Annotated in this window: 58 protein-coding genes (2 of these 58 running past the window's edge); 35 read left to right on the forward strand and 23 right to left on the reverse strand. The window is 70.5% G+C overall.

From position 1 onward, the window contains the following. The 3 genes in view from NVS89_RS09520 to NVS89_RS09530 are tightly spaced (at most 7 nt apart) and all read left to right on the forward strand, a layout consistent with a single transcriptional unit that may run on beyond the window. Positions 1-252: the end of a response regulator transcription factor gene (locus NVS89_RS09520; protein WP_258732435.1), read on the forward strand. The gene continues 447 nt to the left of window position 1, outside the view; only the last 252 of its 699 coding nucleotides appear in the window; the start codon falls outside the window, past its left edge; the stop codon is at positions 250-252. Between the two features lie 7 nt (positions 253-259). Next, positions 260-2,143 (forward strand): sensor histidine kinase, encoded by a 1,884-nt coding sequence (locus NVS89_RS09525; RefSeq protein WP_374114553.1) that lies wholly within the window; start codon positions 260-262, stop codon positions 2,141-2,143. A 5-nt stretch (positions 2,144-2,148) separates the two neighbouring features. Further along, positions 2,149-2,607, forward strand: a complete 459-nt coding sequence (locus tag NVS89_RS09530; protein WP_258732436.1) for an HPr kinase/phosphorylase — start codon at positions 2,149-2,151, stop codon at positions 2,605-2,607. A gap of 7 nt (positions 2,608-2,614) precedes the next feature. Here NVS89_RS09530 and NVS89_RS09535 read toward each other — a convergent pair whose 3' ends face one another. Continuing rightward, the gene (locus tag NVS89_RS09535; RefSeq protein ID WP_258732732.1) at positions 2,615-2,854 is read right to left on the reverse strand and encodes a hypothetical protein; all 240 of its coding nucleotides are present in this window, start codon (positions 2,852-2,854) and stop codon (positions 2,615-2,617) included. Here NVS89_RS09535 and NVS89_RS09540 point away from each other — a divergent pair. The 3 genes from NVS89_RS09540 to ahcY all read left to right on the forward strand — a co-directional run bounded on the left by NVS89_RS09540 (position 2,789) and on the right by ahcY (position 5,036). Next, positions 2,789-3,190 (forward strand): PTS sugar transporter subunit IIA, encoded by a 402-nt coding sequence (locus tag NVS89_RS09540; protein WP_258732438.1) that lies wholly within the window; start codon positions 2,789-2,791, stop codon positions 3,188-3,190. The genes NVS89_RS09535 and NVS89_RS09540 overlap by 66 nt on opposite strands. Then, complete coding sequence (locus NVS89_RS09545) at positions 3,187-3,477, forward strand: HPr family phosphocarrier protein (RefSeq protein WP_258732439.1); 291 nt, start codon at positions 3,187-3,189, stop codon at positions 3,475-3,477. The genes NVS89_RS09540 and NVS89_RS09545 overlap by 4 nt, the downstream gene beginning before the upstream one ends. A gap of 152 nt (positions 3,478-3,629) precedes the next feature. After that, positions 3,630-5,036 (forward strand): adenosylhomocysteinase, encoded by a 1,407-nt coding sequence (gene ahcY, locus NVS89_RS09550; protein WP_258732440.1) that lies wholly within the window; start codon positions 3,630-3,632, stop codon positions 5,034-5,036. 114 nt (positions 5,037-5,150) lie between these two features. Here ahcY and NVS89_RS09555 read toward each other — a convergent pair whose 3' ends face one another. Continuing rightward, complete coding sequence (locus tag NVS89_RS09555) at positions 5,151-5,639, reverse strand: GNAT family N-acetyltransferase (RefSeq protein WP_258732441.1); 489 nt, start codon at positions 5,637-5,639, stop codon at positions 5,151-5,153. Between the two features lie 118 nt (positions 5,640-5,757). On the opposite strand from NVS89_RS09555, the gene NVS89_RS09560 reads away from it, so the two are divergent. Then, positions 5,758-6,081 carry a hypothetical protein gene (locus NVS89_RS09560; protein ID WP_258732443.1) on the forward strand — a complete coding sequence of 108 codons (324 nt, stop codon included), beginning with the start codon at positions 5,758-5,760 and terminating at the stop codon, positions 6,079-6,081. 6 nt (positions 6,082-6,087) lie between these two features. Here NVS89_RS09560 and NVS89_RS09565 read toward each other — a convergent pair whose 3' ends face one another. Further along, positions 6,088-6,861 carry a ferredoxin--NADP reductase gene (locus NVS89_RS09565; protein ID WP_258732444.1) on the reverse strand — a complete coding sequence of 258 codons (774 nt, stop codon included), beginning with the start codon at positions 6,859-6,861 and terminating at the stop codon, positions 6,088-6,090. 164 nt (positions 6,862-7,025) lie between these two features. Here NVS89_RS09565 and NVS89_RS09570 point away from each other — a divergent pair, with 164 nt between their 5' ends. Next, on the forward strand, positions 7,026-7,433 hold the full coding sequence (locus NVS89_RS09570; protein WP_258732445.1) for a VOC family protein: 408 nt from the start codon (positions 7,026-7,028) through the stop codon (positions 7,431-7,433). Between the two features lie 15 nt (positions 7,434-7,448). On the opposite strand, the gene NVS89_RS09575 is transcribed toward NVS89_RS09570, so the two are convergent. After that, positions 7,449-8,921 carry a sensor domain-containing diguanylate cyclase gene (locus NVS89_RS09575; protein WP_258732446.1) on the reverse strand — a complete coding sequence of 491 codons (1,473 nt, stop codon included), beginning with the start codon at positions 8,919-8,921 and terminating at the stop codon, positions 7,449-7,451. 227 nt (positions 8,922-9,148) lie between these two features. Between NVS89_RS09575 and NVS89_RS09580 the strand changes: the two genes are divergently transcribed. Then, positions 9,149-10,573, forward strand: coding sequence for an aldehyde dehydrogenase family protein (locus NVS89_RS09580; protein ID WP_258732708.1), 1,425 nt, complete (start codon positions 9,149-9,151; stop codon positions 10,571-10,573). Between the two features lie 283 nt (positions 10,574-10,856). Beyond that, the gene (locus NVS89_RS09585) at positions 10,857-11,519 is read left to right on the forward strand and encodes an exopolysaccharide biosynthesis protein (RefSeq protein WP_258732447.1); all 663 of its coding nucleotides are present in this window, start codon (positions 10,857-10,859) and stop codon (positions 11,517-11,519) included. A 30-nt stretch (positions 11,520-11,549) separates the two neighbouring features. Here NVS89_RS09585 and NVS89_RS09590 read toward each other — a convergent pair whose 3' ends face one another. Next, on the reverse strand, positions 11,550-11,768 hold the full coding sequence (locus NVS89_RS09590) for a hypothetical protein (RefSeq protein ID WP_258732448.1): 219 nt from the start codon (positions 11,766-11,768) through the stop codon (positions 11,550-11,552). Positions 11,769-12,039: 271 nt separating this feature from the next. On the opposite strand from NVS89_RS09590, the gene NVS89_RS09595 reads away from it, so the two are divergent. Beyond that, the gene (locus tag NVS89_RS09595) at positions 12,040-12,468 is read left to right on the forward strand and encodes a DUF983 domain-containing protein (RefSeq protein WP_258732449.1); all 429 of its coding nucleotides are present in this window, start codon (positions 12,040-12,042) and stop codon (positions 12,466-12,468) included. Here NVS89_RS09595 and NVS89_RS09600 read toward each other — a convergent pair. After that, positions 12,451-13,893, reverse strand: coding sequence for an aminotransferase-like domain-containing protein (locus NVS89_RS09600; RefSeq protein ID WP_258732450.1), 1,443 nt, complete (start codon positions 13,891-13,893; stop codon positions 12,451-12,453). The two genes, NVS89_RS09595 and NVS89_RS09600, sit on opposite strands and share 18 nt — an antisense overlap. Before the next feature lie 178 nt (positions 13,894-14,071). Between NVS89_RS09600 and NVS89_RS09605 the strand changes: the two genes are divergently transcribed. The 4 genes from NVS89_RS09605 (at position 14,072) to NVS89_RS09620 (ending at position 21,032) form a co-directional block, all read left to right on the forward strand. Continuing rightward, positions 14,072-14,983, forward strand: coding sequence for an ImuA family protein (locus tag NVS89_RS09605; protein ID WP_258732451.1), 912 nt, complete (start codon positions 14,072-14,074; stop codon positions 14,981-14,983). A gap of 40 nt (positions 14,984-15,023) precedes the next feature. Continuing rightward, a complete protein-coding gene (locus NVS89_RS09610; RefSeq protein WP_258732710.1) occupies positions 15,024-16,460 on the forward strand; it encodes a Y-family DNA polymerase in 1,437 nt (478 codons plus the stop codon). 7 nt (positions 16,461-16,467) lie between these two features. Further along, complete coding sequence (locus NVS89_RS09615) at positions 16,468-20,193, forward strand: error-prone DNA polymerase (RefSeq protein ID WP_258732452.1); 3,726 nt, start codon at positions 16,468-16,470, stop codon at positions 20,191-20,193. 554 nt (positions 20,194-20,747) lie between these two features. Further along, complete coding sequence (locus tag NVS89_RS09620; RefSeq protein ID WP_258732454.1) at positions 20,748-21,032, forward strand: hypothetical protein; 285 nt, start codon at positions 20,748-20,750, stop codon at positions 21,030-21,032. Positions 21,033-21,121: 89 nt separating this feature from the next. On the opposite strand, the gene NVS89_RS09625 is transcribed toward NVS89_RS09620, so the two are convergent. Beyond that, complete coding sequence (locus NVS89_RS09625; protein ID WP_258732455.1) at positions 21,122-21,643, reverse strand: YidB family protein; 522 nt, start codon at positions 21,641-21,643, stop codon at positions 21,122-21,124. Positions 21,644-21,760: 117 nt separating this feature from the next. Between NVS89_RS09625 and NVS89_RS09630 the strand changes: the two genes are divergently transcribed. Continuing rightward, entirely contained in the window at positions 21,761-22,015 is a 255-nt protein-coding gene (locus tag NVS89_RS09630) for a GlsB/YeaQ/YmgE family stress response membrane protein (protein WP_258732456.1), read from the forward strand. Positions 22,016-22,046: 31 nt separating this feature from the next. On the opposite strand, the gene NVS89_RS09635 is transcribed toward NVS89_RS09630, so the two are convergent. Then, positions 22,047-23,381 carry an NAD(P)H-dependent oxidoreductase gene (locus NVS89_RS09635; protein WP_258732711.1) on the reverse strand — a complete coding sequence of 445 codons (1,335 nt, stop codon included), beginning with the start codon at positions 23,379-23,381 and terminating at the stop codon, positions 22,047-22,049. 158 nt (positions 23,382-23,539) lie between these two features. After that, the gene (locus NVS89_RS09640; RefSeq protein WP_258732457.1) at positions 23,540-24,637 is read right to left on the reverse strand and encodes a sugar-binding transcriptional regulator; all 1,098 of its coding nucleotides are present in this window, start codon (positions 24,635-24,637) and stop codon (positions 23,540-23,542) included. 203 nt (positions 24,638-24,840) lie between these two features. Here NVS89_RS09640 and NVS89_RS09645 point away from each other — a divergent pair, with 203 nt between their 5' ends. Beyond that, positions 24,841-25,284 carry a MarR family winged helix-turn-helix transcriptional regulator gene (locus NVS89_RS09645; RefSeq protein WP_258732458.1) on the forward strand — a complete coding sequence of 148 codons (444 nt, stop codon included), beginning with the start codon at positions 24,841-24,843 and terminating at the stop codon, positions 25,282-25,284. Here the strand turns inward: NVS89_RS09645 and NVS89_RS09650 are convergent. Further along, positions 25,277-26,227 carry a LysR family transcriptional regulator gene (locus tag NVS89_RS09650; protein WP_258732459.1) on the reverse strand — a complete coding sequence of 317 codons (951 nt, stop codon included), beginning with the start codon at positions 26,225-26,227 and terminating at the stop codon, positions 25,277-25,279. The genes NVS89_RS09645 and NVS89_RS09650 overlap by 8 nt on opposite strands. 230 nt (positions 26,228-26,457) lie before the next feature. Here NVS89_RS09650 and NVS89_RS09655 point away from each other — a divergent pair, with 230 nt between their 5' ends. From NVS89_RS09655 to moaB, 4 genes are all read left to right on the forward strand, one after another. Further along, positions 26,458-27,390, forward strand: coding sequence for a ring-cleaving dioxygenase (locus NVS89_RS09655; RefSeq protein ID WP_258732460.1), 933 nt, complete (start codon positions 26,458-26,460; stop codon positions 27,388-27,390). Between the two features lie 56 nt (positions 27,391-27,446). Beyond that, positions 27,447-28,082, forward strand: coding sequence for an alpha/beta hydrolase (locus tag NVS89_RS09660; protein WP_258732461.1), 636 nt, complete (start codon positions 27,447-27,449; stop codon positions 28,080-28,082). A 91-nt stretch (positions 28,083-28,173) separates the two neighbouring features. Further along, positions 28,174-29,091 (forward strand): KPN_02809 family neutral zinc metallopeptidase, encoded by a 918-nt coding sequence (gene ypfJ / locus NVS89_RS09665; protein ID WP_258732463.1) that lies wholly within the window; start codon positions 28,174-28,176, stop codon positions 29,089-29,091. Between the two features lie 3 nt (positions 29,092-29,094). Beyond that, entirely contained in the window at positions 29,095-29,655 is a 561-nt protein-coding gene (gene moaB, locus NVS89_RS09670; RefSeq protein ID WP_258732464.1) for a molybdenum cofactor biosynthesis protein B, read from the forward strand. Between the two features lie 18 nt (positions 29,656-29,673). Here moaB and NVS89_RS09675 read toward each other — a convergent pair whose 3' ends face one another. Beyond that, a complete protein-coding gene (locus NVS89_RS09675; RefSeq protein WP_258732465.1) occupies positions 29,674-30,258 on the reverse strand; it encodes a glycosyltransferase family protein in 585 nt (194 codons plus the stop codon). Positions 30,259-30,583: 325 nt separating this feature from the next. Here NVS89_RS09675 and NVS89_RS09680 point away from each other — a divergent pair, with 325 nt between their 5' ends. Beyond that, positions 30,584-31,693 (forward strand): PA0069 family radical SAM protein, encoded by a 1,110-nt coding sequence (locus NVS89_RS09680; RefSeq protein ID WP_258732712.1) that lies wholly within the window; start codon positions 30,584-30,586, stop codon positions 31,691-31,693. Beyond that, complete coding sequence (locus tag NVS89_RS09685) at positions 31,690-32,211, forward strand: VOC family protein (protein ID WP_258732466.1); 522 nt, start codon at positions 31,690-31,692, stop codon at positions 32,209-32,211. The genes NVS89_RS09680 and NVS89_RS09685 overlap by 4 nt, the downstream gene beginning before the upstream one ends. A 292-nt stretch (positions 32,212-32,503) precedes the next feature. Here NVS89_RS09685 and NVS89_RS09690 read toward each other — a convergent pair whose 3' ends face one another. Both NVS89_RS09690 and NVS89_RS09695 read right to left on the reverse strand, forming a co-directional pair. Then, the gene (locus NVS89_RS09690) at positions 32,504-33,190 is read right to left on the reverse strand and encodes a DsbA family protein (RefSeq protein WP_258732467.1); all 687 of its coding nucleotides are present in this window, start codon (positions 33,188-33,190) and stop codon (positions 32,504-32,506) included. A gap of 121 nt (positions 33,191-33,311) precedes the next feature. Further along, the gene (locus NVS89_RS09695) at positions 33,312-33,866 is read right to left on the reverse strand and encodes a DUF721 domain-containing protein (RefSeq protein WP_258732468.1); all 555 of its coding nucleotides are present in this window, start codon (positions 33,864-33,866) and stop codon (positions 33,312-33,314) included. 118 nt (positions 33,867-33,984) lie between these two features. Between NVS89_RS09695 and mutY the strand changes: the two genes are divergently transcribed. Beyond that, positions 33,985-35,079, forward strand: a complete 1,095-nt coding sequence (mutY, locus tag NVS89_RS09700) for an A/G-specific adenine glycosylase (protein WP_258732469.1) — start codon at positions 33,985-33,987, stop codon at positions 35,077-35,079. A gap of 87 nt (positions 35,080-35,166) precedes the next feature. Then, on the forward strand, positions 35,167-35,355 hold the full coding sequence (locus tag NVS89_RS09705) for a CsbD family protein (RefSeq protein WP_258732470.1): 189 nt from the start codon (positions 35,167-35,169) through the stop codon (positions 35,353-35,355). A gap of 99 nt (positions 35,356-35,454) precedes the next feature. On the opposite strand, the gene NVS89_RS09710 is transcribed toward NVS89_RS09705, so the two are convergent. Beyond that, a complete protein-coding gene (locus NVS89_RS09710) occupies positions 35,455-36,060 on the reverse strand; it encodes a glutathione S-transferase family protein (RefSeq protein WP_258732471.1) in 606 nt (201 codons plus the stop codon). A gap of 19 nt (positions 36,061-36,079) precedes the next feature. Then, the gene (locus NVS89_RS09715) at positions 36,080-37,258 is read right to left on the reverse strand and encodes a site-specific DNA-methyltransferase (protein WP_258732472.1); all 1,179 of its coding nucleotides are present in this window, start codon (positions 37,256-37,258) and stop codon (positions 36,080-36,082) included. Positions 37,259-37,359: 101 nt separating this feature from the next. Between NVS89_RS09715 and NVS89_RS09720 the strand changes: the two genes are divergently transcribed. Beyond that, positions 37,360-38,427, forward strand: coding sequence for an FUSC family protein (locus tag NVS89_RS09720; protein ID WP_258732474.1), 1,068 nt, complete (start codon positions 37,360-37,362; stop codon positions 38,425-38,427). Positions 38,428-38,430: 3 nt separating this feature from the next. On the opposite strand, the gene NVS89_RS09725 is transcribed toward NVS89_RS09720, so the two are convergent. The 3 genes from NVS89_RS09725 to NVS89_RS09735 form a co-directional block, all read right to left on the reverse strand. After that, complete coding sequence (locus NVS89_RS09725) at positions 38,431-39,084, reverse strand: methyltransferase family protein (RefSeq protein WP_258732475.1); 654 nt, start codon at positions 39,082-39,084, stop codon at positions 38,431-38,433. Positions 39,085-39,193: 109 nt separating this feature from the next. After that, positions 39,194-40,159 (reverse strand): DMT family transporter, encoded by a 966-nt coding sequence (locus NVS89_RS09730; protein ID WP_258732476.1) that lies wholly within the window; start codon positions 40,157-40,159, stop codon positions 39,194-39,196. A 143-nt stretch (positions 40,160-40,302) separates the two neighbouring features. Continuing rightward, a complete protein-coding gene (locus NVS89_RS09735; RefSeq protein WP_258732477.1) occupies positions 40,303-40,854 on the reverse strand; it encodes an Lrp/AsnC family transcriptional regulator in 552 nt (183 codons plus the stop codon). A 234-nt stretch (positions 40,855-41,088) separates the two neighbouring features. On the opposite strand from NVS89_RS09735, the gene NVS89_RS09740 reads away from it, so the two are divergent. The 6 genes from NVS89_RS09740 to NVS89_RS09765 all read left to right on the forward strand — a co-directional run bounded on the left by NVS89_RS09740 (position 41,089) and on the right by NVS89_RS09765 (position 47,530). Beyond that, positions 41,089-44,541 carry a chromosome segregation SMC family protein gene (locus NVS89_RS09740; RefSeq protein ID WP_258732478.1) on the forward strand — a complete coding sequence of 1,151 codons (3,453 nt, stop codon included), beginning with the start codon at positions 41,089-41,091 and terminating at the stop codon, positions 44,539-44,541. A gap of 262 nt (positions 44,542-44,803) precedes the next feature. Then, a complete protein-coding gene (locus NVS89_RS09745; RefSeq protein ID WP_258732479.1) occupies positions 44,804-45,190 on the forward strand; it encodes an AtpZ/AtpI family protein in 387 nt (128 codons plus the stop codon). 92 nt (positions 45,191-45,282) lie between these two features. Further along, positions 45,283-46,047, forward strand: a complete 765-nt coding sequence (locus tag NVS89_RS09750) for a F0F1 ATP synthase subunit A (protein ID WP_258732480.1) — start codon at positions 45,283-45,285, stop codon at positions 46,045-46,047. A 65-nt stretch (positions 46,048-46,112) separates the two neighbouring features. Further along, complete coding sequence (locus tag NVS89_RS09755) at positions 46,113-46,340, forward strand: F0F1 ATP synthase subunit C (protein WP_258732482.1); 228 nt, start codon at positions 46,113-46,115, stop codon at positions 46,338-46,340. 82 nt (positions 46,341-46,422) lie between these two features. Continuing rightward, positions 46,423-47,037 carry a F0F1 ATP synthase subunit B gene (locus NVS89_RS09760; RefSeq protein ID WP_258732483.1) on the forward strand — a complete coding sequence of 205 codons (615 nt, stop codon included), beginning with the start codon at positions 46,423-46,425 and terminating at the stop codon, positions 47,035-47,037. Positions 47,038-47,047: 10 nt separating this feature from the next. Continuing rightward, positions 47,048-47,530 (forward strand): F0F1 ATP synthase subunit B family protein, encoded by a 483-nt coding sequence (locus NVS89_RS09765; RefSeq protein ID WP_258732484.1) that lies wholly within the window; start codon positions 47,048-47,050, stop codon positions 47,528-47,530. 645 nt (positions 47,531-48,175) lie between these two features. On the opposite strand, the gene NVS89_RS09770 is transcribed toward NVS89_RS09765, so the two are convergent. Further along, positions 48,176-49,477 carry a cell wall hydrolase gene (locus NVS89_RS09770; protein ID WP_258732486.1) on the reverse strand — a complete coding sequence of 434 codons (1,302 nt, stop codon included), beginning with the start codon at positions 49,475-49,477 and terminating at the stop codon, positions 48,176-48,178. Positions 49,478-49,650: 173 nt separating this feature from the next. Further along, positions 49,651-50,643, reverse strand: a complete 993-nt coding sequence (locus tag NVS89_RS09775; RefSeq protein ID WP_258732488.1) for an L-threonylcarbamoyladenylate synthase — start codon at positions 50,641-50,643, stop codon at positions 49,651-49,653. A 204-nt stretch (positions 50,644-50,847) separates the two neighbouring features. Between NVS89_RS09775 and NVS89_RS09780 the strand changes: the two genes are divergently transcribed. From NVS89_RS09780 to NVS89_RS09790, 3 genes are all read left to right on the forward strand, one after another. Beyond that, entirely contained in the window at positions 50,848-51,777 is a 930-nt protein-coding gene (locus NVS89_RS09780) for a histone deacetylase family protein (protein WP_258732490.1), read from the forward strand. Between the two features lie 67 nt (positions 51,778-51,844). Further along, positions 51,845-52,120 carry an exodeoxyribonuclease VII small subunit gene (locus tag NVS89_RS09785; protein WP_258732492.1) on the forward strand — a complete coding sequence of 92 codons (276 nt, stop codon included), beginning with the start codon at positions 51,845-51,847 and terminating at the stop codon, positions 52,118-52,120. 20 nt (positions 52,121-52,140) lie between these two features. Further along, complete coding sequence (locus tag NVS89_RS09790; protein ID WP_258732493.1) at positions 52,141-52,563, forward strand: DUF1284 domain-containing protein; 423 nt, start codon at positions 52,141-52,143, stop codon at positions 52,561-52,563. 6 nt (positions 52,564-52,569) lie between these two features. Here NVS89_RS09790 and NVS89_RS09795 read toward each other — a convergent pair whose 3' ends face one another. The 3 genes in view from NVS89_RS09795 to NVS89_RS09805 are tightly spaced (at most 27 nt apart) and all read right to left on the reverse strand, a layout consistent with a single transcriptional unit that may run on beyond the window. Beyond that, positions 52,570-52,821 carry a DUF1272 domain-containing protein gene (locus NVS89_RS09795; protein WP_258732494.1) on the reverse strand — a complete coding sequence of 84 codons (252 nt, stop codon included), beginning with the start codon at positions 52,819-52,821 and terminating at the stop codon, positions 52,570-52,572. Positions 52,822-52,848: 27 nt separating this feature from the next. Further along, a complete protein-coding gene (locus tag NVS89_RS09800) occupies positions 52,849-53,436 on the reverse strand; it encodes a protein-S-isoprenylcysteine O-methyltransferase (RefSeq protein WP_258732495.1) in 588 nt (195 codons plus the stop codon). Continuing rightward, positions 53,433-53,748, reverse strand: partial view of a hypothetical protein gene (locus NVS89_RS09805; protein WP_258732496.1) — the 3' portion only. Its footprint extends 938 nt past the window's final position; only the last 316 of its 1,254 coding nucleotides appear in the window; its start codon lies off the right edge, out of view; the stop codon is at positions 53,433-53,435. Before NVS89_RS09805 ends, NVS89_RS09800 begins: the two co-directional genes overlap by 4 nt.

The raw sequence follows: 53,748 nt of genomic DNA on the forward strand, positions 1-53,748 counted from the left end.
TGCACCTGGCGGAACGAGAACGTGACGCTGACCGTCACCGAGTTCCTCATCCTGCAGGCGCTCGCCACCCGGCCCGGCGTGGTGAAGAGCCGCAACGCCCTGATGGACGCCGCTTATGACGACCAGGTCTATGTCGACGACCGCACCATCGACAGCCACATCAAGCGGCTTCGCAAGAAGTTCAAGGTCGTGGACGATAATTTCGAGATGATCGAGACGCTCTACGGCGTCGGCTACCGCTTCAAGGAGTAGCGGCTAATTGCTCGATCCCGATTCCGCCCGGACCGCGGCCGAGGAGGAAGAGGCGCCGTATGAGGACGCCGAGGCTCCGCCCGCGGATGCCCCCCGGAAAGGGCGTATCGCCAGGCTGCTGGGTGCGATCCGGCGGCTGCCGAACGCCGTTGCGCTCAAGAGCTTCTCCAGCCTCACCCGCCGCATCGTATTGCTCAACCTCGCCGGCATGTGCGTGCTGGTGTCGGGCATCCTCTATCTGTCCGAGTTCCGCGCCGGGCTGATCGACGCCCGGGTGCAGAGCCTTCTGGTGCAGGGCGAGATCATCGCCGGCGCCATCGCCGCCTCGGCCCAGGTCGAGACCAACGCCATCACCATCGATCCCGAGCGCCTGCTGGAGCTGCAGGCGGGAGAAAGCTACGGGCCGGGCGAGGAGGGCTTCGCGCCGCTCGAATTCCCGATCAATCCCGAGCGCGTCGCCCCGGTGCTGAAGCGGCTGGTCGAGCCGACCGGCACCCGCGCGCGGATCTACGACCGCGACGGCGTGCTGCTGCTCGATTCGCGCTCGCTCTATTCGCGCGGCGAGATCCTGCGCTTCGACATGCCCCCGCCCACCACCCGCAAGCCGAACTGGTTCGAGCGGGCGTGGAACAAGCTGAAGACCTGGTTCGAGCGCGGCGACCTTCCGCTCTACAAGGACCTCGGTCCCAATAACGGCAAGGGCTACACGGAGGTGGTGGAAGCGCTGCAGGGCCAGAAGTCGAGCGCGGTGCAGGTCAATGACCGCGGCCAGGTGATCGTCTCGGTGGCGGTGCCGGTGCAGCGCTTCCGCGCCATTCTCGGCGTGCTGCTGCTTTCCACCCAGGGCGGGGAGATCGATGCCGCGGTGGCGGCGGAGCGGCTCGCCATCGTGCGCGTGTTCCTGGTCGCGATCGCGGTGATGAGCGTGCTCTCCTTCCTGCTCGCGGGCACCATCGCGGGGCCGGTGCGCCGGCTCGCCGACGCCGCTGAGCGGGTGCGCCGGCGGACGCGGCAGAGGGTCGAGATCCCCGACTTCACCCGCCGCTCCGACGAGATCGGGCATCTGTCCGGCGCGCTGCGCGACATGACCGACGCGCTCTATTCGCGCATCGAGGCGATCGAGAGCTTCGCCGCCGACGTGTCGCACGAGCTGAAGAACCCGCTCACCTCGCTGCGCTCGGCGGTGGAGACGCTGCCGCTCGCCAAGACCGACAATTCGCGCGGGCGGCTGATGGAGGTGATCCAGCACGATGTGCGCCGGCTCGACCGCCTCATCACCGACATCTCCGACGCCAGCCGGCTCGATGCCGAACTGCAGCGCCAGGAGGCGGAGCCGGTCGACCTGACGCGGCTGCTCAACACCGTGACGGGCGTGCACAACGACGTGGTGCGCGGCGACGAGGTGCGGGTGAAGCTCGCCTTCGAGCACGCGGCCGGCGCCGGCGGCGAGTTCATCGTCCCCGGCCACGATTCCCGGCTCGGCCAGGTGATCAACAACCTGATCGACAATGCCCGCTCCTTCTCGCCCAAGGGCGGGGAGGTCCGCGTCACCTGCCGGCGGCTGAAGGACGCGGTGGAGATCATGGTCGACGACGACGGCCCCGGCATTCCCCCGCATGCGCTGACGCGCATCTTCGAGCGCTTCTACACCGACAGGCCGGAGGAGCAGGGCTTCGGCCAGAATTCCGGGCTCGGCCTGTCGATCTCGCGGCAGATCATCGAGGCCCATGGCGGGCGCATCTGGGCGGAGAACCGCCCGGCCGAGACCAAGGCCCGGCGCGGCGGGCGCAAGAAGGCCCGCGACGCCGAGGCAGTCGCGCGCACCGACACCGAGGCCGACGGCCCGCGCTCGGCCGGCGCGCGCTTCGTCATCCACCTTCCGGCCGCGTGAGCGTGATGGAAAAGGATTGCCCGCCGCCGAGCGTCCATGCCTCCTGCGTGCGCGTTGGCGAGGTCGGGGTGCTGATCCGCGGCGAATCCGGCTCGGGCAAGTCGCATCTCGCCTTCGCGCTGATCCTCGCCGGCGGCACGGGCCCGATCCCGCCGGTGCAGCTGGTCGCGGACGACCGGGTGCGGCTCGCCGCCGGGGAGGCAGGACTTTTCGCCGCGCCGCCGGACGAGCTCGCCGGGCTGATCGAGGTGCGCGGCGCGGGGCTGCGGCGGCTCGCCCATGTGCCGCGGGCGCGGATCGGGCTGGTGGTCGATCTCGGCGCGACGGACGCCGCCCGCCTGCCGGCCGAGGCGGCGCTGCGTACCCGGATCGAGGGCGTCGACATCGACCGCCTGCCGGTGCTGGCGGGGGGCGACGCGGTGCAGCAGGTGCTCGCCGCGCTGCTCACGGCACGCGGATACTGACCCAGCGTCAGTTCGTCGCCAGGATGTGCACCGGGAAATTTACAACGGTTCTTGAGCGGTACTTGCCATTCGTGTGCGGTGCAACGATGATGTGCGCCCCGCGAAGGGGACGGCGGGATTTCAATACCTTGCCGCCCCACAAGCAGACAGCACTCGTGCCGAAACAGGCGCGGCGGACAGGATGATAGGTCTCGTACTCGTAACGCACGGCCGCCTTGCCAGCGAATTCCGCGCTGCGCTCGAACACGTCATGGGACCTCAGCCTCAGCTTGAGACGATCACCATCGGTCCCGACGACGACATCGAGCAGCGCCGCAAGGACATCGTGGAGGCGGTTGGCACCGTCAACAGCGGCGCTGGCGTGGTGATCCTCACCGACATGTTCGGCGGCACGCCCTCCAATCTCGCCATTTCGGTGATGACCTCGCCCGACATCGAGGTGGTCGCCGGCATCAACCTGCCGATGCTGGTCAAGCTCGCCACCGTGCGCGGCGAGATCCCGATGGGCGAGGCCGTCGCCCAGGCGCAGGAGGCCGGGCGCAAATACATCAACATCGCCAGCCGCGTCCTGGCCGGAAAATGACCGTGGCCGCGACCGTGTTGCATAGCCGCGAACTGCCCATCGTCAACAAGCGCGGCCTGCATGCGCGCGCTTCCGCCAAGTTCGTCCAGACGGTCGAGCGCTTCGAGGCGGATGTGCGGGTGACGCGCTGCGGCGAAACGGTGAGCGGGGCCTCCATCATGGGGCTGATGATGCTCGCCGCCGCGCCCGGGACCACGATCCTGGTCGAGACCGAGGGGCCGGACGCCGAGGCCGCGCTCGAGGCGCTGGCCGAGCTGGTCGCCGGCCGCTTCGGCGAAGAGGAATAGGGCCGCCGGGCGGGCCTGCGCCGGCGCGGTTTCCTCCGGCCGTCACATAAAGACATCTTTATATCGTTATTGTATTCGGCGGGCGAGGCTGATATCACGCGGCCGAAGCCACCCGCAAAGCCACCCGTGTCAGGCAGAAGGATTGCTGCATCATGGCCGTCGCCAGCGAATACATCGTCAAGGACATCAGCCTCGCCGACTTCGGCCGCAAGGAGATCGACCTCGCCGAGACCGAGATGCCCGGGCTGATGTCGATCCGCGCCGAATACGGCCCCTCGCAGCCGCTTAAGGGCGCGCGCATCGCCGGCTCGCTGCACATGACGATCCAGACCGCGGTGCTGATCGAGACGCTGAAGGCGCTGGGCGCCGACGTGCGCTGGGTGTCGTGCAACATCTTCTCGACCCAGGACCACGCGGCCGCGGCCATCGCCGCCGGCGGCACGCCGGTCTTCGCCTTCAAGGGCGAGACCCTGACCGAATACTGGGACTTCACCGCCAAGCTGTTCGACTGGGACGGCGGCGAGGTGCCGAACATGATCCTCGACGATGGCGGCGACGCCACCATGCTGGTGCATTACGGCCTGAAGGCCGAGCAGGGCGACGACGCCTTCCTCGCGAGCCCCGGCTCGGAGGAGGAGGAGATCTTCTTCGCGCTCATCAAGAAGCTGCTCGCCGAGAAGCCGAAGGGCTGGTTCGCGCGGGTCGCGGCCTCGATCCAGGGCGTCTCGGAAGAGACCACCACCGGCGTGCACCGGCTCTACAAGCTGGCCGAGCAGGGCAAGCTGCTGTTCCCCGCGATCAACGTGAACGACTCGGTGACGAAGTCGAAGTTCGACAACCTCTATGGCTGCCGCGAGTCGCTGGTCGACGCCATCCGCCGCGGCACCGACGTGATGCTGGCCGGCAAGGTCGCCTTCGTCGCCGGCTTCGGCGATGTGGGCAAGGGCTCGGCCGCCTCGCTGCGCCAGGCCGGCGCGCGCGTCATCGTCTCCGAGGTCGACCCGATCTGCGCGCTGCAGGCGTCGATGGAAGGCTACGAGGTCACCACGATCGAGAACGCCTATTCGCGCGCCGACATCTATGTCACCTGCACCGGCAACCGCGACATCATCACCGTCGAGGACATGCGGCAGATGAAGGACCGGGCGATCGTGTGCAACATCGGCCACTTCGACAACGAGATCCAGGTCGCGGGCCTGAAGAACTTCAAGTGGACCAACATCAAGCCGCAGGTCGACGAGATCGAGTTCCCGGGCGGCAACCGCATCATCCTGCTGTCCGAGGGCCGGCTGGTGAACCTCGGCAACGCCATGGGCCACCCCTCCTTCGTGATGTCGTCCTCCTTCTCCAACCAGACGCTGGCGCAGATCGAGCTGTTCGCCAATCCGGGCAAGTATGAGAAGCAGGTCTACACCCTGCCGAAGGTGCTCGACGAGAAGGTCGCCGCGCTGCATCTGGAGAAGCTCGGCGTGAAGCTGACCAAGATGAGCAAGGAGCAGGCGGACTATATCGGTGTGCCGCTCGAGGGTCCCTTCAAGCCGGACCACTACCGCTACTGAGGCGGGTGCCGGCGGCGCCGGCGCGGATCTGTGAGACAGGTGCGAAGGCCGGGCCCGTCCCGGCCTTCGTCGTTTTCGCGCGGGCTTTGAGGTGGAAGCGCCGGCCGGCCCGCCTCACAGTTCCTTCTGCATCAGCACCAGGTCGAGCCGCTGGCCGAACTTGGTGCCGATGCCGGGCATGTAGCCGGTCTCGACGAAGCCGAGCTTGCGGTGCAGCGCGACCGAGGCGGCGTTGCCCCCGGTGATGCCGCCGATCATCACCTTCTTGCCGAGCGCGCGCGCCGGCTCGAACAGCGCCTCGACGAGGTGGCGGCCGAGGCCGCGTCCGCGCGCACCTTCCGCGACATAGACCGAATGCTCGACGCAGATGCGGAACCCGTCGAAGGGGCGGAAATCGCCGAAGCTCGCATAGCCGAGCACCTCCTCGCCCTCGGCGGCGACCAGCACCGGGTAGCGCTTGGCGTGGCGGTCGGCGAGCCAGAGCGCGCGGTTGGGCAGGTCGGTGGGGGTGTCGTTCCAGATCGCGGTCGAGGTCAGCACGGCATCGTTGTAGATGGCGAGAATGGCCGGCAGGTCCGGCAACGCCGCAGGGCGTATGATCATCCGATCGGTCTCCGCAGGGCGAGCGCGCCCGATTTTCGCCGCCCGATGCTGGCAGGACGGCGAGGCGCTACCATATTCCAAGAAAGTGGGCGACCACTCCGGAGGAAAGACACCAAGGATGAACTCTACCGATCCGTTCGACCGCATGCGATTCACCGTCCGCCGCGTGAGCTGGTGGCAGGTGGCGCTGGTGGTCGCCGTGGCCGTGGCCGTCGGCATTGCGCTGGCGCTGGTCGCGGCGAGCGTGTTCCTCGTGGTGTTCCCGATCCTCGCCCTGGCCGGCCTCGCCTACCGCCTGTTCGGCGGCCGCAAGTCGCGCGGCCGGGCGAGCGGCTCCACGGTCATCGACGCCGAATACCGCGTGCTCTCGCCCGAGGAGGCCGCGCGCGAGGAGGGCTCGCCGTGGAACTCCAACTGGGGTCCGGACCGTCGCCTGCGCTGACGGCGATCACTTCTCCACGAACGCCTTCTCGATCACGAAGTCGCCCGGCTCGGTGGTCGAGCCTTCCTCGAAGCCCCTGTCCTTCAGGATGACGCGCATGTCGTCGAGCAGCTGCGGGCTGCCGCACAGCATGACGCGGTCGTCCTCCTTGTCGAGCGGGGGCAAGTCGAGGTCGTCGAACAGCTTGCCCGAGGTGATGAGGTCGGTGATGCGGCCCTGGTTGCGGTAGGGCTCCCGCGTCACCGTCGGGTAGTAGATCAGCTTCTCGCGCACCAGATCGCCGAAATACTCGTTGTCCGGCAGCTCGTTCTCGATGAAGTCCTGATAGGCGAGCTCGGCCACCGTGCGCACGCCGTGCACGAGGATGACCTTCTCGTAATTGTCGTAGGTCTCCGGGTCCTTGATGAGGCTCATGAAGGGCGCGAGGCCGGTGCCGGTGGCGAGCAGGTACAGCCGGCGGCCGGGCACCAGATAGTCCACCAGCAGCGTGCCGGTCGGCTTGCGCCCGACAATTATCTCGTCGCCCACCTTCAGGTGCTGGAGGCGCGAGGTGAGGGGGCCGTTCGGCACCTTGATGGAGAAGAACTCCATCGTCTCCTCGTAATTGGCGCTGGCGATCGAATAGGCGCGCAGGAGCGGCTTGCCCTCGACCTGGAGCCCGATCATCACGAACTGGCCGTTCTTGAAGCGCAGCGCCTGGTCGCGCGTGGTGGTGAAGGTGAACAGATTATCGGTCCAGTGGTGGACGGACAGCACGCGCTCGTGGTGAAGGTTGCTCATTTACGAACCATTCTTGTGAAAACTTCCAAACAAACCGGAAGTCCATGTAATTCCCTGCGCCCCGTTTACTGCGCTCCGTGGCGGCTGTCGACTCTCGCTTGCGCGGGCGGGGGGTGCGGATGGAACATGTCGGCGCCGGATGCACGAGCCCATGAGGCAGGTCAATGTTCAGCCATATCATCCTGGGCGCGCGCGATCTCGGCCGCCTGAGCGCCTTCTACGACGCGGTGCTCGCGCCGCTCGGCCTCATACGGGCGGAGGCGGAGGACGATGGCGGCCCGCCCGGCGCCATGTGGGTGCTGCCCGGCCGGCGCTGGCCGCAATTCTTCGTCCAGATGCCGTTCAACGGGCTGCCCGCCACCTGGGGCAACGGCACGCAGGTCAGCTTCGCCGCCCCCTCGCGCGCCGCGGTCGACGCGGCCTGGCAGGCGTTGCTGGCGCAGGGCGGCACCGACGAGGGCGCGCCGGGCCTCAGGCCGCATTACGGGCCGGACTATTACGGCGCCTATGGCCGCGACCCCGAAGGCAACAAGCTGTGCTTCGTCCATGCGGACGGGTTGGCGGGCGGGTGAGCGTGCCCGGCCGCCTCAGTCGCGCCCGTGCGCGCCGCCCTCCTGGTTGCGCTTGGCCTCGTACATCTCGAAATCGGCCCGCTTGACCACCTGCTCCAGCCGCTCGCCATTGACGCTGGTGGCGAGGCCCATGGAGAGGGCGAGCGTGCTGGCGGAGTAGAACTGGTTGTTCAGCTCGACCAGCTTCTCGATGTTCTCCATCACGGCGAGCCCGCCCGCCCGGTCGGTGCCGGGCAGCAGCACGGCGAACTCGTCGCCGCCGATGCGCGCCGCGCAGTTGGGCTTGTCGACCGCCTTGGACAGCACCTCCCCGGCCCGGCGCAGCAGCGTGTCGCCGGCGGCGTGGCCGAGCTGGTCGTTGACCTGCTTCAGGTCATTGAGGTCGACCATGATGACGGTCACGGGGAACGGGCCCTTGCGCTCCAGCCGGTTGAGCTCGTCGACATAGAAGGAACGGTTGTAGAGCTTGGTGAGCACGTCGTGCTTGCCGAGATATTCGAGATAGGCCTCGGCCTTCTTGCGCGCCGTGATGTCGGTGAGCGCGATCTGCACCAGCGACCAGTCGTGCTCGTGTCCCGGCAGCACCGAGAACTGAAGGTGCACGTGCAACTCGTCGCCGCTCAGCGTGTAGTTGACCACCTCGCGCTGGTGGAACAGGTGGCCGTTCCACAGCTCGATGAGCTGCTCGCGGAAATGCCGGTGCATGTCGTCGCGGAACACCGAGCCGATATTGCCGATCAGCGCCGCCTTGCTGGGGGCGGAGAACATCTCGAGCGTGTGCTGGTTGACGTCGATCACCCGAACCTCGCTCAGGCAGCGCTGGACGAATTCGGGATGCACGTCGGTGAAGACGCGCAGATCGGTGATGCCGCGCATGCGCACGTCATCCATCAGCTGCTTGATGCTCGAGAAGTCCTCGACCCACAGCGAGATCGGCGAATGCTCGAACAGGCCGCGGGCATATTCCTCGGCGCGGGCGGCCTGGCGGCGCGCGGTCTCGCGCTCGGTCACGTCCTCGACCGAGAGCAGCACCCGCGCCAGGCTCTGCTCGTAGCCCGGCAGCACGATGCCCTTGAGCTGGATGTCGAGCCGCTGGCCGCTGAGTGTGTAATTGACCGTGTTGCTCGCGAAGGTGAGATTCCCGTCCCAGAGCTGCGCCAGCTCGTCGATGTGCGTCTTGAGCATGTCGTCGCGGAACACCCGGCCGATATTGTCGACGAGGTGCGCGAGGCTGTCGGCCTCGAAAAGCTGCAGCGTGCGGCGATTGACCTTCAGCACGTGAATGCGCTTCGAGCATTCGGCGACGCGGTCCGGGTGCCCGCGCAGATGGTCGCGCAGCGAGGTGACGCCCTCGGCGCGCCAGGTTGCGAACAGCTCGCCGACGGCGCTGAAGTCCTCCAGCCAGAGCGAGATCGGAGCGAGGTCGAACATTTCGACGAAATCGCGGGAATCGCTGTCCGTCAGCGTGCCGTTCGTCAGATGGAGCATGTCTGGTCCACTGTTCATCAACGCTGCCCTTGTAGCTCATGAAGGGCGTGCGCGGCCCGTAAAATATCCGCCCGGGCCATGCCAGGCGACCGAATAAATGGACCAATCATTCCAACTCGTGCACCCTGATGCGCAGTTCGCGCCCGGAACGGGTGCGCGAAGCGGCTCGCCGGGTGGGGTTGGCCCCGTGATCGCGCCGATGGACGCAGGAGCGGGCGTCAGGCTATATCCGACGGCAGGGGCGCAGGTGGTGCCGGAGTAGGTCGATGAACGATATTGTCTGCCGCTCGCCGATCGACGGATCGGAACTCGCCCGCCGCCCCGCCGCGAGCGACGCCGCCCTTCCCGGCCTGGTGGAGGCGGCCCGCGCGGCGCAGCGCGAATGGGCGAGCGTGCCGGTGGCGGAGCGCTCGGCCCATGTGCTGGCCTTCCTCGACGCCATGCTGGCGATGAACCAGGAGATCGTGCCCGAGCTCGCGCTGCAGATGGGCCGGCCGGTGCGCTATGGCGGCGAGTTCGGCGGCTTCGAGGAGCGCGTGCGCTATGTCGCCGCAATGGCCGAATCCGCCCTCGCGCCGCTGATCCCGCCGGACGAGCGCCCGGGCTTCCGGCGCTACATCAAGCGCGACCCGCTCGGGCTGGTGCTGGTGGTGGCGCCGTGGAACTACCCCTACCTCACCGCCGTGAACACGATCGCCCCCGCGCTGATCGCCGGCAACGCGGTATTCCTGAAGCATGCGGCGCAGACCATACTGGTCGGCGAGCGCTTCCAGACGGCGATGGACCGCGCCGGCCTGCCCGCCGGGCTCTTTACCAATCTGGTGCTGACCCACGAGCAGACCTCGCGGCTGATCGGCTCCGGCGCGGTCGACTTCGTGAACTTCACCGGCTCGGTGGAGGGCGGGCGCGCGATCGAGCGGGCGGCGGCGGGCACCTTCACCGGGCTCGGCCTCGAGCTCGGCGGCAAGGACCCCGCCTATGTGCGCGCCGACGCCGATTTCGATTTCGCGGTCGCCAACCTCGTCGACGGCGCCTTCTACAATTCCGGCCAGTGCTGCTGCGGCATCGAGCGGATCTATGTGCATGAGAGCCTCTATGACCGCTTCGTCGGCCGCTTCGTCGAGCTGACCTCGAACTACGTCCTCGGCAATCCGCTGGACGAGGCGACCACGCTCGGCCCGATGGCGCAGGAGCGCTTCGCCGACCTCATCCGCCGGCAGACCGCCGAGGCGACCGCAAAGGGGGCCAAGGCGCATATCGACCCCGCCTCCTTCCCGGCCAGCCGCGAGGGCACGCCCTATCTCGCCCCGCAGGTGCTGACCGGTGTCGACCATTCGATGTCGGTGATGCGCGAGGAGAGCTTCGGCCCGGTGGTCGGCATCATGAAGGTGAAGGACGACGCCGAGGCGCTGGCGCTGATGAACGACAGCGTCTACGGCCTCACCGCCTCGATCTGGACCGCCGATCTCGACGCCGCCGAGCGGCTCGGCGACAGGATCGAGACCGGCACCGTGTTCATGAACCGCTGCGACTATCTCGATCCGGGCCTCGCCTGGACCGGCGTGAAGGACACCGGGCGCGGCGCCTCGCTCTCGCGCATCGGCTTCGAGATGCTCACCCGGCCGAAGTCGTTCCATCTGCGCCACGGCTAGCCGCACGCGGGCCGAGGTTGACGCAGGGCGCGGCAGGCCTCACACCAGCGTCAAAGGGTGGAGAAACGCGCATGACCATGCATGACTGGACCGTGAAACATTCGATCGCGGCGGTGATCATTCTGCTGATCGCCGTCGGGGCCTTCCTGTTCAGCTGGACCTGAACCGGCGCCTCGCGCGTTCCCCCCCGAGCTTCGCGCTTCTGGTTAATGTCACAATCAGTGCTTATCTGACGGGCCAGCGGTGGGGAGTGTCCACCGTCCGGGGAGGAGTGTCGCCCGCCGTGCCGTCCGATATGCCGTCCGACATCGACAGCGCCAAAATTCCGGGCGGGGAAGACTACGAAGTGCTTCGCCTGTCCGACGTGCTGAACCGCATCGCCAACGATGTGGAGCGCGAACGCATTGCCGTGGGCGATCTGCTCACCGTGATGCGGGAGCGGGCGTTCGGGCCGCTGATGCTGATCTTCGCGCTGCCCAACGTGCTGCCGACGCCGCCGGGAACCTCCGCCGTGCTCGGCGCGCCGCTGGTCTTTCTCACCGCCCAGCTCGCGCTCGGCCGCGAGCCGTGGCTGCCGCCCTTCATCGCCCGCCGCTCGGTGGCGCGCAGGGACTTCGCCGCCTTCATCGGCCGCGCCACGCCGTGGCTCGCCAAGGCCGAGGGGCTGCTGCGCCCGCGCCTCGGCATCCTCGCCCATCCGCCGGCGGAATATGTGATCGGGGTGATGTGCTTCGTGCTGGCGACGGTGCTGGTGCTGCCGATCCCGCTCGGCAACATGCTGCCCGCGCTCGCCATCTGCATATTGGCGCTCGGCGTGCTGGAGCGCGATGGGGTCTGGATCCTCGTCGGCATGGTATGCGCCGTCGCCTCGCTCGGCGTGGTGTCCGGCGTCATCTGGGGCTTCGTGCACGCCGGGCTCTACCTGCTCAAGAGCCTGTTCGGCTGAGCGCGAAGGCCCGGGTCGACCGTTCAGGAGTCAGCCGACGTCGCGCGCGCTTTCCAGCGCCCGGGTCAGCATGTCGAGGCACTGCTCGGCCTGCTCCTGCCCGCTCTCGTCGCCGTGCAGGCGCCGGGCGATGTCGCGCAGGTCGCGAATGGCGACGTCCACCGCGGTGAACAGGTCGATATCGGGCGCGGAATCGGAGGCGGTGTCGGGCTCGGGAAGCCTTGCCGGGAACGGAATGACGTTACTCATAAGGCTGCTACTCATGAAGCGACTTTCGACGGATGAACGAAGGGACGGCGAATCGGTGGGTGGGCGCCCGTCGACCACCTTGCGCGGGATTGGTTAACGTCCCCCTCCGGTACCGTCAGCTTCGCCACCCGGCGGAAAAGCCTCGCCGCCCCATGCATTGTCCGTGAATGCCCATGCAATCGGGCGGTTTCGTTGACATTGTATGCCGCCGCGCCCAGATGAGCGGGGTCGGTCGGCGGTTCCTGCCTCCGATCCCAAGCAGGAGGCTGCCATGCTCAATCGCGAATGGCCGAAGCTGTCGCCCTTCGAATGCGGCATCAAGGGGCGCTGTCCCCGCTGTGGGCAGGGCCATCTCTTCAACGGGTTCCTGAAGCTCGCCCCGCGCTGCGAGGTGTGCGGGCTCGACTATTCCTTCGCCGATCCGGCGGACGGGCCGGCCTTCTTCGTCATCTGCTTCGGCTGCGTGCCCTCGGTGGCGTTCGGGCTCTGGCTCGAAGTGGCGTTCCAGGTGCCCTACTGGGTGCATCTGGTGACCACCGTGCCGGTGATGCTCGCCACCTGCATTCCGCCCTTGCGGCCGCTGAAGGGATGGCTGGTCGCCAGCCAGTACTTCTACAAGGCCGAGGAGGGACGTCTCGTCGATCCCTCCGTTCCCGGCGCGCCCGCCGGCGGGCCGGCAGGGTCAGCCCCGCGCGCCTGAGCGCTCTTCCTTCCCCTCGATCAGGGCCGCCAGTCCGCCGAGCGCCTCGGCGAGGCGGGCGCGGTCGGCCACCGCGCCGAGCGCGATGCGCACCGCCTGGCGCGCCGTGCCGTCGACGCTGAAGGCCTCGGCCGGCATGATCCCCAGTCCCTGCCGCCGCGCCGCCTCGATGAGCCGCGCACTGTCCCAGCGCGCGGGCAGGGGCTGCCAGACATGAAGCCCGTCCGGATGTGCGTGGCTGCCCGCGGGCAGCAGGGCCCGCGCCAGGTGTTGGCGCTCGCGCGCCTCGCGCCGTATGGCGCCGAGCAGATGGGTCGCGGTGCCGGTGGCGATCCAGCGCGTCGCCAGCGCGCTCATCAGCGGCGCCGGCATCAGGGTGAGCGCGCGCAGCGCCGCCGCCAGCCTCTCGGGATCCTCGCGCTGCGGGACGGTGACGAAGGCCGTGCGCAGGCCGGGCGTCAGGCACTTGGCGAGGGTGGCGACGTGATAGGCCGATTCCGGCAGCAGGGCGGCGAGCGCCAGGGCGGGCTGGTCGATCAGCCGGCTGTAGGGATCGTCCTCGATCACGGTGAGGCGGTAGGCGCTGGCCACCGCCGCGATCTCGTGGCGCCGCGCCGGCGGCATGGTGCGGGTGGTCGGGTTCTGGATGGTCGGCTGGACGTAGAGCGCGCGCGGCTTCAGCGTCTCGCAGGCGCGCGCCAGCGCCTCGGGCTCCAGCCCCTGCGCGTCGCAGGCGACCGGCGCCACCGTGAGGTGGAGCGCGGCGCTCGCGGCGAGGAAGCCGGGATAGGTCTCCGGCTCCGCCAGAATCACCTCGCCGGGCTCGGCCAGCATGGAGAGCAGGGCGGCCAGCGCGGGCTGGGTGCCGGGGGTGATCACGACCCTTCGCGGGTCCACGGCACCGAGCGCGGGCTCCAGCCATTGCGTCGCGGCCAGCCGGTCCGGCGCGGCGCCGGGGCCGATGTGATAGGCCATCAGCACGTCGGCATTGGAGCGGGCGAGGAGCGAGGCGAGGCCCCGCTCGACCAGCGCGCCGAGCGACAGGCCGCGCGGGGGCGGGGGCATCAGCATCGACAGGTCGAGCGCCGGCACGGCCGCGCCCGAGCCGCCGGGAATGAAGGAGCCCCGCCCGGTGACGGCGTCGATCAGCCCGCGATGGCGCGCCTCGCTATAGGCCCTCGTGACCGTGGTGAGGTCGACCTGGAGCTGCTCGGCGAGGGCGCGCTGGGTGGGCAGGCGCTCGCCCGGGCGCAGCACCCCGCGCGCCACCGCATCCTCCAGCGCGGCGAGGATCTGGGCGTAGAGCGGGCCGGCGGCGCGGTCGAGCGGGCCGATCCAGTCCGGCGTCGAGGCGGGGTCGAAGGGAACGGGGGCGAGGGGTGCGGTGCGGGAGGATTCGGTGCGGGAGGATTCGGTGTCTTGCATGGCGTCGCTACTCCCGGCCTGCCGGGGCGTGGCGCGCTTTCCGGCGCCCCGTGCAGGCAGGAGCGCACTATGCCGTCCCGCCCCTGCGCGCGCACCCTGTTTCGCAAGGAGGCTTGACTCGCGAGGCGGAACGAGTCGTCTTTATGAGAACAAAACATGAACTAATGTGAGCGCGACGATGGGCCCTGCCCGAGACGTTTCCGCGCTGAGGCAGCTGCTCGCCGGGCTTGAGGCGGAGCGCCTGCCCGGCGAGGCTTCCTCCTTCACCCTCGGCGCCGCCGGAACCGGCGAGATCGCGCTCGGGCGCGGGACGCTGCACGAGGTGCAGGCGGAGCGGGGCGCGGACCAGCCGGCGGCGGCCGGCTTCGCCCTGGCGCTGGCCTTGCGGGCCGGGCAGGCGGCGCACCTGCCCCCTATCCCCGCGTCCCCAGCACCTCTCCCGCTCGCGGGTCCCGGAAATGCCCCTCCCGTGCCGCTTCGGCCGGGCGCCCGTCCGGTGCTCTGGGTGCGGCAGGACATGGCCGAGGCCGAGCTCGGGCGGCTCGATGCCGCCGGCCTCGCCGGGCTCGGGGTCGATCCCGCCGGCCTCGTGCTGGTGCGGGCGCCGGACGCAGCGGCGGCGCTGCGCGCGGGCGAGGACGCGCTGCGCTGTTCCGCGCTCGGCGCCGTGCTGATCGAGATCTGGGGCGCGCCGAAGGTGCTCGACCTCACCGCCACCCGCCGCCTCTGCCTGCGCGCGGCGGCGGCCGGCGTCACCGGCCTGCTGCTGCGCGGGGCGGCGCGGAGCGTTCCCACCGCCGTGGCGACGCGCTGGCGGGTGTCGCCCGTTCCCTCGCTGCCGCTGGAGGGCCACGCCCCCGGCGCCCCGGCCTTCGAGGTGCGCCTGCTGCGCCATCGCGGCGGGCCCGAGGGACGGCGGGTGGAAGGGGGCACGTGGAAACTGGAGTGGGACCGTGAGACATGTTCCTTCCGCGACCTCCCCGCGCTACCTCGCGCTGTGGTTCCCGTTCCTGCCGGCGGACCGGCTGGAGCGGATCCGGCGCCGGCGGGGCGGGAGCGCGCCGTCGCGCCGTTCCGCCGCGCGGGCTGACGGCCTGCCCGCGCCGGCGCCGCTGGTCTTTGTCGAGACGGTGAAGAACGCGCTGCGCCTCGCCGCGGTGGACCGGCAGGCGCGCCGGTGCGGGCTCGCGCCCGGCCTGACACTGGCGGATGCGCGCGCGCGCATTCCCGACCTCGCCGTGATCGAGCACGACCCGGTGGCGGACGCGGCCTTTCTGGAGGCGATCGCCGACGATTGCGACCGCTGGACGCCGCTGGTCGCGCTCGACGGCGCCGACGGGCTGGTGCTCGACATCACCGGCTGCGCGCATCTGTTCGGCGGCGAAGCGATGATGCGCGCGCGCCTTCTCGACCATCTGGAGCGGCGCGGGCTCGGCGCCACGGCGGTCATTGCCGGCACGCCGGAGGCGGCGCGGGCGCTGGCGCGGGCGAGCCGGGGCGGCGTGGTGCCGCCGGGCGGGGAGGCGCGGGCGGTGGCGCCGCTTCCCGTCGCCCTGCTCGGCATCGACGAGACGATCGCGAGCGGGCTATCCCGGGCCGGGCTGAAGACCATGGGCGACCTCGCCGAGCGGCCGGGCACGCCGCTCGCCGCGCGCTTCGGCGTGGAACTGCTGGTGCGCCTGCGCCGTACGCTCGGCCACGAGGACGTGCGCATCGTGCCGCGCCGGCCGCTGCCGGCCTGCATCGCCGAGCGCCGCTTCGCCGAGCCGATCGGCCGCGCGGAGGACATAGAGGGCGCGCTGGCCGGGCTGGTCGGGGACCTCGCCCTGATGCTGGAGGCGCGCGGGGAGGGCGGACGGGCGTTCGAGGCCTCGTTCTTCCGGGCCGACGGCGCGGTGCGGCGGCTGAAGGTGGAGACCGCGCGGCCCTCGCGCGACGCGCCCGCGCTGATGCGGCTCTACCGCGAGCGGATCGCGGCGCTGGCGGACCCGATCGATCCCGGCTTCGGCTTCGATCTGGTGCGGCTCGCCGTGCTGCGCGCCGAGCCGCTCACCCCCGCGCAGGTGAGCCTCGACGGGCGCGCGGTCGCGGAGGAGGAGGTCGCGGAGCTGACCGACCGGCTCGCCGTGCGGTTGGGGCGCGAGCGGGTGCTGCGCTTTTCGATGCGCGACACCCACGACCCGGAGCGGGTCAGCGTGCAGGTGCCCGCGGGCGAGCCGGTGCCGCCCATGGCCCGTCCCGAATTCCTGCTGCCGCGCCCGCTCACCCTGTTCGACCCGCCCCAGCCGGTCGAGGCGCTGGCCGAGGTGCCCGACGGGCCGCCGCTGCGCTTCCGCTGGCGGCGCGTGGTGCACGAGGTCACCCGCGCCGAGGGGCCCGAACGGATCGCCCCGGAATGGTGGCGCGTGCCTGGCGGCGCGCCTGGAGCCCCGCATGCGCGCGAGCTCACGCGCGACTATTTCCGCGTCGAGAACCGCGAGGGGCGGCGCTTCTGGCTGTTCCGCGCCGGCCTTTACGATCGCGAGCCGGCCGCGCCGCGCTGGTTCCTGCACGGCCTGTTCGCGTGAGGCGGCGATGAGCACCCCCTTCTTCGCCGAGATGGTCGCGGCCTCGAACTTCTCCTTCCTGCGCGGGGCCTCGCCGGCGGAGGCGCTGGTGACGCAGGCGCTCGCCCTTGGCCATGCCGGCATCGGCATCGCCGACCGCAACACGGTGGCCGGCGTGGTGCGCGCCTATGCGGCGGTGGAGCGGGCGAAGGAGGTCTATGCCGAGGCGTGGCAGGCCCGGACGGCGGTTCTCGCGCGGTGCGAGCCGACCGCGGAGGCCGGTGCCGGCGAGCCGGCCGACGGCGCTGCGTCCGGGCCGGCGCAGGCGCCCGGCGAGAGGGAGCAGGATCGAGTACCCGAAGGCTTGGCGCCGGAAGGCCCGGCATCAGGTGAACCGGCCTCGCAGAGCTCGATATCGAGGAGCTCGGTATCGGCCATTTCTTCCTCGAAGAGTCCGGCGTCGAAAGTCCCGCCTCCGCAACACCGGGCGCCCGGCGAGGGTGCCGGCGCCGCCATCCCCAGTCCGGCCACCCCACCGGAAGAGGATGCGCTGGAGCGGGTGGTGCGGGCGCTGGCCGGGGAGGCGGCCGAGCGCGGCGCGGCGCCGCAACTCACCTTCGCTCTCGTCGTCGGCGCGCGGCTGGTCTTTGCCGACGGTACGCCGGACATCGTCGCCCATGCGCAGGACCGCGCCGGCTGGGGACGGCTCACCCGCCTGCTTACGGCCGGCAATCTGCGCGCCGGCATCAAGGGCGAGTGTCATCTCAGGCTCGACGACCTCCTCGCCGATGCGCGCGGCCTCTCGCTGGTCCTGATGCCGCCGCGCCACCTGCCGGCAGAGGCGCGCGTCGGGCTTCGCGGGACGCTGGCAAGGCTGCACGAGGCGGCGCCCGGCTCGCTCTGGCTCGGCGCCACCATGGCGCGGCGCGGCGACGACCGTCGGCATCTCGCGGCGCTGAAGGCGCTAGCAGTGCAGGCCGGCGTGCCGCTGATCGCCACCAATGACGCGCTCTACCACCACCCCGACCAGCGCGATCTGCAGGACGTGCTCACCTGCATCCGCGAGGGCGTGACCCTCGAGGCGGCGGGGCGGCTGCTCGAGGCCAATGCCGAGCGCCACCTGAAGCCGCCGGCCGAGATGGCCCGCCTGTTCCGCGAGGCGCCCGAGGCGGTGGAGGAGACGCGCGACTTCCTCGCCCGCATCGATTTCTCGCTCGGCGAGCTGCACTACGAATATCCCGAGGAGCCGGTGCCGCCGGGGCGCACGCCGCAGGACTGGCTCGAGGAGGTGACCTGGCGCGGCGCCGCCATGCGCTACCCGGAGGGCGTGCCGCCCAAGGTGGAGGCGCAGCTGCACACCGAGCTGGCCCTGATCCGGGAACTGGACTACGCGCCCTATTTCCTCACCATCCGCGACATCGTCGACTTCGCCCAGCGCAACCGCATCCTGTGCCAGGGGCGGGGCTCGGCGGCCAATTCGGCCGTGTGCTACGTGCTCGGCATCACGGCGGTGGACCCCGCCGCCAGCAACCTGCTGTTCTCCCGCTTCATCGCCCGCGAGCGCCGCGAACCGCCGGACATCGACGTCGATTTCGAGCATGAGCGGCGCGAGGAGGTGATCCAGCACATCTATGAGCGCTACGGGCGCCACCGGGCCGGCATCGCCGCGACCGTGATCTCCTATCGCCCGCGCAGCGCGATCCGCGACGTCGGCAAGGCGCTCGGCCTCACCGAGGACGTGACCGCCCGCCTCGCCGGCACGGTGTGGGGAAGCTGGGGCGACGAGATCAAGGAGAGCCAGGCGCGCGAGGCGGGGCTCGACCCGCGCAATCCGGTGATCGCGCGGGCGATCGGCTTCGCCGTCCGGCTGCTCGGCTTCCCGCGCCACCTCTCCCAGCATGTGGGCGGCTTCGTGCTGACGCGCGGGCGGCTCGACGAGACGGTGCCGATCGGGCCCGCGGCGATGAAGGACCGCACCTTCATCGAATGGGACAAGGACGACATCGACACGCTCGGCCTGATGAAGGTCGACGTGCTCGCGCTCGGCATGCTCACCTGCATCCGCAAGGCGCTCGACCTGATGCGCGATCACGAGGGCATCGAATACGGCCTCGCCGAGGTGCCGAGGGAGCAGGGCGACGTCTACGCCATGCTGCAGAAGGGCGATTCCATCGGCGTGTTCCAGGTGGAAAGCCGGGCGCAGATCAACATGCTGCCGCGCCTCAAGCCGAAGAACCTCTACGACCTCGTGATCCAGGTCGCGATCGTCCGCCCCGGCCCGATCCAGGGCAACATGGTGCACCCCTATCTGCGCCGGCGCGACGATCTGGAGAAGGTCGACTACCCCTCGCCCGCGCCGCCGAACGACCCGAACGAGCTGCGCGGCGTACTGGAGCGTACGCTGGGCGTGCCGCTGTTCCAGGAACAGGCGATGCAACTCGCCATGGTGGCGGCCGAGTTCTCCGACGTCGAGGCCAACCAGCTGCGCCGGGCCATGGCGACCTTCCGCCATCTCGGCACCATCGGCCAGTTCCGCAGCATGCTGATCGACCGCATGAGTGCGCGCGGCTACGATCCCGCCTTCGCTGCGCGCTGCTTCGAGCAGATCAAGGGGTTCGGCGAATACGGCTTTCCCGAAAGCCACGCCGCCTCCTTCGCCAAGCTGGTCTACATCTCCGCCTACATCAAATGCCGGCACCCGGCGGCCTTCGCCTGCGCGCTGCTCAACTCCCAGCCCATGGGCTTCTACGCCCCGGCGCAGATCGTGCGCGACGCGCGCGAGCACGGGGTGGAGGTGCGCGCCGCCGACGTGAACCACAGCCTCCACGACAACACGCTGGAGCGCCGGGCAGACGGGAGGCTCGCGCTGCGGCTCGGCTTCCGGCAGGTGGACGGCGTCGGGGAGGAGGCGGCCCTGCGCCTCGTGCGGGCGCGGGCGGCGGCGGGCGGCGGCTTCGGCGACGTGGAGACGCTGGCGCGGCGCTCCGGCCTGCCGGTCGCCATCCTGACGCGGCTCGCCGAGGCGGACGCCTTCCGCTCCATGGGGCTCGACCGGCGGGCGGCCGCCTGGGCGGTGCGTCGGCTGCCGGACGACGCGCCGCTGCCGCTCTTCGCCGCCGCCGATGCGCGCGAGCTCGGCGCGGATGCGGAGGCGCGCCTGCCCGTCATGCCGCTGCCCGAGCACATCGCGGTCGACTACCAGACCACGCGGCTCTCGCTGAAGGGCCACCCGATGGGCATGCTGCGGCCGGTCTTCGCCGCCGAGAGGGTGCTGTCGAGCGCCGGCGTCGCAAGCGCCCGCGACGGGGCCTATGTGCGGGTGGCGGGGATCGTGCTGGTGCGCCAGCGGCCGGGCAAGGGCAACGCCATCTTCATGACGCTGGAGGACGAGGAAGGCATCGTCAACGTGCTGCTGTGGACCCGCCAGTTCGAACGCTTCCGGGCCGAGGTGATGGGTGCGCGTCTCGCCGTGGTGGAAGGGCGGGTGCAGAAGAGCAAGCAGGGCGTCGTCCACATCATGGGCGAGCGGGTCTTCGACCGTTCCGCCGAGCTCGGCCGGCTGTTCGAGGCGCCCGCACACGAGGCGGCCGGAGGGGAGGGGCCGGGGAAGGCCGTCGTTCCCGCCCCGCAGGTCGATCCGGGACGGGACGAGCGGGCGCGGGGCCGGGCCGGCGCGCGGCTGAGCGCGGGCCAGGCCGGCCATGGCCACCCGCGCCAGGTGCGGCTGCTGCCGAAATCGCGCGATTTCCATTGAGGCCGTGCGGATCTGCGCCGGTGAATGCGGAGCCGCCCGGGCCGGGCCGGGCAAGGGAAGGCAAGGGAAGGCAAGGGAAGGCAAGGGAAGGCAAGGCAAGGCAAGGGAAGGCAAGGCAAGGCAAGGCAAGGGGCATCGGGCCGGGCGACTTTCGCGTTCGCCTCACGCCCTCCGATAGCCGGTGCGGTGTGCGATGTCTCGTGTCGGCGCGGAATACCCGGCGCATGGTGGCGCTGAGCCGGCGGAGGCGCGCCGCCGGGCCCTGTTCGCAGCCTTATCCCTGCCCGCTTCGATATTTCCAGAATTTGCCCGGATGTTTGCCTTCGCGCCTTCGTCCGGCGTGTCGTTCCATCTCTCATCTGCATCTGCATCTGCATCTGCTTCCGCCCGCGCGAGCTCGCGAAGGCGGCCTCGGGTCCCTCACGCGACGGCCGCGGCATGGTCCGGCCGACCGTCCCGCCGTCGCCGGGTCTGTCGCGCACGCCCGGATCGGTGCTAGGGATCACTCAGACCTGCGGCGCCGCGCGCCGCGCCGCGATCCGAGGGAGACCGCCATGGCCGGCCGCTTCGACGACTGGGAAAAGGACGACAAGGGACATCTGAAGGTCTGGCCGATGCAGGCCTTCACCACCGCGCTGTTCGGCGCCGAGAAGGTGGGGCTGCGCATCGAGATCGGCGCCGCCCCGCTCAAGCCCGGCGATCCGGTGCCGGCGCTGCAGCTCGTGCTCGACCCCGCGCAGGTGCGCCAGCTCGCCCATGCGCTCAACGAGGCCGAGACGCGCCTCGCCGACGCGCATTTCGCCGGGCTGGCCGGCAGCACGAAGCCGGGAACGGCGTAAGCCTTCGGCGAACGCGGCCCGGCGCCTCGGCGCCCGCGCCGCGTTCCCGAACCTACCCGTGGGATCGAGCCCCGGCCGGCGGGGTGCCGTCAGCCTTCGAGCCGGCCGTTCGGCGTGTAGGAATCGACCGCCTGCGGCAGCGTGCGCGACAGCCGGGCGAGGAGTTCCTCGCGCGACAGGCCGGTGGCGCGGGCGAGCGTGTCCATCACGTCGGGACCGAGCGCGTGCTCGAGATTGCGGTCGTCGATCGGCTGGTTCTGGCCGTTGCCGACCCATGAATCAGCCTCGCCGTGCCCGGTCTCGCGGAAGCGCTCGAGCAGTTCCCCGAGCCCGTCCTGAACGACGTTGCCGGAAGCCGCGCCGCCGAAAAGACCGCCGAGCAGGCCACCCAGACCGCCAAGCCCGCCCAAACCGCCGAGCCCGCCCGTGCCGGCATTCTCCGTCCCGGACGGCGCGGGCGTGCCGAAGGGGCCGGGCTGCGGGCTCGCCCCGCCCTGTCCGCCGGCCGTCGCGCCGCGCATCATCTCCATGATCTTGTCGCGATTCTGGTATCCGGCGACCGCCAGAAGGGCCAGCAGCGCAGTCATCGAGGGAAATCCACGATTGGTCATGACGTTTCCTCCTCGGAAGTGCTCTTATGCGCCAAGGAAACCAACGACGAACGAACAGGTTTCCTTTGCGTCCCACTTTGTCACCACGCTTCGGCGCGACCTATATGGAGACGTTGCATGGGTTTCATCTGGACGATCATCATCGGCTTCGCGGCCGGCATCATCGCGAAGTTCATTATGCCCGGCAACAATGAACCGTCCGGATTCGTCCTGACGACGATCCTCGGCATTGTCGGGGCGTTCGTCGCCACCTGGCTCGGACAGGCGCTCGGCTGGTACGCGCCGGGCGAGGGCGCCGGGCTCATCGGCGCCGTCGTCGGCGCCGTGCTGGTGCTGTTCGTCTACGGCGCGGTGGCCGGACGACGGGCCTGAGAGAGCCCGCCGGGCGCCGCGCCTCCGACCGCTACGCCGCCAGATACTGCGCGTCCGCCTGGTCGAGGCGGCGGCGGATCTGGGTGACGAGCAGCGCCTCGTCCGGCGCGCAATTGTCGTAGGTGAGCTGCTCGCCGGCGCGCACCGGCTTCAGCACCCTTGCCTTCTCGGCGAGGCCGAGCGGCAGGGCGAAGCCGTCGCGCGCGTCGCGCCAGCCCATGCAGAAGCCGCGATAGTCGTATTCGCCGATCCTGCCCAGCACGTCGCCGGGCCGCAGGTCGCGCTTGGCGACGGCGATGCACTCGGCCACCGGATGGTCGAGCACCTCCATGTCGGGCCGCCCGCTCATCACCGCCCGCACGGCCGAGAGCGGCACTTCGAGGCTGGTGAGGTGGAACGGCCGGATCAGCGCGAAGCAGGGGCCGGGGCCGACCTTGAGGTCCGCCATGCGCTCCAGCACGCGCGGATGGCGCGGCTTGACGATGCAGAACACGCCCGGCGCCACGCCCTTGCCGAGCGTGTAGTCGACCACGCCGGCGCGCGAGAGGATGCCGCCGTCCTCGCGGGTGCACAGCACCTGCGCCAGCGCCTCGCGGTCAGCCGCCGGCCCGTGCATGCCGGGCACGTCCGGCACCAGGCCGGTGGCGTTGGCGAGCGCGGTCATCTCCACCATGGTCTTGGAGCCGTCCACGAACTCGACCAGCATGCGCGGGTTCATGTTGCGCGCCTTCGCCTCCTCGGCGAACTCGTCGGGCACGGCGTCGGGCTTGAAGGCGTTGTTCTTGGCCTTGCCGGCGCAGACGATCTCGAAGCCGAGCGCCTGGGCGAAGCCGATGAGCTCGATGGTGGCGGCCGGCTCGTCGCCCGCCGCGCCGGTCAGCACCACGCCGGCCGAGCGCGCCTCCTGCTTGAGGAAGCGACCGATGGTGATGTCGGCCTCCACGCTCAGCAGCACGACGTGCTTGCCGTTGCGGATCGCCTCCAGCGAGACCAGCGTGCCGATATTGGGGCTGCCGGTGGCGTCGATCACCACGTCGATGTTCCCCGCCGCGCACATGGCCCGGTAGTCGTCGGTGAGGGCGATATGGCCGGTCTCGATCGCGCGGTCGATCTGGCTGGGGGAGGAGGCGGAGACGACGTCCTCGCGCCGGTGGCCGGCCATCAGCGCCGCGTCGATCGCGGTCTGCGCGTTGAGCTCGGTCACGGCGCCGATGCGCACGCCCGGCATCAGCGCGGCCTGCACGATGAGGTCGGTGCCCATCTGCCCCGCGCCGGCGAGGCCGATGGTGACCGGGCCATGGGCCGCGGTCCACTGTTCGAGCTCGGCGGCGATGCCCGACCGCACGATCCCCTTTGCCCCGAGCATCACTCACACCCTTCCTTCGACCGCGCATCCGCCGGCCCGTCCGTGCCGGCGCGACGCGCGCCGAGCACCTGCCCCGCATCGCGTGCCGCGGCCGCGTCACGTCCTTCGGTACTCGACATTGAGGCCAAGGAAAATAGTGCGCTGCGGCAATTCTGCAGTCAGTAATCCGCGCCGACCGCGTCGAGCACGGCGGCCGCGGTCACTTCGTCGGTAATGAAAACGGTGGGGCGCAGCATGCGCAGCCCGGCGATCACCGCCTGCGTCTTGCCCGGCCCGCCGGAGGTGAGGATGCGCTCGGGCGTCGCCTGCAGCGTCTCGATCGGGATCGACATCACGCGCGTATTGACCGGGTGGTCGATCGGCCGCCCCTCGATGTCGATGAAGTTGTAGACCACGTCGCCCACCGCGCCGGCGGCGATGAGCGAGGCCCAGTCGTCCGGCGTGAAGAAGCCGAACCGCATCGAGGTGCTGTCGCCCTCCATCTCGCCGACGCTGAGGACAACGGCGTCCATCTCGCGGGCGAGCGAGTAGACCGTGCCGAGGCCGCAGCGTTCGATCAGCGCGCGCTTGGTCTCGACGCTGTCGACGATGGCCGGCGCGGCGATGAGGTGGCAGTCGGCCTGGAACAGGCGCGAGAGCTGCCAGGCGAATTCCGACGGATTGTACTGCTTGGCCTTGGTGATGCCGCCCAGAAGCGAGATCACCGACACGTTGGCGACGTTCTTCTCGTCGATGAAGCCGAGCGCGCGCATCAGCGTGCGGCCCCAGCCGAAGCCGATCTTCATGTCCGGGCGGATCAGGTCGGAGATGAACTGGCCGGTGACGGCGCCGATGGCGCTGGTCGGGTCGGCGAGCGGGCCGGAGAGCGGGGCGACGACGGCCTCGCGCAGGCCGAACGCCTTCTGCAGGCCCATCTCCAGCCGCGGCAGCTCGGCGATCTCGCGGCTGAGCGAGATCTTGACCTCGTTCAGCGCCCGCGCATCCGCCAGCAGGCGCACCACGGTGACGCGGCCGATGTCGAGCGCCGAGGCGATGGCGCTCTGGGTCATGCCCTCGACATAGTACATCCACGCCGCGCGCAGCCGCAGCCGGGCCGAGCGCCGGCCGGTGGCGCTGAGCTCGCCATGGATGGGCTCGGCGGGTTCGGCGGGGGTGGAGGCAGTCGCGGGCGTCTCGTTTGCGTCCTTGCCGCGCGCGTCCTTGCCGGAACCCGGGCGGACGAGGGCATCTGGCTTGGGCGTGGCTCCCCCCGTCATCGGCTTCCTCTTTCCCTCCAAAGACGTAGCGGCAGCGCTCGCATCGGCGATGCTATAGAGGAGCGCACCTGCTTGTTCAAATCGCGGTAGGCCCCATTTGTCAGGGTGGCTTACGCAAAAACCCGCTTGTGGTCATGTCGCGCGCGAGGCACCTTTCCCCCGCAAAGCCGTCTAATCATTACCGGCTGTGCCAACAGGTGAACATGCCCGCCGACGACACACTCAAGCTCGACGATTTCCTCTGCTTCGCGGTCTATTCGGCCAATCACGCCTTCAACCGTGTGTACAAGCCGATGCTGGACCGGCTGGGCCTGACCTATCCCCAATATGTCGCCATGGTGACGCTGTGGGGCGAGGACGGGCTCACGGTCGGGCAGATCGGCGAGAAGATGCTGCTGGAGACCAACACGCTCACGCCGCTGCTCAAGCGGCTGGAGGCGGCCGGGCTGGTGCGCCGCGTGCGCGACGCCACCGACGAGCGGCAGGTGCGCATCCTGCTCACCGAGAAGGGCCGGGAGCTGCGCCGCGAGGCCGTCAACATCCCGCGCGAGATGGGGAGCTGCATCGATCGCGACATGTCCGAGATCGCCGCGCTGACCTCGCAGCTCACCACGGTGCGCGACACGCTGCTCTCGCGCCTCAAATAGCCGCGTCGCTCGCCGCCAGCCCCTTCTGGTGGCCGGCCTCGCCCTCGATGAAGCGCCGGTGCCGGGCGACCTCGCCGGCCAGGAAGTCGAGGAAGGCGCGCACGCGCGGCGAATGGCGCAGGTCTGGATGGGTCAGCAGCCACAGATCGGCGGCATAGTCGTCGTCGGGCGGGCCGAGCCGCACCAGGGACGGGCGCGAATCGCCGATCAGGCACGGGATATGGCCGATGCCGATGCCCGCCTCCACCGCCTCGGCGAGGCCGAGCACGCTGTTGATCTTGTAGCCGACGCGCTCGGGCGCGACATGCTCCTGCACGAACTTGACCGCCTTGAGCGAGCCGAGGCTGTCGCCCAGCGAGACCCAGTTGCGGGCGTCGAGCTGCTCCTGCGTGACCTCGCCCGGCTCGGGGAAGTCCTCGGCCCGGCCGTAGAGCGCCCAGGCGATGCGGGCGACCCGGCGGCCGACGAGGTTCTCCGGCGGATGGTCGGTGGCGCGGATGGCGACGTCCGCATCGCGCTTGGACAGGTTCAGCGCCTGGTTGGAGAGCACGATGTCGAGCCGCACCTCGGGGTAGCGCTCGCGAAAGCCCGCAAGGATGGGCACCAGCAGATGGATCAGCAGCGAATCGGGCACCGTCACGCGCAATTCGCCCGAGGGGGCGGGCTCGCGGCCGGCCAGCTTGCGCCCGACCGCGGTGATCTCCTCGTCGAGCCGGTTGGCGAGCGCGACCAGCTCCTCGCCTGCCGGGGTGAGGGCGTAGCCAGTGCGGTGGCGCTCGAACAGGATGGCGCCGAGGCTCTCCTCGATCTGCTTCAGCCGGCGGAACACGGTGGAATGGTTGACGCCGATCTGGGCCGCGGCGGCCGGAAGGCCCTTGGCGTCGGCCACGGCCTTGATGAGGCGGAAATCGTCCCAGGCGAGGTTCTTGAAAGGCTCGGCCATCGGCGTCTCCCCGCTCCCGGGCCCGCGGGCCCGACCAAGTCTCTGCGATGGCAGTCGAAATCAGCTCCGCAACGGTGGGCACCATAGCAGCAGGAGTGAGATTGCGTCAACGCAATTGAATGGGCATTCCATTGCGTCAGTGCCGGATTATCTTCCTCGCCAAGACGAGCGCGGATGTCGCGCTCACCGATCGAAGCGAGCCCCAGGCGGGTTCGCAGGAGGGTTAGACCATGATCCGCAACGGCATCCACCACGTGACCGCGATCGCCGGCAATGCGCGCCGCAACGTCGAGTTCTACACCCGCACGCTGGGCCTGCGCCTCGTCAAGAAGACCGTCAATTTCGACGATCCGGGCACCTATCACTTCTATTACGGCGACGAAGCCGGCTCGCCCGGCACCATCCTCACCTTCTTCCCGTGGGACCATGTGGCGCCGGGACGGCTCGGCATCGGCGAGACGCAGGAGACCGCGTTCCGCGTGCCGGCGGCCTCGATCGGCTACTGGACCCAGCGCTTCGTCGAGAAGGGCGTCTCGCATGAGCCGATCATCCGCCGCTTCGGCGAGAGCGTGCTCGCCTTCCGCGATCCGCACGGCATGCGCCTCGCGCTGATCGGCGTGCCCGGCATCGAGAACGAGCCGGCCTGGATCGGCACCGACGTGTCGGCCGAGCATGCGATCCGCGGCTTCCACGGCGTCAATCTCCTGCTCGCCGAGGCGGCGCCGACCGGCGCCATCCTGACCGACGTGTTCGGCTTCAAGGAAGTCGGCCGCGAGGGCCCGCTGGTGCGGTTCAAGGCCGAGGGCACGGATATCGGCGGCGTCGTCGACATCCACGAGGCCGGCGGCTTCCTGCCCGCCCGCATGGGCGGCGGCTCGGTGCACCACATCGCCTTCCGCGCCGCGGACGACGCGGCCGAGTTCGCCATGGTGAAGAAGCTGAACGAGAACCACGGCATCCGCACCACCGAGCAGAAGGACCGGAACTACTTCCGCTCCATCTACTTCCGCGAGCCCGGTCACGTGCTGTTCGAGATCGCGACCGACATCCCCGGCTTCGCGGCGGACGAGCCGCTGGCGCATCTGGGCGAGGCGCTGAAGCTGCCCGACTTCCTGGAAGGCAGCCGCAGCCAGATCGAGTCCGTGCTTCCCGAGATCGCGTGACATCCCGGCGCCGCCCCTCGCGGGCGGCGCCTCCCCATCCAGACGAGGAGGCCGTCATGAGCGCGAACGCTCCGCTTTCCTTCGTGCATCGCTTCGAGCCCGCCACCGAGGCGGGTGCTCCCCCGCTGCTGCTGCTCCACGGCACCGGCGGCGACGAGAACGACCTGATCGGGCTCGGGCGGATGCTCTCGCCCGGCTCGGCGCTGCTCGCCCCGCGCGGCAAGGTGCTGGAAGGCGGGATGCCCCGCTTCTTCCGCCGCCTCGCCGAAGGTGTGTTCGACGAGGAGGATGTGCGCCGGCGCGCGGGCGAACTCGCCGATTTCGTCCGCGAGGCACGCGAGACCTATGGCCTCGCCGCCCCGGTCGCCGTCGGCTTCTCCAACGGCGCCAACATCGCCGCCGCGACGCTGCTGCTGCGGCCGGGAACGTTTTCCGGGGCGATCCTGCTACGCGCCATGGTGCCGCTCGCCGACCCCCCGGCAGTGGCGCCCACGGATACGCGGGTGCTGCTGCTCTCCGGGGCGATGGACCCGATCGTGCCGGGCGAAAACGCCGAGCGGCTCGCCGGCCAGCTCCGGGCGGCCGGCGCGCGGGTCGAGCACCGGCTGCTGCCGGCCGGCCACGGCCTCTCGCAGGCCGATGTGAGCCTCGCCCAAGGGTGGCTCGCCGCCCCGGCGGAAGCGGTGGCATGATCCCTTAGGGAACATGTTGCCGCCATCCGCATTGCTGCCACGGCGCGGCTGCATCACTATCATGCCGCAATGGCAGGCAGTGGAGGCCGATATGCGTTGGGAGGATTTCCGGCGTAGCGAAAACGTCGAGGACCGCCGCGGCAGTGGCGGCTTTGGCGGCGGATTTGGCGGGCCCGGCGGGCGCATACCCGGCGGGCGCGGCAGTCTTGGTATTGGCGGGCTGATCATCATCGGCCTGATCGCCTGGGCGACCGGCATCAATCCGGCGGTGCTGATCGGCGGCGCCGATATCCTGATGGGCGGCGGCGACGACAGCGGCTACACCCAGCAGCAGTCACCGGCGCCCTCGGGCAAGCAGGGTGCGCCGAGCGACCAGATCGGCCAGTTCGCCGCCACCGTGCTGGCGCAGACCGAGGATGTGTGGACCGCCGTCTTCAAGGCGCAGGGCGAGACCTATCAGGACCCGGGCATGGTGCTGTTTTCCGGCGCCACCCGCTCGGCCTGCGGCACCGCGCAGTCGGCCATGGGGCCGTTCTACTGTCCGCTGGACCAGAAGGTCTATCTCGACACCTCGTTCTTCCAGGAGATGAAGCAGCGCTTCCGCGCGCCGGGCGACTTCGCCGCCGCCTATGTCATCGCCCATGAGGTCGGCCACCACGTCGAGAACCAGATCGGGCTTCTCGAGAAGGTGCAGGCGCGCCAGCGCCAGGTCTCGCGGTCGGAAGCCAACGCACTCTCGGTGCGGGTCGAGCTGATGGCCGACTGCCTCGCCGGGGTGTGGGCGCACCATGCCGACCAGCAGTGGCAGATCCTCGAGGAAGGCGATATCGAGGAGGCGCTGAACGCGGCTTCCGCCATCGGCGACGACAAGCTGCAGAAGCAGGCGCAGGGCTATGTGGTGCCCGACAGCTTCACCCATGGCAGCTCGGCGCAGCGGGTGAAGTGGTTCCGCACCGGGCTCGACACCGGCTCGATGGGCAAGTGCAACACGTTCCAGAGCAGTAACTGAACCATGAGTGCCGAATCCGCCGAGAAGATTTTCGTGCCGCTGGCCATCGCGGTGCTGACGATCTCCGACACGCGCGTCCTCGCCGACGACCGCTCCGGCAACACGCTGGTCGAGCGGATCGCGGCGGCGGGCCACAAACTCGCCGACCGGGCCATCGTGCCCGACGACGTCGAGACGATCCGCGCGCGGGTCGCCGGCTGGATCGCGGATGCGGGGGTCGACGTGGTGATCACCACCGGCGGCACCGGCTTCACCGGGCGCGACGTGACGCCCGAAGCGATCGAGCCGCTGTTCGAGAAGCGCATGGAGGGCTTCTCGACCGTGTTCCACATGGTCTCGTTCGGCAAGATCGGCACCTCGACCCTGCAGAGCCGGGCGACCGCCGGGGTCGCCAACGCGACCTATATCTTCTGCCTGCCGGGCTCGCCGGGCGCCTGCCGCGACGGCTGGGACGAGATCCTCGTCCACCAGCTCGACATTCGCCACAAGCCCTGCAACTTCGTCGAGATCCTGCCGAGGCTCGACGAGCACCTCAAGCGCGGCAAGCTGCGTGCGCCGGCCTGAGACACGGGCCGGCCGGTCTCAGCTTTCGGGCAGCAGCATCTGCGAGCGCAGCAGCACCATCCGCCCGCGCCCGATCCGCGCCACCAGCCGGCGGGCGGACTGCGCGCCGGCCTCGTGCCCGCCCAGCGCCTCGTAGAAGCGGCGATGGATCAGCAGCCCTTGTTCCGGGCGCGGCCGGCCGGTGAGCGCGTGGCGCGCCACGGCGGCCGCTTCCTTCAGCCGCGGCGCCACGCCGAAACCGTCGAGCGCGAGCCGGAAGGTGGCCGCGCGCCGGTCGGCAGCGCCCATGCGATCGACCTGGTCGGTGAAGGCGCGCACGTCGCGGGCCCAGCCTTCCTGCAGGATGCCTTCCGGCTCCAGGAACAATAGCCACGGGCTGCGGGCCGCCGCGGCGCCCTGGCGGTGGCGCGCGCCGGCATCGGCCGGGCCGCGCAGATACTCGCAGCCCGCCGCATCGGCGATTTCGGCGATTTCCGGCGAGGCGCCGGTGTCGACCAGCAGAACCTCGCGCACCACGCCGGCGGCGGCGCCCGGGACCAGCGAGGCGAGCGCGGGGATCAGGAGGCGGTGGGACCCACTCGTGGGAACGACGACCGAGATCACGCTTGGCTGCGGCTCCCTGAAGCGGAAAGGGGGCGGAGGGCGGTGCGGCTGAGGACCCTGCACGCAAAGCGCAAGGCGTTGCCCTGCCTATAGCAGGCGTCCGCGCGCGTGAAGCGGCGTCTTCCGCATTTCGATGTATGTTCTTGATATGTTCTCATGGCTGGACTAAGAATCCGGCATGGAACGCCGCACTGAACTTCTCCCCCGACAAAAGTCGCCGCCGGCGGCGGCGCCGAAGCATCTCGGCCGGCTGGCCGAGGAGCGGCGGGCGCTGCGGGAGAAGGAGGAGCGCGCGCAGGCGCGGGACACCTCGACGCTGTCGGAAATGGATGGCGGGCCGGAGCCGGCCGGGCCGTCGGTCGAGGCCGGGCGCCGGCGCGGCCGGGGCGCGCTCTCCAACGCGGCGGGCCGGTTCGAGCCGCAGGCTCGCGAGGCGTTCGACGACGGCTGGCAGAGCCTCGACGACCTGCCGGTCTTCCGCACCGACGTGACGGTGGAGCGGGCCCGCACCATCATCAACCGCAACGATTCGCCCGATGTCGGCTTCGACCGCTCGATCAATCCCTATCGCGGCTGCGAGCATGGCTGCGTGTACTGCTTCGCCCGCCCGACCCACGCCTATCAGGGCCTCTCGGCCGGGCTCGACTTCGAGACGCGGCTGTTCGCCAAGGCCGATGCGCCCGAATTGCTGGCGAAGGAGCTGGCGAAGCCGGGCTACGAGCCGCGCACCATCGCGCTCGGCATCAATACCGACGCCTACCAGCCGATCGAGCGCGAATGGCGGCTGACGCGCCGGATCCTGGAGGTGCTGAGCGATTTCGGCCATCCGGTCGGCATCGTCACCAAGTCCGCGCTGGTGCTGCGCGACCTCGACATCCTCGCGCCGATGGCCGAGCGGGGGCTGGTGAAGGTCGCGCTGTCGGTCACCTCGCTCGACCACAAGCTGGCGCGGGTGATGGAGCCGCGCGCGGCGACGCCGATGCGCCGCCTCGACGCGCTGCGCCGCCTGAGCGAGGCGGGCGTGCCCACCGCCGTGCTGGTGGCGCCGGTCGTGCCGGCGGTGACGGACATGGAGATGGAGCGCATCCTCGACGCGGCCGCCGCCGCCGGCGCGTCGGAGGCGGGCTATGTGATGCTGCGCGTGCCGCTTGAGATCAAGGACCTGTTCAAGGAGTGGCTGCTGGCCCATTTCCCGGATCGCTACCGCCACGTCCTGGCGCAGCTGCGGGAACTGCACGGGGGCAAGGAATATGATTCCACCTTCGGCCATCGCATGACCGGCAGCGGCCCCTATGCCTGGACCATGGCGCGGCGCTTCGAGATCGCGGTGGAGCGGCTCGGCCTGAACCGCCGCCACACGCGCCTGACGACGCGGGCCTTCAACCGCCCGCCACGCAAGGGTGAGCAATTGTCGCTGTTCGGGGAGGATGCATGATCGCGGTGGAGGAATGCGAAAACGGGCCGGAGGACGCGCCGGCCCGGGAATTGACGCGCGAGGCCGTGCGGCGGGGAGGGCGGGAGGTTCCGCCGCTGCGCCTGTCGCTGGTGACGCTCGGCGTGGCGGACCTCGTGCGCGCGGCCGCCTTCTACGAGAAGCTCGGCCTGGCGCGGAAGGTGCGCGAGGCCGGGGGCGTGGTGTTCCTCGAGGCCGGGCCGGTGGTGCTGGCGCTCTATCCGCGCCATGAGCTCGCGACCGATGCCGGCGTCGTCGACGGCCGGCACGGCCAGTTCGGCGGCGTGGCGCTGGCCTGCAACCGGGCGAGCCGGGCCGATGTCGACGCCACGCTCATCCGCGCGGTGGCGGCGGGCGGCCGGGCGCTGCGGCCGGCGCAGGCGACCTTCTGGGGCGGCTATTCCGGCTATGTGGCAGATCCCGACGGCTACCCCTGGGAGATCGCGCACAATCCCGGATTCGGGCTCGACGAGGAGGGCCGGCTGATCCTGCCGGCGTGAGGGGCGTGCCCTTCGTCGTGATGCTTACGGGCCACCCGCGGCGGGAAGGCCGCGGGGACGGAACGCTTGCCGAGCCGGCTCGCCTTGGCAGGCAGACGTGGCGGCGGCTCGGGCGGCCGCTCACGCCGCCGCGAACTCTCGCCACGGCGGCCGCCTGGGCCGCCGTGGGCTTCTCACTGCCGCCGCTCGGATCGCCGCCAGCCATCGCCGCCGCGCGTTCTTGCCGACTCATGTTCTCGCCGCCGCAGAATCTCGCCGGCTCGGGCTCTCGCCGACCCAGCCTCTCGCCGGCTCAGTTGGCGGTGAGAAGGGGCTCGAGCTCCTTGTCGAGCTCGTCCGGGCTGATCGCGCCGGAGATCTTCTTGCCGTTGATGAAGAAGGTCGGGGTGGCGTCGATGCCGAATTCCTTCGAGCCGCGCTCGGCCACCTGGTCGACCTCGCCGGCCAGCTTCTTGTCGTTGAGGCAGGCGTTGAACTGTTCCTCGGTCATGCCGCCCTGCTTGGCGATGGTGAGCAGCGCCTGCGCCGGGTTGTTGGTGAAGGCCCAGCTCTTCTGGGTCTCGAACAGCGTGTCGACCATCGGGTAGTACTTGTCCGGCCCCGCGCAGCGGGCCAGCATGAAGGCGGCCTTGGCGACGATGTCGAGCGGGAACTCGCGCAGGATGAACTTCACCTTGCCGGTGTCGATGTATTTCTCCTTGAGCACCGGGTAGGTGGTCTCGTGGAAATGCGCGCAGTGACCGCAGGTCATGGAGGCGTATTCGACGATGATGACCGGCGCGTCGGCCTTGCCGAGCACCAGATCGGGCAGCGCGCCCGGCGCCATCAGCTTGGCCATCTCCACCGTCTGCGCCTCGGCGCTGCTGATGAAGGCGATCTGGCCGGCGCCGAAACTCACCGGACTGGCGATCGTGAACAGGGCAGCCGCGGTGAGGGCGGCGGTCCCCAGCCCTTCGAGGAAGCGACGGCGATCGATCATGGTCGGTCTCCAAAACAGGTGCCGGGGCGATCGGTCGGCCCGGACGGAATGCGCCTACAGGCAGCGCGCGAACATGGCAACGGTGGGGCACCGCTGGTCTTTGTCACCGCTGCGTGAAGTGTCAGCGCCGCGGCCGCATGCGCAAGGGCCGCGACGGGGCCGGCGCCGCCGGCGTGCGGCGGTCCCGCGCGACCAGCGCGCCGAGGCGGGCGAGCGCCGCGGCGAGCTCGGGGTCCTCGAACGGGCCGAGCCGGCGGGCGATGTCGGCGCGGGCGGCGGCGTCGGGCTCGGCGGGGCGGGGCGGGCGCGCGGGCCGGGTGGCGACCGGCCCCTGGCGCAGCGCCAGCCGGCCGATGCAGCGCCAGCCGAAATAGCGGTTGACGCGCTCGACCACGACCGGGCCGAGATGCTGGAGCTCGATGGCGTAGCCGCCCTCGACGCGCACATGCAGCACGCCCGGCTCCGGGCTCTCCGGCCGGCTCGGCCAGACCAGCTTGACCGGCAGCGCCCGCGCCGCCATCACGTCGCCGACGATCTCGGCCCAGCGGGTGACGATCTCGACCGAGGCGATGCCGCGCTGGCGGCAGCTCTCGGAGATGGTGGCGTCCACCAGGTCCGCCAGCGGCCGGGGGGCGAAGGATCGGGGCACGTATGAGCCGGGCGGCTTGGGCGGCATGAGGGAAATCCACAGGCGGCGGCCGGCAGGGGCGCCGGGGAAAAGGCTGTTCGGGCGGAATGCCTTGCGGGAACGGCGCCGGGCCGCCACCCTGCCGGGCTTCCATTCCGAGGATCGCATGGCCGACGCCGCCAATCCAGCCCGCCTTCCGTCCGCGCCTTCCGCGGCGTCCCGCCTGCCCCCTCCCTCGCCCGCCGCGCTGCTCGCCTGGTACGACCGCCACCGGCGGCGACTGCCCTGGCGCGCGGCGCCGGGCGAGCGGGCCGACCCGTATCACGTGTTCCTCTCCGAGATCATGCTGCAGCAGACCACGGTGGTGACGGTCGGCCCCTATTACGCGGACTTCCTCGCCCGCTGGCCCGATGTCGGCGCGCTGGCGGGCGCGCGCCTCGAGGAGGTGCTCTCGCGCTGGGCCGGGCTCGGCTATTACGCCCGGGCGCGCAACCTGCACGCCTGCGCCCGCGCCGTGGTCGAGCGCCATGGCGGCCGGTTCCCGCAGGAGGAGGCCGCCCTGCTGGCGCTGCCGGGCGTCGGCCCCTACACGGCGGCGGCGATCGCGGCGATCGCGTTCGACCGGCGGGCCGCCCCGGTCGACGGCAATTGGGAGCGCGTGGTCGCGCGGCTTTTCGCGCTCGAGGAGACGCTGCCGAAGGCGAAGGCGCGCCTGAAGGCGCTCGCCCTGACGCTGCTGCCGCAGGCGCGCTTCGGCGATTTCGCGCAGGCGATGATGGACCTCGGCGCCACCATCTGCACCCCGCGCAAGCCCGCCTGCGCGCTCTGCCCGTGGCGCAAGAACTGCGCCGCCCATGCCGGCGGCACGCCCGAGCGCTACCCGCTGAAGGCCGCCAAGGCGGCGCGGCCGACCCGGCAGGGCATCGCCTTCCTCGTCGTGCGGGCGGACGGCGCGGTGCTGGTGCGCTCGCGCCCGGCGAAGGGGCTGCTCGGCGGCATGAGCGAGGTGCCCTCGACGCCGTGGGAGACGCAGGCCCCCGCCGATCCGCTGGCGCATGCGCCGCTGGCCGCGCAGTGGACGGCGCTGAACGCGCGCGTGAGCCACGTGTTCAGCCATTTCGCGCTCGACCTCGCGCTGTGGCGCGCCCGCGTGCCGGCGGCGACGCCCGCGCCGGCGGGTCACCGCTGGGTGCCGCGCGCGGGCTTCGAGGCCGAGGCGTTTCCGAGCGTCATGGTCAAGGTATTGCAATACATCGACTAATTGTGAGCGGCCGGAATGAACCGGCGGCGTCTCCGTGCGTTGTCTGGCACGTGTCCCGCATGGGTGGGACTTAGGGAGACGACGAAGATGAGCAGCAGCACGATGGACAAGGCCAAGGGCCACACCAACGAAGCGGTCGGCAACCTCAAGCAGGCGGCCGGCAAGGCGACGGGCTCGAAGAAGCTCCAGGCCGAGGGCAAGGTGCAGGAATTGAAGGGCGAGGGCCAGAAGGCCGTCGGCAAGACGAAGGACGCGGTCAAGAAGGCCGCCCACTGACACGCCCCGCCTGCCGGGACGGAGAGGCCGCCGCGAGGCGGCCTTTTCTGTTGGCAGGCACCGGAAGGGGCTCGGCCGGCAGTCCGGCTGGGTCGTCCCTCAGTCCAGCAGCCCGACATGGCCCGGCAGCGCGGCGACGCGCGAGAGCCAGCCGCGGATGGCGGGGAAGGGCGCGAGGTCGTAACCGCCTTCCTCCGCCGTGTGGGTGTAGGCGTAGAGCGCGATGTCGGCCACGCTGAAGGCGTCGCCCGCCAGCCAGTCGGCATGCGACAGGCGCGCCTCCATCACCGCGAGCGCCGCGTTTCCCGCCTCCAGCAGCGCGGCGAGACGCTCGGGCGTCGCGAGGTGGGCGCGCTCGGCATAGGTGAATAAGGCGCGGCGCACGGCGATGGCGGGCTCGTGGCTGTACTGCTCGAAGAACAGCCATTCATAGGCCTTCGCGCGGTCATATGCGTCGGCCGGCAGCAGCGCCGTTCCTTCCGCGAGATGCAGCATGATGGCGTTCGATTCGGCGAGGAAGCGCCCGTCGGCGAGCTTCACCGCGGGCACCTTGCCGATCGGATTCATGGCGAGATAGGCGGGCGTGCGGGTCGAGCCGTCGCGCGCGGAGACGGTGACGCGCTCGAGCGCGCGGCCTGTATGGGCGGCGACGAGCCGGACCTTGTAGCAATTGCCGGAATCGGGCTGCTCGTAGAGGGTGATCATGGCCGCCGCACCCGTGGCCTCACTCCGCCGCCATCGCCATTTCCGAGCGCACCAGCGCGCGCAGCGAATCGATCGGCCGCAGGCCCTCGCGGGTCTCGATGTGCCAGAAGGTCCAGCCGTTGCAGGCGTCGAGCCCCTGGGCGAGGGCGCCGGCGCGGTGGATGGAGCCGACCATGCCGAGCCCCGGCGCGGTCTCCAGCGACAGCGTGCCGTCGGCGCGCACCAGCGCGCGGAAGCGGCTTTTGGCGTCGGTGAGCAGGGTGCCGGGCGCGATCAGCCCGCGCTCGATCAGCGCGGCGAAGGCGATGCGCGGCGCCTCGCGGGCGCTGGGTGCGGGCGCGAGCACCGCCTCGGGCAGGCGCTCGACCGCGTCGACCCGCGCGCGGGCGGCCTCGGCATAGGCCTCGTCGCGCTCGATGCCGACGAAGTGCCGGCCGAGCCGCTTGGCGACCGCCGCCGTGGTGCCCGAGCCGAGGAAGGGATCGAGCACGACGTCGCCGGGCCGCGAGGAGGCGAGCAAGATGCGCGCGATCAGCGCCTCCGGCTTCTGGGTCGGGTGCAGCTTGCCGCCCTCCTCGTCCTTCAGCCGCTCGCCGCCCGAGCAGATCGGGAACAGCCAGTCGGAGCGCATCTGCACGTCCTCATTGGCGGCCTTCATGGCTTCGTAGTTGAAGGTGTAGCCCTTGCCGCCGGCATCGCGCGCGGCCCAGATCAGCGTCTCGTGGGCGTTGGTGAAGCGCCGCCCGCGGAAGTTCGGCATCGGGTTGGTCTTGCGCCAGACGATGTCGTTGAGGATCCAGAAATCGAGGTCCTGCAGCAGGGAGCCGACGCGGAAGATGTTGTGATAGGAGCCGATCACCCACAGCGTGCCGGTCGGCTTCAGCACCCGGCGCACGGCGAGCAGCCAGGCGCGGGTGAAGGCGTCGTAGGCCTTGAAGCTCTCGAACTTGTCCCAGGCGTCGTCGACCGCGTCGACGCGGCTGTCATCGGGCCGCTTCAATTCGCCCTGAAGCTGCAGATTATAGGGCGGGTCGGCGAAGACGAGGTCGACCGAGCGCGCGGGCAGCCGCGACAGCTCGGCGATGCAGTCGCCCCGCAGGATCGAATCGAGGGGAAGGCCGCCATCGAGGCCGGAGGAGCGCGAGGCTCCCGGACGGGAGACCCGGCGGGCCTCCCCATTACGCACCACCAGCTTCATGAACGCTTACCCGACGCTTACAGGACGCTACGGAATTCGTATCCACAATGTCCGTTGGTCAGGGTAAATACCGAGTAAAGGTATCGGGTGAGGATCGCGACATGGCCGACATGCCGCCGCCGGCAACGCCCGCCGGTGCCTTTCCCGGGGAGGTATCGCCCGAGCCGTCGCGCTGGCACGGCGACGGGCTGATCGCCCGCTCCATCCGCTTCGCGCTGACGGTGATGGCGCCGATCACGGCCGGGATGCTGGTGGGCGTCGACACCTGGCTGGTCTACGCCATGGTCACCTCGATCCTGAGCTTCGCGCTCGACACCGGCGGGCCGGCGCCCCAGCGTTTCACCCTCATGGCGGTGGCGGGACTTGTGGTGGTGGCGGGCACCGGGGTCGGAACGCTGGCCGCGGGCCATACCGGCCTGCTGCTCGTCGCCTTCGCGGGAGCGGGAGCGCTCTATGCGCTGGTTGAGAGCATCGACCCGAGCGCGGCGGCGGCGGCGCGCTTCATGTGCCTGACGCTGGCGATCGGCGCCCTCTACGCGCCGCTGGCCGGGCGCGACGTGCTCGTGGTCGCGGCGTTCGCCGCCTATGCCTGGGCGGTCTCCATCGCCTGGGACCTGCTGACCGGCGCGCTGCGGCCCTCCACCGCGCCCTCGTTCGCGGAGGTGCTGGCGCGCCTGCGGGCCACCGAGGGGCCGCGCTGGGTGTTCGCAGCCTCGGTCGCGATCGCGGTGCCGCTCGCCCTGATCTGCAGCCTGTCGCTGGGCCTGCACCGGCCCTACTGGGCGCTGATCGCCATCGTGCTGGTGCTGAGGGCCGACGCGCTCTCCAGCCGCCAGCAGATGGGGCAGGTGCTGCTCGGCACATCGATAGGGGTGGCGCTGGCACTCGCCTATGGCGCGGTGCTGCCCTCCCATTCCGCGCTGCTGGTCGGCATGGCGGTGGCGGCGCTGATCCGCTGGCCGGCGCAACAGCTCCACGGCGCGCTCGGAACGGCGGCGCTCACCGCCTTCATCATGCTGCTGCTGGAACTGGTGGCCGGCAGCGTCGCCGGCGCCTCGCACGACATCATCGAGCGGCTGGTCGACGTCGCGGTGGGCTGCACGTTCGCGATGGTGGCGCTCGGCCTCGACAGGGTCGGGCGGCGCCTGCTCACGCGCTTCGGGCGCTGAGCGTCAGGGCACCATCCACAGCACCGGCAGGACGTGGTGGGCCTGAAGCATCTCGATGCCCTCGGCGAGCGGGATCGAGGCGAGGAAGACGCAGGCGTCGACGAAGGTGCGCACCACGAGGCGGGGGCGGATCTCCAGCGTGTCGACGTTCCGCCACAGGCCGAATTTCGGCAGGAAGCGCGGCACCCGCGCCTTGTAGGAGAGATAGGGTTCGCCGAACGCCTCGGAGAGGAAGCGCTCTTCCTTGCGCACCACCACCGTGAAGACCAGCACCGTGATGATGGCGGCCGCGACCGCCGCCGTGGCGCTGCCGAACTGCGCGCCGGCGCCGGCGGCGCCGATGAAGGAGAAGACGTAGAGCGGGTTGCGGCACACCGAATAGGGGCCGACCTCGACGATGGTCGCCTTCTTGCGCCCGCCAATATAGAGCGAGCACCAGGTGCGCCCGGCGATGGCGACGAGGATCAGCGCGAGGCCGATCGTCTCGATCGTTTCGTGGAGGTTGTTGTCGCCCTCGTCCGGCCACAGCGAATGGCCGAACAGCAGCACGCCGACCGCCGCTGCCCCGAGGACGAAAAGCACCAGCTTGCGCGAACTCTGGACCGCGGCGATGTCGAAGCTGGCCGAGGGGCGAGGCGTGCGTTGTGCGTTGCTCATTGAGGCCTTCCACGGGCGGCGAACGGGATTTATCCCTCCTTCATACCCCGCTCGCGGCTTTTTTCAGGCGACCGGCGTCATTTCGCCGCGCGCTCGCTCCTCGCCGCCGTCACGCCGGGGCGAGGCGACGGTCGCGCAGGGCGAGCCCGGACAGTACCAGCGCGAAGCCGAGCGCGTGGTAGAGGTGCAGCGATTCGCCGATCAGCCCGACCGCCAGCGCGGCGCCGAACACCGGCATGAGCTGGAGGAACTGGCCGGCCCGGGTGGGGCCCAGCACGGTGACGCCGCGCGCCCAGAGCACGAAGCCGAAGGTCGGCAGGCTGCCGACATAAAGGATGAGCATCGTCGTGGTGCCGGCCGCCTCGCCGTCGAAACCGCGCTGCGCGATCTCCCAGGCGGCGACCGGGGCGAGGGCGAGCAGGCCGAAGGGGATGCTGGCGGCGAGGGCGGCGGCCGGCGACAGCGTGGAAGGGAAGCGCTTCAGCAGCACGGCATAGAGCGCGAAGGCGGAGATGCCGAGGAACAGCAGCATGTCGCCGCCGCGCAAATCCATGCCGATCAGGTTGCCGATGTCGCCGCGCGCCACGATCAGCGCCACGCCGGCGGTGGAGAGGGCGAGGGCGAGGCGCGAGCGCGTGCTGGTGCGCTCGCCCAGGATCAGCCAGCCGAAGAGGCCGACCACGATCGGCGCGGCCGAGCCGATGATCGAGCCGTTGACCAGCGTGGTGCGGGCGAGGCCGGCATAAATCAGCACGGTGAAGACGGCGATGTTGAGCACCCCCGAGGCGGCCCAGAGCGGCCAGAGGCGGACTATCTCGCCCCGCTTCTGCGCCAGCTCGCGCCAGGTGAAGGGCAGGAGAAGCGCGAAGGCGAGCGCCCAGCGCAGGGCCGAGAAGGTCGCGGGCGAGATGACGTCGGCGGCGAGATGGCCGGCGAAGAAGTTGCCTGACCAGAGCAGCGCGGCCCCGGTGAGGGCGAGGGCGGCGAAGGTCGCGGGTGAACCGGCGAGGCCGGCGCGGGCGCTGCCGGCGGTACGCGAAACCAACGGATTCAACGTGTCTGCCACGAATGCCATGACGCGTCTCCCAGGGTCCGAAGGACAGGCGCTGCCGGTGGGGTATCGCCGCATTGCCGATATAGGTCAGTGTAGTTGACCCAATGCGGCATGTCCTTGCGTTGTTGGTCGCGCGTTCGCGCTATGGCGGCAGATTCTGCCGCTCAGGGCCGCTTTCCTGGGCTTCGCATTCCATTGCCCTCTTTTTCGGCAGCCGAATCCGCCGCGAGAGGGGTGGGGCGCAGATGGTCGAGCGGCAGCCGGCCGCTCTCCTTCACCCGCTTGAGCGCGAGTGAGGAGCGCACGCCGCGCACGCCGGGCAGGCCCATGAGGATGTCGTGGGCGAAGCGGGCGAAGCCTTCCAGATCCTCGCAAACCACCTGGAGCAGGTAGTCGCTGTCGCCGGTCGCGCTGTAGCAGGCGATCACCTGCGGCAGCGCCATCACCGCGGCCTCGAAATCGTTGGCCGCCTCCTCGACCTGCCGTTCCAGATGGACTTGGATGAAGGCCAGCACGCCGAGCCCGAGCCGGCTGGCGTCCAGCCGGGCCTGGTAACGCGCGATCAGGCCCTCCTCCTCCAGCCGCCGCGTGCGCCGCAGGCACGGGGAGGGCGAAAGGCCGATGCGCTCGGACAGTTCGGCGTTGGTGAGCCGGCCATCCTCCTGAAGCTCGCGCAGGATGCGCAGATCGAACATGTCGAGCGGAGGCGGACGCATGTTCTGCCTCCTGATGCCGGTTTCGAAGCAGGATCGGTCGTTCGCAAAGAGAATGAAGGCAGGGCGTGCCGCGTGGCAATTAGGCTTTGGTCAGAAACGCTGTCCGATCTGCCGCGAACACGCGCGCCGGGCAGTGCGGTCGGGCCATAAAGAAGCGGTCAGGAACGCAACATCTCGTGGATCGCGCGCCCGCCTCCACTTGAACTTGTGTCTCAGCGACGGCACGCTGGCGCCATGAAATTCACCCGGCTGCGCCTCACCGGCTTCAAGACCTTCGTGGAGCCGACCGACATGCTGATCGAGCCCGGCCTCACCGGCGTGGTGGGGCCGAATGGCTGCGGCAAGTCGAATCTGGTCGAGGCGCTGCGCTGGGTGATGGGCGAGAGCTCCTACAAGGCGATGCGCGCCGAGGGGATGGACGACGTCATCTTCGGCGGCACCACCAACCGGCCGGCGCGCAACACCGCCGAGGTGATGCTGGTGGTCGACAATCTCGACCGCTCGACCCCCGCCATCTTCAACGAAGCCGACATGCTGGAGATCTCGCGGCGGATCGAGCGCGAGGCCGGCTCCTCCTACCGTGTGAACGGGCGCGAGGTGCGTGCGCGCGACGTGCAGATCCTGTTCGCGGACGCCTCCTCCGGCTCGCGCTCGCCCTCCATGGTGCGGCAGGGGCAGATCGGCGAGATCGTCGGCGCCAAGCCCTCCGCCCGACGGCGCCTGCTCGAAGAGGCGGCCGGGGTCGCGGGCCTGCATGCGCGCCGGCACGAGGCGGAGATGCGGCTGCGCGCGGCCGAGACCAATCTGACCCGGCTCGACGACGTGATCGGCCAGATCAGCGGCCAGCTCGACGCGCTGCGCCGCCAGTCGCGCCAGGCCTCGCGCTACCGCGCCGTGTCGTCCGACATCCGCCGCAACGAGGCGGCGCTGCTGTGGCTGCGCTGGCTGGAGGTGACCGGCGCGCTCGGCGAGGCGGGAGAGGCCTTCGACCTCGCCCAGCGCGAGATCGCCGCCTGCACGATCGCGCAGGGCGAGGCGGCGCGGCAGGCCGCCATCGCCGCGCACGGCATTCCGGCCCTGCGCGAGGCTGATGCGGTGGCGGCCGCGACGCTGCAGCGCCTCGTGCTGGCGCAGGGCGAACTCGACCGCGAGGAAGCCCGCGCGAGCGCGCGGCGCGAGGAGCTCGACCGCCGGCTCGCCCAGCTCGGCGGCGACATGGAGCGCGAGCGCGCGCTCGCCGCCGACGCGCAGGAAATGCTGGAGCGGCTGGTCGAGGAGACGATCGAGCTCGAGGAGGCGCAGGCCGGCGCCGGGGAGATGGAGAGCGACGTCCTGGCCGCGCGCGAGGAGGCGGCGATGCGCCTCGCCGATTCCGAGCGCGCCTTCGCCGACGCCACCGCCGCCCTCGCCGAGGGTGCCGCCCAGCGCGGGGCGCTGGAGCGCGCCGTGCGCGAGGCGGGCGAGCGCCTCGCCCGGTTGGAGCGCGAGAACGAGCAGCTCGCCGGCCAGCGGCGCACGCTCGAGGCGGGCGCGGGCGCGCATAGGCTTGAGGAGCGCCGCGCCGCGACCGAGGGCGCGCAGGAGCGATTCGCCGCCGCCGAGGCCGCGGCGCAGGAGGCCGAGGCCGCGCATGCGCAGGCACGCGCCGCGCTCGACAATGCGCGGCGTCCGCTGGCCGAGGCCGAGCGCACGGCCCAGCGCCTCGACACCGAGGCGCGCACGCTCGCCAAGCTGCTCGATGTCGGCACCGCCAAGCGCTGGAAGCCGGTGCTCGATTCGATCCGGGCGATGCGCGGCTACGAGGCCGCGCTCGGCGCCGCGCTGGGCGATGATCTCGACGCGCCGGACGATCCCGCGGCCCCGGTGCACTGGTCGCTGCGCCCGGGCGAGGGCGACGCCTCGCTTCCGCCGGGCGCGGAGCCGCTCTCGAACCATGTCGAGGCGCCCGTCGTGCTCGCGCGCCGCCTTGCCCAGGTGGGCGTGGTCGAGCGCGCGGATGGCGGGCGTCTCGCCCCGCTGCTGAAGCCTGGCCAGCGCCTCGTCTCGCGCGAGGGCGATATCTGGCGCTGGGACGGGCTCGACGCCGCCGCCGACGCGCCGACCGCCGCCGCGCGGCGCCTCGCCGAGCGCAACCGCCTCGCCGACATCGAGGCCGAGCTGGTCGAGGCGCGTGCGGTCGTCTCCACCCATCGGGCGGCGCTGGAGGCGGCCGAAGGGGTGCTGCGCGGCGCCGGCCACCGGGAGAACGCCGCCCGCGATGCGCGGCGCGCGGCGCTGCGGGCCATGGAGACGGCGCGCGACGAGCTCGCCCGCGCCGAGCGCGCCTCGGCCGAGGAGGCGACGCGGGTCGCGGCGCTCGCGGCCAGCCTCGAGCGGGTCGAGGGCGAGCGCGAGGACGCGGCAATCGCGCTGGAGGAGGCCCGGCAGGCGGTGACGGAGCTGCCGCCCATGGTGGAAAGCGAGGCCCGGCTCGCCGAGGTGCGCCTTCAGGTGGCGCAGGACCGGGCGGCGCTGGCCGAGGCGCGCGCCCATGCCGAGGGCGCCGCCCGCGAGCGCGAGCAGCGCGCGCGCCGGCTCACCGCGATCCGGGGCGAGCAGGCGTCCTGGCAGTCCCGCGCCTCGGGCACGGGTGAGCGGGTGGCGGCGCTGGAGGCCCGGCTCGCCGAGGCGGGGCACGAGCGGGCCGAGCTCGACGACGCGCCCAATCTCTTCGCCGGCCGCCGCCGCGCGCTGCTGAACGAGACCGCGAAGGCGGAAGCCGCGCGCCGCGAGGCATCGGACGGGCTCGCCGCCGCCGAACTCGCCCAGCACGAGGCCGACCGCGCCGCGCGTGCCGCGCTTGACGCGCTGGCGGCCGCCCGTGAGGCCGGTGCGCGCGGCGAGGCGCGACTCGAGGCGCTGCGCCAGCGCCGCGACGACCTGATGCGCGAGATCGCCGACATGCTCGACGGCACGCCGGAAAACGCCCGCGAGATCGCCGGCTTCGAAAGCGATTCGGCGCTTCCCCAGCTCGCCGCGGTGGAAGCCGAGCTCGACCGGCTGAAAGGCGAGCGCGAGCGGCTCGGCGCGGTCAACCTGCGCGCCGAGGAGGAACTCGCCGAGATCGAGACCCGCCAGCAGGGCCTTGCCGCCGAGCGCGAGGACCTGACCGAGGCGATCAAGCGGCTGCGGCAGGGTATCTATGGCCTCAACCGCGAGGCGCGCGAGCGGCTGCAGGCGAGCTTCGCGGTGGTGGACGGCCATTTCCAGCAGCTCTTCGGCACGCTGTTCGGCGGCGGCGAGGCCCGACTGGTGCTGACCGATTCGGAAGATCCGCTGGAGGCGGGCCTCGACATCATCGCTAAGCCGCCCGGCAAGAAGCCGCAGTCGCTCTCGCTGCTCTCGGGCGGCGAGCAGGCGCTGACCGCCATGGCCCTGATCTTCGCCGTGTTCCTGACCAACCCGGCGCCGATCTGCGTGCTCGACGAGGTCGACGCTCCGCTCGACGACGCCAATGTCGAGCGCTTCTGCAACCTGCTCGACGAGATGCAGCGGCTGACGGAGACGCGATTCGTCACCATCACCCACAACCCGATCACGATGAGCCGGATGAATCGGCTGTTCGGCGTCACCATGGCCGAGCAGGGGGTGTCGAAGCTGGTCTCGGTCGATCTCGCGACCGCCGAAAGCTGGCGCGAGGCCAGCTGATCGGTGCCCGTTCCGGGCCGATGCGGCGTTCGGCGTATTCCGTCACGTCGCCTGGTATGCCAAAAACATGGTTATGACCTTCCCTTGGTGCCGGGGCGCGTCCCGAAGGGCTGCGACAGGCTGTCCACCCGTCAATTTTGTAGTTATTTTTCAATAGGTTAAAAGATACGCTCATATCCTTGACACCCCTTGGGGCGATCACTATGGTGCGCCCGGCTTCGGGGTCGGAAAATCCTTCTCTGGCAGGGCTCGAGCGCAGGTTATGGACGACCGGGACAAAACGGACGGCCAGAAAGGTTCGGGCTCGCCGGAAATCTCCGATGCCGAGCTTTCGGGCAGGCTCCATGGGCTCGGCCGCGCGATCGACAAGGTTCGCGCCGAGCGCAAGGTGGACGAAGAAGAGGTGTCGCTGTCGAAGGACAGGACATCGACCTCGGCGGGGATGACGCTGGCTTTCCGGCTGGGAAGCGAGTTCGTCGCCGGGGTGCTGGTCGGCGCCGGCCTCGGCTGGGGCTTCGACCGCCTTCTGGGCACCTCGCCATGGGGCTTCATCGTGTTCCTGCTGCTCGGCTTCGCGGCGAGCATCCTGAACATGATGCGCGCCGCCGGGGAAACCGGCCGGAAAACGCCGCCGGAAGGCGGGGCGTGAGCGACAGTTGAATTGAACGGTGCCGGCGCAGGGCCGGTGCCAGAGACGGGGCGGGCGCCGGACGGCGCCGCGTTTGAGGGCAGCGACCGGCGATGGCCAGCGAAAGCGTGATCGATCCGATCCACCAGTTCCACATTCTCAAGATCGTGGATCTGGGGGAGCCCGGCGGTGTCCAGCTCGCCTTCACCAATTCCGCCGCGTTCATGTTCGGCATCGTGGCGCTGATCTTCTTCTTCCTCACCTTCGCCACCCGCGGGCGCACGCTGGTGCCCGGCCGCCTGCAGTCGATGGCGGAGATGTCCTACGAGTTCGTCGCCTCGATGGTGCGCTCGACCGCCGGCAATGAGGGGATGAAGTTCTTCCCGCTGGTGTTCTCGCTGTTCATGTTCGTGCTGGTGGCGAACTTCATCGGCATGATCCCCTACGGCTTCACCGTGACGAGCCACCTGATCGTCACCGCCATGCTGGCGCTGGTGGTGATCCTGACCGTGATCATCTACGGCTTCATGCGCCACGGCACGCATTTCCTCGGCCTGTTCGTGCCCTCGGGCGTGCCGGCCTTCCTGCTTCCCTTCATGGTCGTGATCGAGGTCATCTCCTTCCTCTCGCGTCCGATCAGCCTGTCGCTGCGTCTGTTCGCCAACATGCTCGCGGGCCACATCGCGATGAAGGTGTTCGCCGGCTTCATCGTGATGATGAGCGCCAGCGGCTTCCTCGGTCTGCTGGGCGGGACGCTTCCGCTCGCCATGGTCATCGCGCTCACTGCGCTCGAATTCCTGGTCGCCGCCCTGCAGGCCTACGTCTTCGCGGTGCTGACCTGCATCTATCTCAACGACGCGCTGCATCCGGGGCACTGATCGGCGCGTCGCGGGACACTCATCCAGCCTTCAACTCAATCAGCGAAATTCAATAGGAGAAGACCATGGATCCGATTGCCGCCAAGTTCCTCGGCGCCGGTCTCGCTTGTTTCGGCATGGGCCTTGCCGCTATCGGTGTGGGTAACATCTTCGGCAACTTCCTCTCGGGCGCGCTGCGCAACCCGTCGGCCGCCGACGGCCAGTTCGCCCGCGCCTTCATCGGCGCGGCCCTCGCGGAAGGTCTCGGCATCTTCGCGCTGGTCGTCGCGCTGGTTCTGCTGTTCGTGGTCTGACGCCTTCAGCGTCGCGGGCGGGCCGCCGCGCGGCCTGTCCGTGGCGTCAAGAGCCGACGTTCCATTGAAGGAAGCCTGAACCATGCCCGAGACCCAGGGTCCGGCCGGTATTCTCGTCATCGCCCAGGCGGACGCACCCGTCGCGCACGGCACGCCGCCGCGTGACGGCGTGGAGTTCGAGGTGCCGTCGACCGAAGCGCATGGCGGGGGCTTTCCGCCCTTCGACGTGCACACCTTCCCCTCGCAGATCATCTGGCTGGCGATCGCGTTCGGCGCGCTCTACCTGCTGATGAGCCGCATCGCGCTGCCCCGCATCGCGAACATCCTCGAGGAGCGCCACGACCGGGTCGCGGACGATCTCGAGGAGGCGGGCAAGCTGAAGGCGGAGAGCGAGGCAGCCGCGCAGGCCTATGAGCATGCGCTCGCCACCGCGCGCGGCAAGGCGCACGGCATCGCCACCGAGACCCGCGACAAGCTCTCGGCCGAATCGGACGCGAGCCGCAAGTCGCTGGAAGCCGAGCTGGCCGCCAAGCTGGCGGCGGCGGAGGAGCAGATCGCGACCACCAAGACGGCGGCGATGGCCAATGTGCGCGGCATCGCCGTGGACGCGGCCGGTGCCATCGTCGGCGAGCTGATCGGCTCCGCCCCGGTGCCGCAGGCGGTCGAGGCGGCCGTCGACGACGCGATCAAGAGCTGAGGGCGCGGATATGGGTACAGCCGAACTCTGGGTAGCCATCGCCTTCGTCATCTTCATGGCGATCGTGATCCGGGCCGGTGCCTTTTCCGGCATCGCGCGCTCGCTCGACTCGCGCGGCGAGCGCATCCGCGCCGAGCTGGAAGAGGCGCGCCGCCTCAAGGAAGAGGCGCAGAAGCTGGTGGCCGAATACAAGCGCCGCCAGCGCGAGGCGGAAGCCGAGGCCGAGGCGATCATCACCACCGCCAAGGCCGAGGCCGAGCGCCTCGCCGCCGAGACCAAGACCAAGCTCGAGGACATGATCGCGCGCCGCACCAAGATGGCGGAGCAGAAGATCGCGCAGGCCGAGGCGCAGGCGCTGGCCGACGTCAAGGCAGCCGCCGCCGACGCGGCGGTGAAGGCGGCCGAGACGCTGCTCACCGCCAATGTGGTGGGCAAGACCGCCGACAAGCTGCTCGACGAGGCGGTCTCCGAGGTCAAGTCGAAGCTGAACTGACCGGCGGCAGACTTCTTTCCGACGACGTTTTCAGATGCCCGGCCTCGCGCCGGGCATCTTGCGTTTGGGGCCGGCGGTCATCGGGTTGGAGTGGGTGTTCGGGGCAGGGCACAGCGGCCGGGTGCGGACGCTTGGGGGCGGTAGGGGCTGATTACGCGCCGGAGCTGGTCAGCGACAGAGCGCTCCAATAACCGGGCGAATGCCGTCGGATCGTATCCCCCGCTTCCGGGCAGTCTCGGGGGCCCCGCGAGGATCGCGCAAGAAGCGGCGGTCATTCAAGGAAGCGGAAATCGCGCAGGAAGCGGAAGCCACGCCGAATGGGCCCGGCGCGGCCGAGGACCCGGGCTCCTCCTTTGGCGGCGCCGGCGTGGGCAACACGCCGCAACGAGCTTCCCGCCGGGAGATCGAACCCCGGCCGACAACGAGCCTTCAGAGAAACACACGCGCCCACCGGGCTCCGGTGCGCGGACAAACCGTCCGCAGACGCTGGCGATTTGGGAATTACATCGCCCACCGGCTTCTGGCGCGCAGTCGAGTCGTCCGCAGACAGCGACGCTTTCGGAAAAAGTATCCCGCCCGCCGGCCCCTCGCGCACGGCCGAGCCATCCGCCCGGCCCGATGCGCCGCCGGCCAGGCACACCCGCGTCAGCTCGACCAGCGTCGCGGCCGGTAGAAGGTGTGCGCGCCAATCCGGTCGAGCTTGCGCATCTCCCGCACCCAGCGCGGGTGCACCGAGCGGGCGTGATAATGCGTTGCGCGGCCGACCTTCTCGTCCCAGACGCGCCCGTTCAGCATGTCGTCGGCAATCTGCTCGGCCTGCTTCCACAGCTCCGGCTCGGTCACCACGTCCTTCACATTGTCGCAGGCGAAGGTGAACTGGCAGGCGAATTTGCGCTTGGCGTTCTGGTAGACCGTGCGGCAGACATCGGCCGGGTAGTAGCCGGAGAAGACGCGGTTGACGACCACCTGCGCCACCGCGATCTGGCCGCGCAGCGGCTCGCCCCGGCTCTCGAAATAGACCGCTTCCGCGAGGCATTTGACCGAGCGGGCGAGGCGCTTGCCGGTGAGGCCGAGCCGCTCCGCCGGGCTCGGGCCGTCGATGGCCTGATCGTCGTCGGGGTCGCCGGACTTCTCGGCGGTGGTGGTGCCGCCGTCGTCGTCGGGGTCCTCGGAATGGAGGAAGGGCTGCGGCGGCAGCGCGACGCTGTCATAGCCGAAGATGAAGGCGGACTGCCGGTAGAGCGGGAGCTGCTCCTCGGCCTCGGCCGTCCGGGCATTGGGGTCGTCCGCGGCGTCGCCGTCCTCGGGGCCGAGGGTCACCGCCGGCCCGCCGCCATCCTCGAGCTGGCTCGGGTCGCCGGTCGGATCGCCGGCGGCGACGGAGTAGACGCCCTCGGTGGCGCGCGCGGCCACGTTCGGCGCGTCCGTGTCGTCATCGGCCGCCTCGTCGGGGTCGGTGCCGATGCCCGCATCGGCGAGCGAGCCGGTGCCGACGCCGGTGCCCGTCCCGGTGCCGGTCCCGCCGGTGGATGCGGTGGTGGTCGCGGTGCCCGCACCGCCAGTGCCCGCCGGCGTCATGTCGCCCGCCAGGGCGAGCGGTCCCGGCTCGTCGGGCGCGGCGTCGACCGGCGCGATGGGGGCCATGGCCAGCCGGTCGCCCTTGTCGGTGCGGTTGATGTCGAAGCCGAGCGGCACCGCATGCGGCGCCTCGGGAATGGCGGAGCTGGCGAGCAGGGCCGAATGGGAGGGCCACGCGAAGGTCGAGGCCTTGAGGACGTGCAGCGAGCCCGAGAGCATGGAGAAGCGGACGCGCTCGGCGACGCCCGGCTGGTGGGCCAGAAGGTCCCGGATGTCCTGCGGACCGATGCTCACGCTGCCGCCGACCACCATGGCCACGAGCAGCGCCAGCCTGATTCCGATGTTCTTGACCCGAGACTTGATCCGCATCCGACGCCTACGCAACAACTGAACCGCGCCGCCGCGTGGTTTGCCGGCGACAGGCAAGACCGCGCGTTCATGACTTCATGGTTGTCGCGTATTAACCTTGCGAGGGGGTTAATGCCGGCGGCGCTTGGCCGTCGATTGGCGCCGGCATGGCCATTTCTGGATAGGATGAGGCGTCAGCGGGGCGCGGCGGCGCGGCCCAGCCGGTCGGCGATCGCCTCGCCCAGGCCCTGCCGGGGAAGCGGCACCACGGCGATGGAATCGGCGCCGCTGGCTTCGAGATCGCGCAGATGCGCGAACAGGTTGGCCGCCGCCTCCACCAGATCGCCCGAGGGGCTGAGATCGCGGCACGCCTTCGCCTGCTCGAAGCCGGGCGGGCGCGCGGCGGCGAAGGTGAGCAACGCCTCGCCGGGCCGCACTTCCCGCGCGCCGAGCCGGACGGGAACGGACGGCGCATAATGCGAGGCCAGCATGCCGGGCGCGAGCGGCGCGGTCTCGGCCGTGGGCGCGGCGGGGCTGGCGAGCGGAGCGCCGAGCGCCGCCTCGATGGCCTCGCGCGGCAGGCCGCCGGGGCGCAGCAGCACCAGCGTGTCGCTGGTGCAGTCGATGATGGTGGATTCCACCCCGACCGGGGTCGGGCCGGCATCGAGGATGAGATCGATGCGCCCGTCGAGATCGGCCAGCACGTGGCCGGCGGTGGTCGGGGAGACGTGGCCGGAGCGGTTTGCGCTCGGCGCCGCGACGGCCCGCCCCACGGCCTGCAGCACGGCGCGCGCCACCTCGTGGCCGGGCACGCGGATCGCGACCGTCGAAAGCCCCGAGCGCGCGAGCGCGCAGGTGGCCCCCTCGCGGGCCGGCACGATGAGGGTCAGCGGGCCGGGCCAGAAGCGGTCGGCCAGCAACTGCGCCGAGGCGGTGAGGTGCCCGACCTGCCGCGCGGCGTCGACGTCCGGCACATGGGCGATCAGCGGGTTGAAGGTCGGGCGCCCCTTCGCCTCGTAGAGGCTGGCGACCGCCACGGGATCGGTGGCGTCGCAGGCGAGGCCGTACACCGTCTCCGTGGGCAGGGCGACGAGGCCGCCCGAGGCGATGAGCTGCGCCGCCCGCGCGATGCCGGGCGCATCGGCGGGCACGAGGCGGGTCGTCCGCGGCTGACGGGGCGCGTTCACGCTATTGCTCTCCGCAACAAGGCGGGGTCGAATAGGATTTCGAGGCGGCGAGGTCAACCGGCGTCGCGGCTGGGGAAAGCCCGGCGCGAGGCGCCGTGGCCGGCGGCTTCGGCTGGTTCGGCGGGCGCACGTGGCATATCGTCCACCATGCCCTAGATAATAGCCGCATCCAAAACGATACGCAGAGCAGCATCCGGGAACGCCATGACCACCCTTCTCATCCAGCACGACGCCTGCCTCGAACACCTCACCCCGGCGGGTCATCCCGAACGGCCGGACCGCGTGCGGGTGCTCAACCGCGTGTTCGAGGACGAGAAGTTCGCCAATCTCGCCCGCGAGCAGGCGCCGCTCGGCGCGCGCGAGGACATCATCCGCGTGCATCCGGAGGATTTCCTCGACGCGCTGGACGCGGCGGTGCCGACCGAGGGGCTGGTGCGGATCGATGGCGACACCGTCATGTCGCCCGGCACCGGCGAGGCGATCTGGCGCGGCGTCGGCGGCGCCGTGCTCGGGGTCGACGAGGTGCTCTCGGGCAAGGTGAAGAACGCGTTCGTCTCGATGCGCCCGCCCGGGCACCACGCCGAGACGCGCACGCCGATGGGTTTCTGCCTGTTCAACAACGTCGCCATCGCCGCCCGCCACGCGCGGGCGGTGCACGGGCTGGGGCGCGTCGCCATCGTCGATTTCGACGTCCATCACGGCAACGGCACGCAGGAGATCTTCTGGTCGGATCCCGACGTCCTCTACGCCTCGACCCACCAGATGCCGCTGTTCCCGGGCACCGGCGCGGTCGGCGAGCGCGGCACGACCGACAACATCGTCAACGCGCCGCTGCGGCCGGGCGATGACGGCGTGCAGTTCCGCGAGGCGTTCGAAAGCCGGATCCTGCCGCGGGTCGCGGCGTTCGGGCCGGAGCTCATCATCATCTCGGCCGGCTTCGACGCCCATACGCGCGATCCGCTCGCCGCGCTCAACCTGCTCGAGGACGACTTCTCCTGGGTGACCAAGAAGCTGATGGACCTCGCCGACAAGCATTGCGGCGGCCGCATCGTCTCGGTGCTGGAAGGCGGCTACGACCTCGAAGGGCTGGCGCGCTCCGCCTCGGCCCATGTCACGGCGCTGATGCGCGGGTGAGGCGGGCCGGGGTCGAACCGGCGGGTGCGAGACTGTATAAGAACGCGACTCGCAGCGGGAGACGGCGATGAGTGACAGGACGGGCGGCGATCCGGCGACCGGCAGCATGACGGACGTTGATGGGATGAGCTTCGAGCGGGCGCTCGCCGAGCTCGAATCGATCGTCGCCAAGCTGGAGAGCGGCAACGTGCCGCTCGAGGAATCGATCAGCCTCTATGCGCGCGGCGAGGCGCTCAAGGCACGCTGCGACGCGCTGCTGAAGGACGCCGAGGCACGGGTCGAGAAGATCACCCTCGGCGCCGACGGCCGCCCCTCGGGCACCCAGCCGCTCGACGGCGACTAGCCGGCGAGGCGCGGCTCACCATGAGCGTCCGCCTGCGCGCCCATCACCTCCTGTGCCTGCTCACCTATGTCGGCAAGGGCTACACCCCCGCCTTCGTCGCCCATTACGAGCGCGTCGTCGCCCGGCTCAATGCGGGCGAGGAGGCGGTGCTGGTCGAGGGGCCCGACGAGATCTGCGCGCCGATGCTGGAAGGCGGCCATCACTGCCTGAAGCCGCGCATCGCCGCCCGCGATGGCGAGGCGATCGAGGCGCTGCGGTCCGTGCTGGGCGCGGAGCTTCGGCCCGGGGCGCGCGTGCCGCTCGGCAGGGAGCAGGTAAGCGCGATGCGCATCGCCTTCGCGGCCGGGACCATCCGCGGCGCCTGCGCCCGCTGCCAGTGGTCGGAGCTGTGCACCGGCGTCGCGGCGGAAGGATTCGCCGCCGCCCGTTTCATCGGCGGCTGACGGCGCTCAGGCGGAAAGCTTCCTGCGGCAGTCGGGATTGAAGGTGCGCGCGGTGGCGGCGGGATGGCGCGCCAGCGCCGCCGGCGGGCGGACGGGCCGGCGCACCAGTTCGCCGCTGCAATTGGGGCAGATGCCGCCGAGCACGTCGGCGGCGCAATCGGCGCAGAAGGTGCACTCGAAGGTGCAGATCATGGCGTCGCGCGAGCCGGGAGGCAGGTCGCGGTCGCAGCACTCGCAGTTCGGCCTCAGCTCCAGCATGGTCCGTCCTCGATCGGTCGGCGGAGATCAGTACAGGCCGGGCACGAGCCGCGCGGTGCGGGCGCTGTAGGCGCGGTACTGGTCGCCGAAGGTGTCGAGCATCATCGCCTCCTCGCGCCCGATGCGGAAGGCGTACAGGATGCCGAAGCCGATCAGCCCGGCCGGGCCGGCGACGAGGTTCGGGATCAGCACCGCCTGCGCCAGCGCCCACAGGAAGAAGGCCGAGTACATGGGGTGGCGCACATAGCGGTAGACCCCCTCGGTGATCAGCTTGTGGGTGTCCTTGATCTCCAGCGTCACCGACCAGTTGCGGCCGAGGTCCTTGTGGGTCCGGCGGAACAGCCAGAGCGAGGCCGCGAAGATGAGGGTGCCCAGCGCGAGCTGAAACGGCGAATAGGGATAGTTGTAGGCGTTGAAGAGCTTCGAGGTCGCCCACAGCAGCGGGATGATGCCGAGCCCCAGCGTGGAGCAGGAGAGCAGCACCAGTTCGCGCACGCGATGGCGCGCGTCGACCACGCGCTCGCGCTTCACCCGGCGTTCGAAGGGCAGGCGGATGAGGTACCACCCGATCACACCGGCGGCCCAGATGATCTTGGCGGCGACAAGCAGATTCATGGAATGTCCGTCGTTGAGGCGATGAGCGCGCCGTCGGCGGTGAACCGTCCGATCGGCCCATCCTGCCGGAGGCTGAGTTCGGCAAAGGGGATGGGGCCAAGCGCGAACATGAAGTAGTCGTAGGCGGCCCGTCGCTCATTGGCCAGCAGGAACTGGTAGTGGATGCGCATGGTGTGCCAGCGCAGCCGCCGCAGCTTCTCCGGCGTCAGCATGCGCTTGATGTTGGCGTTGCGCAGCAGGGGCTGCACCGGCGCTTCGTCGTCGAAATCGGCGCGGGCGAGCGTGACCGGGTGGAACTTGTAGAAATTGATG

The sequence above is a fragment of the Ancylobacter mangrovi genome (assembly GCF_024752355.1).
In the GTDB taxonomy this organism is placed as follows: Bacteria; Pseudomonadota; Alphaproteobacteria; order Rhizobiales; family Xanthobacteraceae; genus Ancylobacter; species Ancylobacter mangrovi.

Excerpts from the sequence above, each read along its gene's own strand:
- NVS89_RS09530 (WP_258732436.1), top strand. The coding sequence starts at position 2,149 with ATGGAAAAGGATTGCCCGCCGCCGAGCGTCCATGCCTCCTGCGTGCGC.
- NVS89_RS09540 (WP_258732438.1), top strand. The coding sequence starts at position 2,789 with ATGATAGGTCTCGTACTCGTAACGCACGGCCGCCTTGCCAGCGAATTC.
- NVS89_RS09545 (WP_258732439.1), top strand. The coding sequence starts at position 3,187 with ATGACCGTGGCCGCGACCGTGTTGCATAGCCGCGAACTGCCCATCGTC.
- ahcY (WP_258732440.1), top strand. The coding sequence starts at position 3,630 with ATGGCCGTCGCCAGCGAATACATCGTCAAGGACATCAGCCTCGCCGAC.
- NVS89_RS09555 (WP_258732441.1), bottom strand. The coding sequence starts at position 5,639 with ATGATCATACGCCCTGCGGCGTTGCCGGACCTGCCGGCCATTCTCGCC.
- NVS89_RS09560 (WP_258732443.1), top strand. The coding sequence starts at position 5,758 with ATGAACTCTACCGATCCGTTCGACCGCATGCGATTCACCGTCCGCCGC.
- NVS89_RS09565 (WP_258732444.1), bottom strand. The coding sequence starts at position 6,861 with ATGAGCAACCTTCACCACGAGCGCGTGCTGTCCGTCCACCACTGGACC.
- NVS89_RS09570 (WP_258732445.1), top strand. The coding sequence starts at position 7,026 with ATGTTCAGCCATATCATCCTGGGCGCGCGCGATCTCGGCCGCCTGAGC.
- NVS89_RS09575 (WP_258732446.1), bottom strand. The coding sequence starts at position 8,921 with ATGCTCCATCTGACGAACGGCACGCTGACGGACAGCGATTCCCGCGAT.
- NVS89_RS09590 (WP_258732448.1), bottom strand. The coding sequence starts at position 11,768 with ATGAGTAACGTCATTCCGTTCCCGGCAAGGCTTCCCGAGCCCGACACC.
- NVS89_RS09595 (WP_258732449.1), top strand. The coding sequence starts at position 12,040 with ATGCTCAATCGCGAATGGCCGAAGCTGTCGCCCTTCGAATGCGGCATC.
- NVS89_RS09600 (WP_258732450.1), bottom strand. The coding sequence starts at position 13,893 with ATGCAAGACACCGAATCCTCCCGCACCGAATCCTCCCGCACCGCACCC.
- NVS89_RS09605 (WP_258732451.1), top strand. The coding sequence starts at position 14,072 with ATGGGCCCTGCCCGAGACGTTTCCGCGCTGAGGCAGCTGCTCGCCGGG.
- NVS89_RS09615 (WP_258732452.1), top strand. The coding sequence starts at position 16,468 with ATGAGCACCCCCTTCTTCGCCGAGATGGTCGCGGCCTCGAACTTCTCC.
- NVS89_RS09620 (WP_258732454.1), top strand. The coding sequence starts at position 20,748 with ATGGCCGGCCGCTTCGACGACTGGGAAAAGGACGACAAGGGACATCTG.
- NVS89_RS09625 (WP_258732455.1), bottom strand. The coding sequence starts at position 21,643 with ATGACCAATCGTGGATTTCCCTCGATGACTGCGCTGCTGGCCCTTCTG.
- NVS89_RS09630 (WP_258732456.1), top strand. The coding sequence starts at position 21,761 with ATGGGTTTCATCTGGACGATCATCATCGGCTTCGCGGCCGGCATCATC.
- NVS89_RS09635 (WP_258732711.1), bottom strand. The coding sequence starts at position 23,381 with ATGCTCGGGGCAAAGGGGATCGTGCGGTCGGGCATCGCCGCCGAGCTC.
- NVS89_RS09640 (WP_258732457.1), bottom strand. The coding sequence starts at position 24,637 with ATGACGGGGGGAGCCACGCCCAAGCCAGATGCCCTCGTCCGCCCGGGT.
- NVS89_RS09645 (WP_258732458.1), top strand. The coding sequence starts at position 24,841 with ATGCCCGCCGACGACACACTCAAGCTCGACGATTTCCTCTGCTTCGCG.
- NVS89_RS09650 (WP_258732459.1), bottom strand. The coding sequence starts at position 26,227 with ATGGCCGAGCCTTTCAAGAACCTCGCCTGGGACGATTTCCGCCTCATC.
- NVS89_RS09655 (WP_258732460.1), top strand. The coding sequence starts at position 26,458 with ATGATCCGCAACGGCATCCACCACGTGACCGCGATCGCCGGCAATGCG.
- NVS89_RS09660 (WP_258732461.1), top strand. The coding sequence starts at position 27,447 with ATGAGCGCGAACGCTCCGCTTTCCTTCGTGCATCGCTTCGAGCCCGCC.
- ypfJ (WP_258732463.1), top strand. The coding sequence starts at position 28,174 with ATGCGTTGGGAGGATTTCCGGCGTAGCGAAAACGTCGAGGACCGCCGC.
- moaB (WP_258732464.1), top strand. The coding sequence starts at position 29,095 with ATGAGTGCCGAATCCGCCGAGAAGATTTTCGTGCCGCTGGCCATCGCG.
- NVS89_RS09680 (WP_258732712.1), top strand. The coding sequence starts at position 30,584 with ATGGATGGCGGGCCGGAGCCGGCCGGGCCGTCGGTCGAGGCCGGGCGC.
- NVS89_RS09685 (WP_258732466.1), top strand. The coding sequence starts at position 31,690 with ATGATCGCGGTGGAGGAATGCGAAAACGGGCCGGAGGACGCGCCGGCC.
- NVS89_RS09690 (WP_258732467.1), bottom strand. The coding sequence starts at position 33,190 with ATGATCGATCGCCGTCGCTTCCTCGAAGGGCTGGGGACCGCCGCCCTC.
- NVS89_RS09695 (WP_258732468.1), bottom strand. The coding sequence starts at position 33,866 with ATGCCGCCCAAGCCGCCCGGCTCATACGTGCCCCGATCCTTCGCCCCC.
- mutY (WP_258732469.1), top strand. The coding sequence starts at position 33,985 with ATGGCCGACGCCGCCAATCCAGCCCGCCTTCCGTCCGCGCCTTCCGCG.
- NVS89_RS09705 (WP_258732470.1), top strand. The coding sequence starts at position 35,167 with ATGAGCAGCAGCACGATGGACAAGGCCAAGGGCCACACCAACGAAGCG.
- NVS89_RS09710 (WP_258732471.1), bottom strand. The coding sequence starts at position 36,060 with ATGATCACCCTCTACGAGCAGCCCGATTCCGGCAATTGCTACAAGGTC.
- NVS89_RS09715 (WP_258732472.1), bottom strand. The coding sequence starts at position 37,258 with ATGAAGCTGGTGGTGCGTAATGGGGAGGCCCGCCGGGTCTCCCGTCCG.
- NVS89_RS09720 (WP_258732474.1), top strand. The coding sequence starts at position 37,360 with ATGGCCGACATGCCGCCGCCGGCAACGCCCGCCGGTGCCTTTCCCGGG.
- NVS89_RS09725 (WP_258732475.1), bottom strand. The coding sequence starts at position 39,084 with ATGAGCAACGCACAACGCACGCCTCGCCCCTCGGCCAGCTTCGACATC.
- NVS89_RS09730 (WP_258732476.1), bottom strand. The coding sequence starts at position 40,159 with ATGGCATTCGTGGCAGACACGTTGAATCCGTTGGTTTCGCGTACCGCC.
- NVS89_RS09735 (WP_258732477.1), bottom strand. The coding sequence starts at position 40,854 with ATGCGTCCGCCTCCGCTCGACATGTTCGATCTGCGCATCCTGCGCGAG.
- NVS89_RS09740 (WP_258732478.1), top strand. The coding sequence starts at position 41,089 with ATGAAATTCACCCGGCTGCGCCTCACCGGCTTCAAGACCTTCGTGGAG.
- NVS89_RS09745 (WP_258732479.1), top strand. The coding sequence starts at position 44,804 with ATGGACGACCGGGACAAAACGGACGGCCAGAAAGGTTCGGGCTCGCCG.
- NVS89_RS09750 (WP_258732480.1), top strand. The coding sequence starts at position 45,283 with ATGGCCAGCGAAAGCGTGATCGATCCGATCCACCAGTTCCACATTCTC.
- NVS89_RS09755 (WP_258732482.1), top strand. The coding sequence starts at position 46,113 with ATGGATCCGATTGCCGCCAAGTTCCTCGGCGCCGGTCTCGCTTGTTTC.
- NVS89_RS09760 (WP_258732483.1), top strand. The coding sequence starts at position 46,423 with ATGCCCGAGACCCAGGGTCCGGCCGGTATTCTCGTCATCGCCCAGGCG.
- NVS89_RS09765 (WP_258732484.1), top strand. The coding sequence starts at position 47,048 with ATGGGTACAGCCGAACTCTGGGTAGCCATCGCCTTCGTCATCTTCATG.
- NVS89_RS09770 (WP_258732486.1), bottom strand. The coding sequence starts at position 49,477 with ATGCGGATCAAGTCTCGGGTCAAGAACATCGGAATCAGGCTGGCGCTG.
- NVS89_RS09780 (WP_258732490.1), top strand. The coding sequence starts at position 50,848 with ATGACCACCCTTCTCATCCAGCACGACGCCTGCCTCGAACACCTCACC.
- NVS89_RS09785 (WP_258732492.1), top strand. The coding sequence starts at position 51,845 with ATGAGTGACAGGACGGGCGGCGATCCGGCGACCGGCAGCATGACGGAC.
- NVS89_RS09790 (WP_258732493.1), top strand. The coding sequence starts at position 52,141 with ATGAGCGTCCGCCTGCGCGCCCATCACCTCCTGTGCCTGCTCACCTAT.
- NVS89_RS09795 (WP_258732494.1), bottom strand. The coding sequence starts at position 52,821 with ATGCTGGAGCTGAGGCCGAACTGCGAGTGCTGCGACCGCGACCTGCCT.
- NVS89_RS09800 (WP_258732495.1), bottom strand. The coding sequence starts at position 53,436 with ATGAATCTGCTTGTCGCCGCCAAGATCATCTGGGCCGCCGGTGTGATC.